The 57,671-nt window shown below is 41.8% G+C and carries 41 protein-coding genes and 11 pseudogenes (1 of these 52 running past the window's edge); 18 read left to right on the forward strand and 34 right to left on the reverse strand.

Features of this window, described 5'->3' with window-relative positions; all coding sequences use genetic code 11:
- Positions 1-1,950, reverse strand: a pseudogene (locus ACF8CV_RS16585) (efflux RND transporter permease subunit); the annotation flags it as partial.
- Between the two features lie 73 nt (positions 1,951-2,023).
- On the opposite strand from ACF8CV_RS16585, the gene ACF8CV_RS16590 reads away from it, so the two are divergent.
- On the forward strand, positions 2,024-2,944 hold the full coding sequence (locus tag ACF8CV_RS16590) for an IS5 family transposase (RefSeq protein ID WP_023584800.1): 921 nt from the start codon (positions 2,024-2,026) through the stop codon (positions 2,942-2,944).
- Between the two features lie 52 nt (positions 2,945-2,996).
- Here ACF8CV_RS16590 and galT read toward each other — a convergent pair.
- The 9 genes and pseudogenes from galT to ACF8CV_RS16635 form a co-directional block, all read right to left on the reverse strand.
- A pseudogene (galT, locus tag ACF8CV_RS16595) lies at positions 2,997-3,476 on the reverse strand (galactose-1-phosphate uridylyltransferase); the annotation flags it as partial.
- Positions 3,477-3,485: 9 nt separating this feature from the next.
- Positions 3,486-4,504 (reverse strand): annotated as a pseudogene (galE, locus tag ACF8CV_RS16600) (UDP-glucose 4-epimerase GalE).
- A 42-nt stretch (positions 4,505-4,546) separates the two neighbouring features.
- Positions 4,547-6,280: a methyl-accepting chemotaxis protein gene (locus tag ACF8CV_RS16605; RefSeq protein WP_025795285.1), complete on the reverse strand. Its 1,734-nt coding sequence runs from the start codon at positions 6,278-6,280 to the stop codon at positions 4,547-4,549.
- Positions 6,281-6,449: 169 nt separating this feature from the next.
- A complete protein-coding gene (locus ACF8CV_RS16610; protein ID WP_031501606.1) occupies positions 6,450-7,712 on the reverse strand; it encodes a maltoporin in 1,263 nt (420 codons plus the stop codon).
- 148 nt (positions 7,713-7,860) lie between these two features.
- The gene (locus ACF8CV_RS16615; RefSeq protein ID WP_025789578.1) at positions 7,861-9,927 is read right to left on the reverse strand and encodes a beta-galactosidase; all 2,067 of its coding nucleotides are present in this window, start codon (positions 9,925-9,927) and stop codon (positions 7,861-7,863) included.
- Positions 9,927-11,174 carry a glycosyl hydrolase 53 family protein gene (locus ACF8CV_RS16620; RefSeq protein ID WP_025789579.1) on the reverse strand — a complete coding sequence of 416 codons (1,248 nt, stop codon included), beginning with the start codon at positions 11,172-11,174 and terminating at the stop codon, positions 9,927-9,929. Before ACF8CV_RS16620 ends, ACF8CV_RS16615 begins: the two co-directional genes overlap by 1 nt.
- 16 nt (positions 11,175-11,190) lie before the next feature.
- The gene (locus ACF8CV_RS16625) at positions 11,191-12,033 is read right to left on the reverse strand and encodes a sugar ABC transporter permease (protein ID WP_024103842.1); all 843 of its coding nucleotides are present in this window, start codon (positions 12,031-12,033) and stop codon (positions 11,191-11,193) included.
- 4 nt (positions 12,034-12,037) lie between these two features.
- On the reverse strand, positions 12,038-13,333 hold the full coding sequence (locus tag ACF8CV_RS16630; RefSeq protein ID WP_049873693.1) for a sugar ABC transporter permease: 1,296 nt from the start codon (positions 13,331-13,333) through the stop codon (positions 12,038-12,040).
- Between the two features lie 105 nt (positions 13,334-13,438).
- Positions 13,439-14,674, reverse strand: a complete 1,236-nt coding sequence (locus tag ACF8CV_RS16635) for an extracellular solute-binding protein (protein WP_023584791.1) — start codon at positions 14,672-14,674, stop codon at positions 13,439-13,441.
- Positions 14,675-14,890: 216 nt separating this feature from the next.
- Between ACF8CV_RS16635 and ACF8CV_RS16640 the strand changes: the two genes are divergently transcribed.
- The 4 genes from ACF8CV_RS16640 to ACF8CV_RS16655 all read left to right on the forward strand — a co-directional run bounded on the left by ACF8CV_RS16640 (position 14,891) and on the right by ACF8CV_RS16655 (position 19,626).
- Positions 14,891-15,994 (forward strand): ABC transporter ATP-binding protein, encoded by a 1,104-nt coding sequence (locus tag ACF8CV_RS16640; protein WP_023584790.1) that lies wholly within the window; start codon positions 14,891-14,893, stop codon positions 15,992-15,994.
- 78 nt (positions 15,995-16,072) lie between these two features.
- Positions 16,073-17,080 (forward strand): LacI family DNA-binding transcriptional regulator, encoded by a 1,008-nt coding sequence (locus tag ACF8CV_RS16645; RefSeq protein ID WP_023584789.1) that lies wholly within the window; start codon positions 16,073-16,075, stop codon positions 17,078-17,080.
- Positions 17,081-17,464: 384 nt separating this feature from the next.
- Entirely contained in the window at positions 17,465-18,379 is a 915-nt protein-coding gene (locus tag ACF8CV_RS16650; protein ID WP_023584788.1) for an IS5 family transposase, read from the forward strand.
- Positions 18,380-18,627: 248 nt separating this feature from the next.
- Positions 18,628-19,626 carry a substrate-binding domain-containing protein gene (locus tag ACF8CV_RS16655; protein WP_023584787.1) on the forward strand — a complete coding sequence of 333 codons (999 nt, stop codon included), beginning with the start codon at positions 18,628-18,630 and terminating at the stop codon, positions 19,624-19,626.
- Between the two features lie 64 nt (positions 19,627-19,690).
- Here ACF8CV_RS16655 and galM read toward each other — a convergent pair whose 3' ends face one another.
- The 4 genes from galM to galE (ACF8CV_RS16675) all read right to left on the reverse strand — a co-directional run bounded on the left by galM (position 19,691) and on the right by galE (ACF8CV_RS16675) (position 24,168).
- Positions 19,691-20,755 (reverse strand): galactose-1-epimerase, encoded by a 1,065-nt coding sequence (galM, locus tag ACF8CV_RS16660; RefSeq protein ID WP_023584786.1) that lies wholly within the window; start codon positions 20,753-20,755, stop codon positions 19,691-19,693.
- Positions 20,756-20,764: 9 nt separating this feature from the next.
- A complete protein-coding gene (gene galK / locus ACF8CV_RS16665) occupies positions 20,765-21,925 on the reverse strand; it encodes a galactokinase (RefSeq protein ID WP_392417283.1) in 1,161 nt (386 codons plus the stop codon).
- A 124-nt stretch (positions 21,926-22,049) separates the two neighbouring features.
- On the reverse strand, positions 22,050-23,102 hold the full coding sequence (locus tag ACF8CV_RS16670; RefSeq protein ID WP_025795282.1) for a UDP-glucose--hexose-1-phosphate uridylyltransferase: 1,053 nt from the start codon (positions 23,100-23,102) through the stop codon (positions 22,050-22,052).
- Positions 23,103-23,157: 55 nt separating this feature from the next.
- On the reverse strand, positions 23,158-24,168 hold the full coding sequence (gene galE / locus ACF8CV_RS16675) for a UDP-glucose 4-epimerase GalE (protein ID WP_025795281.1): 1,011 nt from the start codon (positions 24,166-24,168) through the stop codon (positions 23,158-23,160).
- 327 nt (positions 24,169-24,495) lie between these two features.
- On the opposite strand from galE (ACF8CV_RS16675), the pseudogene ACF8CV_RS16680 reads away from it, so the two are divergent.
- Positions 24,496-24,646, forward strand: a pseudogene (locus tag ACF8CV_RS16680) (IS5/IS1182 family transposase); the annotation flags it as partial.
- Between the two features lie 401 nt (positions 24,647-25,047).
- Here the strand turns inward: ACF8CV_RS16680 and ACF8CV_RS16685 are convergent.
- Both ACF8CV_RS16685 and ACF8CV_RS16690 read right to left on the reverse strand, forming a co-directional pair.
- Positions 25,048-26,570, reverse strand: a pseudogene (locus tag ACF8CV_RS16685) (ISNCY family transposase).
- A gap of 669 nt (positions 26,571-27,239) precedes the next feature.
- Positions 27,240-27,719, reverse strand: coding sequence for a DUF1456 family protein (locus ACF8CV_RS16690; protein WP_015728478.1), 480 nt, complete (start codon positions 27,717-27,719; stop codon positions 27,240-27,242).
- Positions 27,720-28,233: 514 nt separating this feature from the next.
- On the opposite strand from ACF8CV_RS16690, the gene ACF8CV_RS16695 reads away from it, so the two are divergent.
- On the forward strand, positions 28,234-28,395 hold the full coding sequence (locus ACF8CV_RS16695; RefSeq protein WP_153645911.1) for a hypothetical protein: 162 nt from the start codon (positions 28,234-28,236) through the stop codon (positions 28,393-28,395).
- Positions 28,396-28,483: 88 nt separating this feature from the next.
- Here the strand turns inward: ACF8CV_RS16695 and ACF8CV_RS16700 are convergent, their stop codons facing one another.
- The 3 genes from ACF8CV_RS16700 to ACF8CV_RS16710 all read right to left on the reverse strand — a co-directional run bounded on the left by ACF8CV_RS16700 (position 28,484) and on the right by ACF8CV_RS16710 (position 30,511).
- Entirely contained in the window at positions 28,484-28,984 is a 501-nt protein-coding gene (locus ACF8CV_RS16700; protein ID WP_023584780.1) for a hypothetical protein, read from the reverse strand.
- 736 nt (positions 28,985-29,720) lie between these two features.
- Positions 29,721-29,852 carry a hypothetical protein gene (locus ACF8CV_RS16705; RefSeq protein WP_023584778.1) on the reverse strand — a complete coding sequence of 44 codons (132 nt, stop codon included), beginning with the start codon at positions 29,850-29,852 and terminating at the stop codon, positions 29,721-29,723.
- A gap of 11 nt (positions 29,853-29,863) precedes the next feature.
- Positions 29,864-30,511, reverse strand: a complete 648-nt coding sequence (locus tag ACF8CV_RS16710) for a hypothetical protein (protein ID WP_014232255.1) — start codon at positions 30,509-30,511, stop codon at positions 29,864-29,866.
- A gap of 18 nt (positions 30,512-30,529) precedes the next feature.
- Between ACF8CV_RS16710 and ACF8CV_RS16715 the strand changes: the two genes are divergently transcribed.
- A complete protein-coding gene (locus ACF8CV_RS16715; RefSeq protein ID WP_023584777.1) occupies positions 30,530-30,820 on the forward strand; it encodes a hypothetical protein in 291 nt (96 codons plus the stop codon).
- Here the strand turns inward: ACF8CV_RS16715 and ACF8CV_RS16720 are convergent.
- The gene (locus ACF8CV_RS16720; protein ID WP_023584776.1) at positions 30,794-31,084 is read right to left on the reverse strand and encodes an AlpA family transcriptional regulator; all 291 of its coding nucleotides are present in this window, start codon (positions 31,082-31,084) and stop codon (positions 30,794-30,796) included. The genes ACF8CV_RS16715 and ACF8CV_RS16720 overlap by 27 nt on opposite strands.
- A gap of 725 nt (positions 31,085-31,809) precedes the next feature.
- On the opposite strand from ACF8CV_RS16720, the gene ACF8CV_RS16725 reads away from it, so the two are divergent.
- The 5 genes and pseudogenes from ACF8CV_RS16725 to ACF8CV_RS16745 all read left to right on the forward strand — a co-directional run bounded on the left by ACF8CV_RS16725 (position 31,810) and on the right by ACF8CV_RS16745 (position 36,440).
- Complete coding sequence (locus ACF8CV_RS16725; protein WP_023584775.1) at positions 31,810-32,562, forward strand: hypothetical protein; 753 nt, start codon at positions 31,810-31,812, stop codon at positions 32,560-32,562.
- An 88-nt stretch (positions 32,563-32,650) separates the two neighbouring features.
- The gene (locus tag ACF8CV_RS16730; RefSeq protein ID WP_023584774.1) at positions 32,651-34,156 is read left to right on the forward strand and encodes a relaxase/mobilization nuclease domain-containing protein; all 1,506 of its coding nucleotides are present in this window, start codon (positions 32,651-32,653) and stop codon (positions 34,154-34,156) included.
- A 307-nt stretch (positions 34,157-34,463) separates the two neighbouring features.
- Positions 34,464-34,700: a hypothetical protein gene (locus tag ACF8CV_RS16735; RefSeq protein ID WP_023584773.1), complete on the forward strand. Its 237-nt coding sequence runs from the start codon at positions 34,464-34,466 to the stop codon at positions 34,698-34,700.
- 261 nt (positions 34,701-34,961) lie between these two features.
- Positions 34,962-35,219 carry a helix-turn-helix domain-containing protein gene (locus tag ACF8CV_RS16740; protein ID WP_023584772.1) on the forward strand — a complete coding sequence of 86 codons (258 nt, stop codon included), beginning with the start codon at positions 34,962-34,964 and terminating at the stop codon, positions 35,217-35,219.
- Positions 35,220-35,392: 173 nt separating this feature from the next.
- Positions 35,393-36,440: pseudogene (locus tag ACF8CV_RS16745) on the forward strand (IS481 family transposase).
- Positions 36,441-36,606: 166 nt separating this feature from the next.
- Here ACF8CV_RS16745 and ACF8CV_RS16750 read toward each other — a convergent pair.
- The 6 genes and pseudogenes from ACF8CV_RS16750 to ACF8CV_RS16775 all read right to left on the reverse strand — a co-directional run.
- Entirely contained in the window at positions 36,607-36,981 is a 375-nt protein-coding gene (locus ACF8CV_RS16750) for a hypothetical protein (protein ID WP_023584768.1), read from the reverse strand.
- 61 nt (positions 36,982-37,042) lie between these two features.
- On the reverse strand, positions 37,043-37,483 hold the full coding sequence (locus tag ACF8CV_RS16755) for a hypothetical protein (protein WP_023584767.1): 441 nt from the start codon (positions 37,481-37,483) through the stop codon (positions 37,043-37,045).
- Positions 37,484-37,897: 414 nt separating this feature from the next.
- The gene (locus tag ACF8CV_RS16760) at positions 37,898-38,131 is read right to left on the reverse strand and encodes a hypothetical protein (protein WP_023584766.1); all 234 of its coding nucleotides are present in this window, start codon (positions 38,129-38,131) and stop codon (positions 37,898-37,900) included.
- Between the two features lie 28 nt (positions 38,132-38,159).
- Positions 38,160-40,778 (reverse strand): hypothetical protein, encoded by a 2,619-nt coding sequence (locus ACF8CV_RS16765; protein WP_023584765.1) that lies wholly within the window; start codon positions 40,776-40,778, stop codon positions 38,160-38,162.
- A 303-nt stretch (positions 40,779-41,081) separates the two neighbouring features.
- Positions 41,082-41,907, reverse strand: a pseudogene (locus ACF8CV_RS16770) (IS5 family transposase).
- A gap of 511 nt (positions 41,908-42,418) precedes the next feature.
- Positions 42,419-42,703, reverse strand: a pseudogene (locus ACF8CV_RS16775) (ISNCY family transposase); the annotation flags it as partial.
- A 176-nt stretch (positions 42,704-42,879) separates the two neighbouring features.
- On the opposite strand from ACF8CV_RS16775, the pseudogene ACF8CV_RS16780 reads away from it, so the two are divergent.
- From ACF8CV_RS16780 to ACF8CV_RS16790, 3 genes and pseudogenes are all read left to right on the forward strand, one after another.
- Positions 42,880-43,068 (forward strand): annotated as a pseudogene (locus ACF8CV_RS16780) (IS66 family insertion sequence element accessory protein TnpB); the annotation flags it as partial.
- Positions 43,069-43,262: 194 nt separating this feature from the next.
- Positions 43,263-43,385, forward strand: a pseudogene (locus ACF8CV_RS16785) (hypothetical protein); the annotation flags it as partial.
- Between the two features lie 133 nt (positions 43,386-43,518).
- On the forward strand, positions 43,519-43,836 hold the full coding sequence (locus ACF8CV_RS16790) for a hypothetical protein (protein WP_023584760.1): 318 nt from the start codon (positions 43,519-43,521) through the stop codon (positions 43,834-43,836).
- A gap of 323 nt (positions 43,837-44,159) precedes the next feature.
- Here ACF8CV_RS16790 and ACF8CV_RS16795 read toward each other — a convergent pair whose 3' ends face one another.
- From ACF8CV_RS16795 to ACF8CV_RS16805, 3 genes are all read right to left on the reverse strand, one after another.
- On the reverse strand, positions 44,160-45,320 hold the full coding sequence (locus ACF8CV_RS16795) for a glycoside hydrolase family 5 protein (RefSeq protein WP_023584759.1): 1,161 nt from the start codon (positions 45,318-45,320) through the stop codon (positions 44,160-44,162).
- A gap of 193 nt (positions 45,321-45,513) precedes the next feature.
- Positions 45,514-46,776 (reverse strand): putative glycoside hydrolase, encoded by a 1,263-nt coding sequence (locus ACF8CV_RS16800; RefSeq protein WP_023584758.1) that lies wholly within the window; start codon positions 46,774-46,776, stop codon positions 45,514-45,516.
- 47 nt (positions 46,777-46,823) lie between these two features.
- On the reverse strand, positions 46,824-47,522 hold the full coding sequence (locus ACF8CV_RS16805) for a family 16 glycosylhydrolase (RefSeq protein ID WP_080101933.1): 699 nt from the start codon (positions 47,520-47,522) through the stop codon (positions 46,824-46,826).
- 455 nt (positions 47,523-47,977) lie between these two features.
- Here ACF8CV_RS16805 and ACF8CV_RS16810 point away from each other — a divergent pair, with 455 nt between their 5' ends.
- The gene (locus ACF8CV_RS16810; RefSeq protein ID WP_023584756.1) at positions 47,978-50,302 is read left to right on the forward strand and encodes a glycoside hydrolase family 9 protein; all 2,325 of its coding nucleotides are present in this window, start codon (positions 47,978-47,980) and stop codon (positions 50,300-50,302) included.
- 57 nt (positions 50,303-50,359) lie between these two features.
- Here the strand turns inward: ACF8CV_RS16810 and ACF8CV_RS16815 are convergent, their stop codons facing one another.
- Both ACF8CV_RS16815 and ACF8CV_RS16820 read right to left on the reverse strand, forming a co-directional pair.
- The gene (locus tag ACF8CV_RS16815) at positions 50,360-51,379 is read right to left on the reverse strand and encodes a LacI family DNA-binding transcriptional regulator (protein ID WP_023584755.1); all 1,020 of its coding nucleotides are present in this window, start codon (positions 51,377-51,379) and stop codon (positions 50,360-50,362) included.
- 231 nt (positions 51,380-51,610) lie between these two features.
- The gene (locus tag ACF8CV_RS16820) at positions 51,611-52,606 is read right to left on the reverse strand and encodes a Gfo/Idh/MocA family protein (RefSeq protein ID WP_023584754.1); all 996 of its coding nucleotides are present in this window, start codon (positions 52,604-52,606) and stop codon (positions 51,611-51,613) included.
- Between the two features lie 264 nt (positions 52,607-52,870).
- Here ACF8CV_RS16820 and ACF8CV_RS16825 point away from each other — a divergent pair.
- Positions 52,871-53,668, forward strand: a pseudogene (locus tag ACF8CV_RS16825) (family 16 glycosylhydrolase).
- Positions 53,669-53,845: 177 nt separating this feature from the next.
- On the opposite strand, the gene ACF8CV_RS16830 reads toward ACF8CV_RS16825, so the two are convergent.
- The 3 genes from ACF8CV_RS16830 to ACF8CV_RS16840 all read right to left on the reverse strand — a co-directional run.
- A complete protein-coding gene (locus tag ACF8CV_RS16830; RefSeq protein ID WP_023584752.1) occupies positions 53,846-56,131 on the reverse strand; it encodes a glycoside hydrolase family 9 protein in 2,286 nt (761 codons plus the stop codon).
- Positions 56,132-56,296: 165 nt separating this feature from the next.
- The gene (locus ACF8CV_RS16835; RefSeq protein ID WP_023584751.1) at positions 56,297-57,313 is read right to left on the reverse strand and encodes a LacI family DNA-binding transcriptional regulator; all 1,017 of its coding nucleotides are present in this window, start codon (positions 57,311-57,313) and stop codon (positions 56,297-56,299) included.
- A gap of 112 nt (positions 57,314-57,425) precedes the next feature.
- Positions 57,426-57,671, reverse strand: partial view of a GH116 family glycosyl hydrolase gene (locus ACF8CV_RS16840; RefSeq protein WP_024103839.1) — the final stretch only. The gene runs 2,832 nt beyond the window's last position; only the last 246 of its 3,078 coding nucleotides appear in the window; its start codon lies off the right edge, out of view; its stop codon occupies positions 57,426-57,428.

A 57,671-nucleotide genomic window follows, 5' to 3' on the forward strand; every position in this document is an offset into this window, starting at 1 on the left:
TCCTCCAGTTAACCAAACCCCTGTTAAAGCTGATAGAACCGTAAGAGGGACAATCAGAATGATAGCGAGTGGCAAACGTAAGCTTTCATATTGTGCAGCTAAGATCATGTATACCAACAGAACAACCAGCGGGAAGACATACACCATGGTGTTGCCAGCTAAAATCTGCTGATACGTCACTTCCGTCCACTCAAATGCCATTCCGTCGTCCAGTTCGGAATTTAAAATTTGCTCAATGGCGGCTTGTGCCTGGTCAGAACTGTACCCCGGCGCCGGACTACCATTAAGTTCCGCTGTCGGATAACCGTTGTAATGCATTACTCGGTCTGGACCTATGGATGGTTCTACTCTCAGTACTGCGCCTAAAGGCACCATGTCACCAGAACCATTTCGTACTTTTAACTGCAAAATTTGCTCTGGATCCACACGGTAATTGGCATCAGCTTGCGCATTGACCTGATAGGTTTTACCTAACATATTAAAATCGTTCACATACAGTGATCCCAGATACACTTGTAATGTGTCAAACACATCATCCAATGATATACCAAGAATCATCGCCTGCTCTCGATCGACTTCGATATCCATTTGTGGAACCTGAATGCGAAAACTCGAAAACAAACCTGTCAATTCAGGTGTCTGTTGCGCTTTTGCGATAACGGTCTGCAAGTTATCAAATAGCGCTTCAAAGCCTAAGTTTGCTCTATCTTCGATTTGCAGCTTAAAGCCACCTGTGCTGCCTAAGCCCAAAATTGGAGGTGGAGGAAACACGCCAACGAAAGCTTCATCTATCGTCGAATATTTCTGGTTTAATGCCGCGACGATAGAACTTGCTTTGGTTTGATCAGAACCTCGTTGCTCAAAATCATCCAACATGACAAACACGATACCGGCGTTAGTACTGTTGGTGAAGCCATTTACGGATCGCCCCGGGAACGACATAGTCTGAGATACACCTGGTGTTGCTAAGGCAATTTGTTCCATCTCACTTACAACTTCTTCAGTCCTGCTCAAACTGGAGGCATCTGGTAATTGAGCTACCGCGATTAGATATTGTTTATCCTGCATAGGAATAAACCCGCCAGGTACCGAATCGAACAACTTGGCCGTTGCCAAAAGCAACCCGACATAAACAACACCAACGATCAGACCAAAACGTATAAGTCGTCTCACACCGTTTTCATATTTCTTCGCGCCTGAGTCGAATACGCGGTTGAACGGGTTAAACAACCAGCGTCCAAATACCTTATTCATGCCTCGGTTTATAACATCTGGCTTATCGTGATGCCCTTTTAAAAGCAGAGCAGACAGCGCCGGAGATAACGTCAAAGAGTTGAACGCAGAAATGACAGTGGACACAGTAATAGTTAACGCAAATTGCTTATAAAACTGCCCACTTAGCCCCTGTATAAAGGCAGTAGGAATAAATACTGCACAAAGTACCAAAGCAATCGCAATAATGGGTCCGGTCACCTCTTCCATCGCTCGCTTAGTGGCTTCCAATGGCTTTAACCCTAGACCAATGTTCCTCTCCACGTTTTCAACGACGACGATAGCATCGTCGACGACAATTCCTATCGCAAGCACCAGTCCAAATAAAGAAAGTGTATTAATTGATACACCAAGCCAGTTCATCACCGCAAAAGTCCCCACTAACGAGACCGGTACAGCAATTAATGGAATGATTGACGCTCGCCATGTTTGCAGAAACAGAATAGCGACTAATACAACCAAGACAATCGCCTCGATCAGAGTGTGTATTACGCCATCAATAGAGCCTCGAACAAACACGGTTGGATCGTAAGCAATCTGATACTTCACCCCGCCAGGAAATGCACTTGATAACTGATCCATGGTGTCGCGAACCTGATCAGATAATTCAATCGCATTTGAACCCGGCCTTTGGAATATACCTAATGCGACGGCTGGTTTGCCATTGAGCATGACTTTGTTGCTTAAATCGATGGAACTAAATCAAGAAGCTACGATCTGATCGGCTACACCCATCAATCGTCGTAGTCTCATGCCTAAACCTCGTTACAAAACAAACAACTGGAAACAGTACAACAAAGCGCTAATCAACCGTGGCTCTCTGACCTTTTGGATTGATGAGGAAACGATAGCAGAGTGGAAGCAAAACAAACAAGGTAAACGTGGTAGACCTCGCCGATTCAGCGACTTAGCCATTACCACTGCACTGATGGTGAAACGCGTTTTCTCCATGCCATTGAGAGCACTGCAAGGTTTTCTAGACTCAGTGTTTAAGATTGCTAACATCCCGCTAGTTTGTCCGCACTACACCTGTATAAGCCGTCGAGCCAAGGAAGTTGAGGTTTCATTTAAAACTAAAACCAGAGGTGCGATACAACACCTCGCCATTGATGCCACTGGCCTCAAGGTTTATGGCGAAGGTGAATGGAAGGTTAAGAAGTATGGTACTGACGGGAAGCGTAGGGTTTGGCGGAAGCTGCATATCGCAGTAGATACAAGCACCCACGAAATAGTCGCAGCAGAGCTGAGCTTATCTAACGTAACCGATGCTGAAGTGCTTCCCAACTTGCTTAAGCAGACACGTCGGAAAATCATCGAGATATCAGGCGATGGCGCTTATGACACAAGGAATTGCCATAATGCCATACGGGTCAAGCGAGCGGTTCCGCTTATCCCACCACGAGAAGGGGCAGCTTTCTGGGAGCAAGGACACCCTCGCAATTTAGCAGTAGGTTGTCAGAAGCTCTACGGCTCCAATAAGAAGTGGAAAAAACGCTATGGCTATCATAAGCGCTCGCTATCAGAGACAGCAATGTATCGAGTGAAACAGTTATTAGGTGGGGAATTAAGCCTGAGGAACTACAACGCTCAAGTTGGCGAGACTTACGCCATGATCAAAGCGCTGAACACACTTACGAGGCTAGGTATGCCTGAAACTCAGTATATTGTTTAATAATTAAGCACAATGGCGTAAGTATGTCTTATCTCTGAATTAAGCAACAAAGCCAAATCTGCCCGCGTGGGTGTGGTTGAGAACACCCCATGGTTTCAAAAGCTTGAACCCAGATGAAATCTTTACCTAACTCTTCAATTTGCTCATTCCATGTATCAATCACACCCCGAATTTTATTCACTGGTAATTCTGGCAACGTTTTGCTGTGATCCGGCGAGAAGCAGATTACTCGGCTCAAACCACGTACCCCCTGAGTTTTGAATAATGGGTTGTCCGACTCAGGTGCATCTAGTGAATTCACCATCAGAGCCGCAAAATCGTTATTGAACACATAGGTTCCTTGGCAATCAGGGTATACGTCACCTGAAATACGTTCGTTGGTCGGACAAAGGAAACACTTGCTGTCGTAAGTCGGCAGTTCTTCCATCGCAGGCTTTTCATCAGCACCACTCCATGGACGTTTTGCCCGGTATGGTGATACCAAAATCCATTGACCAGTCAGCGGGTTGTAACGACGGTGTGGATGATCCACTGGATTAAATTACTCATAGGAATAACCTTGAGGGTTTTTTATTGCCATAGCCAGTTATCCGCCGTCATTTCCGCAACACTACGTGTTGCTTTCCAGCCAAGGTCTCGCTCTGCCTTTTCAGTACTCGCCCAGCACTCAGCAATATCAACGGGTCTGCGCAGGCAAAGCTCGTAAGAAACTGGCTTACCACAAGCCGCGCAAAATGCCTCAACCATTTCGAGCACGCTTGAGCCTTTACCTGTACCGAGGTTATAAATGTGTAGTCCTGACTTTGCGCCTACGGATTTGAGTGCAGCAATGTGGCCATCAGCTAAGTCCATAACGTGGATATAGTCACGAACTCCCGTACCATCCGGTGTTGGGTAATCGTTACCAAAAACAGACACTTTTTCACGACGACCAACGGCAACTTGGGCAATAAATGGCATCAGGTTGTTTGGAATACCTTGTGGATCTTCACCCATAGTGCCAGACGGGTGAGCACCAACTGGATTGAAGTAACGCAGCCAAGTGATACTCCAATCATTTTCAGCATTGAACAGATCGCTCACACACTCTTCCACCATGTGTTTACTGCGGCCATATGGATTGGTGGTTGCGCCAGTTGGCGAATCTTCAGTAATAGGTACGATATCCGGGTCGCCGTATACCGTTTCAGATGAACTAAACACAATACTTTTCACGCCCGCTTTACGCATGCTGCGCGCCAATACCAGTGAGCCATTGACTTTGTTGTCATAGTATTCCAATGGTTTAACGACCGACTCACCCACCGCTTTTAAGCCAGCAAAGTGAATCACAGCTTGGATTTCGTGTTTCGCAAATACCGAATCCAGGAAGTCTTCATCACGAACGTCGCCCTGATAAAACGTGGGTTGCTTGCCTGTTAACGCTTCAATTCTGCTGAGAACTTCGACCTTGGCATTGCAAAAGTTATCAATGATGATTGGCTCCATACCCGCTTCAATCATCTGCACGCTTGTGTGACTGCCGATGTAGCCCATACCGCCTGTGACAAGAACTTTCACTTTGCTTATCCTCGACTAATTTCAGATTAGTTAGTTTCGTAGTTAAACTTTGAAAACCGCCACGTCTTTCGTTAGTGCTGAAGAAACTCGGCTGATATCTCCATGAACACTCGCGATAGCATTTGCACTGTGAGTAATTTCATCGCTCAAAGATTTAGACAGCTCAATCTCCGAGTTTAGCTTCTTCATCATTTCACACTGAATATCTGACGCTTGGGAAATGCCAGAATTAATGGTATTTATTTCACTAACGGCATTCTCAACAAGTTGAATTTGATCAATAACTTCTAACGTACGATTTCGACTTAGATCGCTGCTTTTTAGAACTTGAGACATTTGTCCAATAAGTTGCTCCGACGAGTCGGAAAACTGAACAAGAAATTCATCAATTTCAATGGTGCTGCTTCGAGTTTTCGACGCGAGCATTCGAACTTCTTCAGCGACAACAGCAAAACCCTTTCCTGACTCGCCAGCTCTCGCAGCCTCAATGGAAGCATTTAACGCTAATAAATCAGTTTGATCGGCAATTTTCTGAATAGAACTTAGAATGCTACTGATCCCCTGAGAGACAGTCTCCATCACGCCGATTGAGGAAGATATTTTGTCTGTGTTCTCACCTAAGGTGATCACAATATTTTCAGCAATATTTCCTTTAACGACCGCTTCACTTACCCTACTACTTACTTGCTGTGCTAACTCCATTGCTTGTTGAGTTTGTTGCTGAATATCTAATGATGACAGTCGAATATCATTTATAGCATCAGACAGGCTCTCACTTTGCTTGCTGTAACGGGAGACAGTAGAAACATTCCGTCCAATTTGAACATCAAGTTCTTCTCTAGCGTCGTTTAAAGCTACGTTTGACCTAGAGATGTTTTTAAATAAAGCCTGTAGATTATCTATAAAACAATTCACTGAGTTAGAGATATGGCCTATTTCATCTTGGCGATTAAGATTAATTCGTTGAGTTAAGTCCGCATCACGACCTGCCAAATTTTCCACTAAAGCCTTTAACTTAGATAGCGGGTTTAATTGAAAATTAAGAATTATCAAACTAATAACCAGCATAATAAAAGCGCAAAGTGACATATACTTTGTAATATCTTGGTTTATACCATCGATAATCTTTTTGATATATCTGTAGTCAATATACGAGCGTAAATACCAATTTGAACCAGCAACAGTAACAACATCAGTTTGCTTTAATTCTAAATTTAACTTTCCAGTTGAATAAATAGAATTGCTTTGTTCATCGAGTAGTTCAAAGTAAACGCCTGGAACACTATAGCGCTGTATAAGTTCCCCAATCAAACTCAAGTTGATAGTGAAAAAATCTACTACACTATGTTTCTTTTTCGAAATAATTACTTTTGCCTGACCACTTTCAGAAAAAATTTGTGTTATTTTTATGCCTTCTTGATGGTCACGAGCCAAATCGATATAATATTGGGATTGCTCTTTATCTAAGCTTCCTTTATCACTTAATGCAGTCTTATTGACAAGCTTGACAACTTGTTCATAACCTAGTTTTTGCTTAGTATCACGAATACCAATTACGCCAAAATCAAGGCTCTCTATCACCGATATATCGCGTTCGATTGACTGTTTAATTTCACTGCTAATCAATCTTACATTGCTAACCATACGACTGTCGTATGAGTTATTGATGTAATCACCAATAATATATTTAACACTAAAGTAAGCAGTTACGATAGTAATTATTAATGATATTCCAAATAAGATTATAATCTTATTTTTTAACGACAGTGGTTTCATACATCAGTCCATGTAAAAAGGCTCTTGAAATGGAAATATAGACATATTTTCCGCCCCCTCCGGCTGAATACGACCCAATTCAAGAGCAAATGGCAAAGGATTTCGATGTGATAGGCCAGAATGGAGCTAAACAGGCCTATCTAAGTAGTAAAATGGCAATTTCTATTTATTACCACCAAGCCTCAATTTGTACACCGTAGTTGATGGTGTCGTTGCTCTTATTGTTGTCAAATGAGTCGCCCTCATTGTCTTTCAAATAAGTCGCAAAGAATCGGATTTCTGGACGAGCGAAGAAAGACTCTCCCGTTGAGATGGCGTGTGCGATAGTGAATTTTGTGCCACTAAACTTGTCTTCGGAGCCTGAATCCCAAGTTTTTTCTTGGTCAAAGTAGCCGACCTCTAACATAGTCTTATTGTATGGCGACCAGTTGTAAGTTGGACGAGCTACAAATGAGAACAACTCTTCCTTATCTAACCAGTCCCCATGATCTTTCACGTTACCGTAAGTTAGAACATGGTTGATCACGACATTCTCGCCTAAGTTCAAATCACCAGTACTGATAAAGCGGAACCCTTTTGCATCGCTGACATCACCACTCCAGATGTCATACCAGCCCCCCCCTTGTGAGATAGCGTTCTGTGCAAGTCCTTTGTCCATATATTGGAGCACAAACTTGTTATACCCCAATGAAAAACTCTGGCTAAGTTCAGCAGTTAACATTAAACCGTTATCGAAGTTCTCAGCGGCGTCTTCTTGCTCATCCGTTGGGTTAACCATTGCATAGTCAACACCGAATTCAGTCCAGGAGCCTTCCCATGGGCTAAAGCCAGCGTAACGTAAATCTAAGAAGTAAGTATTCAAATCTCCGTAACTCGTTTTATTGCCAGTATCATCCCACTCGGCCAACTCATTATCGGCTCGGATAACCGCTGCTGAAATCGCACCGGTATTTAACTTGATGTTTTCGATACCCACACCGTAGCCAGAAATATTCCAGTATTTAGTGTCTATAATGTGGATATCATGACGTTGATAAAAGCGTTTACCAGCCCAGATAACGGCATCAGGAGAAGATGGGATATAGCCTTTAGCTTGAACATTTAACTGCTTAATACCAAAGTTGGCACTGTCATCTTTACTATTTTCAGACTCTAGGTTCCCCTCCGATGACATTTCAAACATACTTTCAAAGTACATTGAACGACCATCTGCATTAAATAACTCTTGGCCTAATCCAATTTCCGAATAAGTATCAAACTCATTACCCAAGCGACCCAATGTCGTTTTATAAAACTCATCTCCTCCTTTGGTACCGCCTCCATCAGCACTGGCTCCCAAACCAGCACGTACGTAACCGTAGAAATCGACTGCTGAAACTTGAGTGGCGAATAAAGAACCTAAAATAGCGACTGTCAATGTTGCTTTTTTCATTTTAATTTCCTTTTGTATTACTTTTGAGTTATTGGCTGGGTAAATATCGCCATATCCTTTGTTTAGGCAATACTTACCCGTAAGATGAATTTCATCTTATTTTTAAATATTGTTATTCATTGCCCGCCTAAATAATCAGGCGGGATAGCTATTTATAATTTCTGATAACGATGACTTGATAGGGTTGAAGTTTAATATTCTCCTGAATATCGTCACCTGTACTTGCATTTATCCAATTCCCGTGCGGAACTTTCAAATCTCGCGGATCATTCAAAAAGTTCATAATGAACAAATAGCGAGACTGTTCATCTTCACGAGTTGTCACTGACACCCCGTAAGGCACGTTTTCAATTGGCTTGCGGATTCCATGTAAATTAGCAAGAGAGATGTAAAATAACTCGTTAAACTCTGTCTCTGTACGTGCAGCGATGTAATAAGCACAACCTTTACCAAGCTGGTTCTTAGTAATGACCGGACAAGCATCAAATAGATCCTCACGGTAATAAGCCAGAGCGTCTGCCGTCTCTAAATGAATATGTTCCATTAAGTGCTTGGCCTTAAATTCACCACTGAAGCCAAAACCAGAGTGCGTTTCCATTTCAAACAATACGCGTTCATGGTCATAGAGTGAGTCAATCTCTTCAGTCCAAATACCCAACGTGCGGCGCAATGGGCTGCCTTCTCCACCAGGGAAACCTCCCAAGAAGCACAGGTCATTCTGATCAACGATGCCACTCCAATAAGTCGCGACTAACGTCCCACCCTGCTCCACAAATGCTTCCAGACGTTCTGCTACGCCAGGTTTTATTAAGTACAGCATAGGTGCAACAATGATCTTGTAAGGAGTAAAATCACATAGCTGCTCTATAATGTCGCAGCTAATACCTTGCTGCCAAAAACCTCGATAATGGTCACACACGGTTTGCTCGTAGTGCATGCCTTCATTGCGAGGACCTGAAGCATCATCCATTGCCCAACGGTTTTCCCAATCAAAAATGATCGCCACTTCGGCCTGCGTGTTCGTTCCCGCCACATCATTAATTTGTTTAAGATACTCACCAACGGCTGTCACTTCTCGACCAGTGCGAGTATTTGCATGACCAACGTGGTCGATCACCGCACCATGGAACTTCTCTACAGAGCCGCGGCTTTTTCGCCACTGGAAGTACTGAACAGAATCAGAGCCATGAGCGACTGCTTGCAATGAGGAAAGCAGATGGACACCGTCTTTTTTGAGCTTAGTGATTGGCTGCCAGTTAGTTTGGCTTGGGGTTGATTCCATGAGTAAAAATGGCTGGTTTTTCAGTGTGCGCATCAAATCATGGTACATCCCGGTATAGCAAGCGAGCGCAACTTCATCGCCGTCACGGTGCCAAAGCGGATAGCTGTCCCAAGAAACAACATCAATTGACTTTGCCAATTCCCAATAGTTGTAGTCGTAAAAGTACTCCATGAAGTTTGCCGTCGTAGGCAGATCAGGATTAATCGACTTGAGCGGTGCAATCTCGTGCTCACAGAAGTTCGAGACGCGGTCAGTACAGAATCGTTTCCAATCTAACTTCAGTGCGTGAACGGAGTTCTCACCAACGGGAGATGGTGATTCAATTTGTTCCCAACTGGTGTAAGTATGACTCCAGAACGCACTCCACCACAGCTTATTAAGATTGTATAGGGAGCCGTATTTGTTTTTCAGCCACAAACGAAACTCTTCTTGGCAGTAATTACAGTGACAATCGCCGCCATATTCGTTTGAAACGTGCCAGCCTATCACCGCAGGATGTTGACTGTAACGTTCAGCCAATTTAGCGTTCATGATGCTCACTTTCTCACGGTAATTCGGTGAGCTGTAACAATGGTTATGACGTTCTCCATGCAGTTGTTTAATACGTGCGCTGTTGACTCGAAGGACGTCAGGGTATCGTTCAGACAACCAGGCAGGACGCGCGCCACTCGGTGTCGCCAGGAATACAGAAATCCCATTGTCTGCCAAGTTATCCAGTACGTTATCGAGCCATTCAAACTGAAACTCACCTTCAACAGGCTCAAGAGCAGACCAACTGAAGATACCGACAGACATAACGTTACAATTCGTCTGCTTCATCAGTTCAATATCTTTCGCTAAAATATCAGGTCTGTCTAACCATTGCTCAGGGTTGTAATCTGCTCCATGGAGCAAGCCTTTTATCTTTGGAATGATGTGTTTTTTATTGTTCATTATTGACCTTTAAATACTTTCAATGACGGTAGTGCGTTACCTTCAAAATCAAACAGTGCTTGGTTCTCCCATGAATTGCCCATGTCCCATTTGTCCCCGCTATAGTCCATGCCAGCGCCTGTTGACCAGGTTGCCCCATCGATTGGTAACCATGCGGGTTCCCAGTAATAAATCCCTAAACCTAGTTCGTTAGGCAGTTCATTCAACAGCGTCATGATGTCAGCCAGGTATTGCGCCTGGCCCTCAATTGACACACTGTAGCCCTCAATCGGCCCCGCCTCGGAGTAGCTATTACCTAACGAATCACCATTCTCAGTGGTAAACGGGAAAGACGTTTCGACCAAGACAACAGGCTTGTTGTAGCGACTGATGACGTCATTCATATTGGCTTTTACTTTGTCAATTGGGCCGTGCCACCACGGGTAGTAAGACATACCAATCACATCAAAATCGACACCACGCTGGGTGATTTCATCAAACCACCAACGGAAAAGACCGTTATCACCGGCTTCAGCGAGGTGCAACATGATTTGAATGTCTTTACCACTGTCGTTGTCGTGAACCGCTTGGATGCCGGTTTTTAAAAGCAGTGACAGGCGGTCGAACTCCTTACCATCTTGACCCCAACTCTTACCCTCCGGCCAAAGCATGCCACCATTCAGTTCGTTACCAACTTGAACCATGTCTGGCACGACACCCGCAGCTTGGTGTGCTTTCATCACCTCTGCTGTATAGTCGTAGACTTTCTGTGTTAGGTTCTCAAACGTAAGTTGCTCCCACTCTTTTGGCTTTTGTTGCTTTTTAGGGTCAGCCCAAAAGTCGCTGTAATGGATATCAAGCAGGAATGACATACCGTTTTCTTGTGCGCGTTTACCAAGCTCAATGGAACGCTCTAACGTGTTATTACCGCCACCAAATACATCACCAGTGGCTGACATTGGGTCTACCCACAAACGTGCGCGAATAGAATTAACTCCACTATCTTTTAATATTTTAATCAGATCTTTTTCATTGCCAACTTGGTAATATTTCCCACCCAATTTTTCTATTTCAGGCAACATGGAGATATCCATACCACGAATAAAATCAGCTCTCAGTGTTGGAGCAGTTATAACAGGAGCAGTTATAACAGTATTATCCACATCAGCATTAATATCAGAGCTGTTATTATTTGAAGTATTTACAGATTGACAGCCAGCCAAAGCCACTGCCGCACTAATAAGTGCAACCTTAAATTTTGTATTCATATTTTTCTCTCTAGTATTAGCCTTTTGTACTACCTGCTGTTAAGCCAGATACAAAGTATTTTTGTAGTGATAGATAAAGAAGCGCTACAGGTATTGAAATAAGCACAGCACCCGCTGCATATGTGGTATAACTCGCCCCCATTTTTTCTACGACCAAATTATATAAACCGATAGGTAACGTATAATTTTCAGGTGTTCTTAGAATAGTTGTAGCGAGAATAAAATCGCCTAGAGGCCCCGTGAAAGAGAATAAGGCTACTACTGCAATAATTGGTTTTGAAATAGGCAGTATGATTTCCAAAAAAATACGGATATTACTCGCACCATCCATTTTTGCTGATTCATCCAGGTCTTTCGGTATCGCGTCCAAGTAACCTTTCATTAAATACGTGTTCATCGGGATCATGCCACCAACATAAACCAGTACTAATGCAAGATGGCTATTAATCAATCCCAACATCTGAGCTAAGACAAATATCGCAATTAGGGCGGAGAATTGCGGGATCATCTGCAACAGAAGGAACAGCATTAGACCATTTTTCCTTCCTTTAAAGCGAAAGCGTGAAAACGCATATGACGTACATGACACACTGATCAGCGTTAGTACCATGGTCAAAAAGCTGATTTTCAAACTATTCCAGAACCAGGTCAGGTAAGCCACTTTGTCATTAGCAAACAAAGTAGCATAGTGACTCAGAGTCGGGTTCTCAGGGAAAATGGACTCACCCATGATGCTATTGCCTGGATAGAATGACGCTCCAACCGTCCACACTAACGGGTAAATAATGATCACTGATACCAACAAAATCAGGGCGTAACTCAATGTCAATCGGATGCGATTACTACGTTTAATACTCATGTTGTTATCTCGCTTCTTCTTTGAATGACTTGGTCATACGGAATTGCCAAAGAGCAATGCCCACAACGAAAATCGACAGTAATAAAGTGATGGCAGAGGCAATACCGTATTGCGATGAAGACATCGTCAGTTTGTAAATCCATGACACCAAGATATCGGTGCCGCCCGCGTTACTACCAATGACAGCAGGCCCCCCATTGTTAAATAGATAAATAATATTGAAGTTGTTAAAGTTAAACGTGTATTGAGTAATCAAAATTGGAGCGATTGAGTACAGAACCAGCGGTAAAGTGATGGTTCTTAACTGCTGAAATTTGCTTGCACCGTCCATCGTCGCAGCTTCATAAAGATCATTAGGGATCGCCTGTAGAACCCCCGTTGTCATGGCGAATACAAATGGGAAACCTAACCAGGTTTGGATCATGATGAGCGCAACTTTCGTCCAGAATGGGTCTGTCAGCCAAGCTTTAGGCTCAATACCAAAGAAGTCGAGAATCACGTTGTTGATGACACCAAAGCTGTCGTTAAACATCCCGGTAAAAATAAGGATGGTAACAAAGCCAGGTACCGCCCAAGGAAGAATAAAGATTGTACGGATCAGAGGCTTAAATTTAAGGTCTTTTTGGTTAACCAGAATCGCCAACAGAACCCCGACTGTGCATTGCAATGTTGATGCAACTAATGTCCAAACGACTGTCCACTGCAACACATCGATAAAAGTGTTACGCCACAAGTTAATTTGGAAAATGTTGAAGAAGTTCTTCAATCCAACCCAGTCAACCAGCTTCGCAGGCGGTGAGTTGTAAAGGTTATAGTTAGTAAAACCAATCGCAAAACCAAAGATGATCGGAAACACAACAACAAAGACTAAAAGGATAAAACCCGGGCTTATCATCAGATACGGGAAGCCAGCATTGATAACATTGCGATACTGAACACGCAGTGAGTTCAATGGACGGCCTTCATCAAGCCGTTGCCCGTTTTTGTAGGCGTCATTAATGCTGAGTACATAAACCGCTAAACCAAATACCACCACTAGCGAAGCAATAATACCTTCTGCGAGTAGGAAGACTGAGTTGTCCTCTGGTAGGTTTTCGCCAAGTGTTACAAGACCCCACATACCGTGGGAAATAAAATCACGAGTTACTGCATAAAAACTTGTTAGCAAGATGAAGAACATCATGCCTTTTACAAACTGTCGGTTATAAAACTGGCCAAAGCCAGGAATTACTGCAAGTAAGGAGGCAGTAAACCGTTGGGATCGATATAGCCCCGAGTTATGCTCAAAATGTTCACTCATGTCAGACATCACTTACAACTCCATTTCGGAAAACTTCTGGCGTCTGTCAGCCCCAGACGAGTAACTAGGGCCGACAATTGCTTTCGCCAGAACAATATCTTTAAATTATTGACCCATCATTGCGTGGTTAGCTTCGATTTGCATATTGATGCTGTCTACTGCAGAGTCGAGTGCACTTTTCGCATCTTGTTTATTGGTTGCGATCAACTGAAGCGCGCTGTTCGCAGGGCCCCACACTTCGTTCATTTCTGGAATGGAAGGCATAGACGTAGCGTGAATGGATTGCATCGCTACAGCACTTGCTCCTGGGTCATTCTTGATAACAGGATCGTCCACCAATTTTGTCACTGCCGGAACCTCTCCAGTTAGCTCAAAGCGGCGCTTGGCATTATCATAATTATTGACGAACGTAATAAACTCTTGCGCTAAAGGTTTGTTTTTCGAGAAAGTGGAAATGCTGTAACTCTTAACCCCCATAAATGAACCCATTTGCTCACCAGATGGTAATTTTGGAAGAGGCGCTACACCGTAGTTGATCCCTGCTTCTTTGTAAGGCTGGAGCGCCCAAGGACCAGTTTGAACAATCGCTGCTTTGCCCGACGTGAATAGTGAATCGATAGCATTAAGCCCGTTATTACCAATGATGCCTGTAGGGAAGACTTTAGAGTCATAGAACTTCTGAATGAATTTTGCGCCTTCGACTGCCCCTGGAGTATTCAGTAATATTTTATTAGGATCGTACGAGCCGTCTTCTTTTTTAGCGAAAACATCACCACCCATACCGTTTAAAATTCCGTAGGTGTAATAAAGCTCATCCCACTTTGCCAGCAAGCCGTATTTATTTTCTTCACGAAACTTCTTAGATAGCTCAAATATTTCGTCCATCGTTTCTGGCAGATCAGAAATAAGGTCTTTGTTGTAAACCATAAATACGGTTTCAACGGATTTTGGCAAGCCGTATAGCACGCCATTGTAAGTCAATGCGTTAATAGAAGATTGACTAAATGTATCGGTAACGGCTTTATCGACCTGAACTGGAGCAAGTAAACCTTGGATAACCGCCCCACCAATCTGATCATGTGGGATCAGCACGACGTCAGGACCAGTGCCTGCAGGACCATCCATACGCAAAGATTCGACCTGACCGCCATATGGCATTTCAAGCACATTCACTTTCACATCATGTTGTTTTTCAAACGCTGCGACCGCTTCTTCATTACCAAAAGACTTTTGAATGTCTTCCCAGACTAATAAGGACTGCTGCGCCAACGCCATTGGCGAACAAAATAGAGCAGTAACTGCGAGAGCAGATAGTTTTTTACTAAATTTATTATTATCCATAAAATTTCACGCCTTTCGTTTTTGGTAAAAATAAAATTTATGGTGCAAATATGCTCCTTTGTGTTATTTTTTCCATACAGGTTATTCATTGATGTGATTTCAATCACTATAGCTAGCAGTTATTGTGATAAAACAAACAATTGAAAATAAAATTTACTAAATAAAAGACGAATTAGATCACACACTTTATTCATTATCATTTAAGAGGAATTTAAAATGTCTTCGATCCAATTATCCAATGTCGTAAAACGTTTTGACGATACCCAAACCATCCACAACGTAAACTTGTCGATAGAAGAAGGTGAGTTTGTGGTGTTTGTTGGCCCATCGGGCTGTGGCAAATCAACGCTCTTGCGTATGATTGCCGGTCTGGAAGACATCAGTGATGGAGCAATATCTATTTCGGGCAATGTCGTTAACGACACTCCACCATCAGAACGAGGGGTGGCGATGGTGTTCCAGTCTTATGCGCTATACCCACATATGACTGTTGCAGAAAATATGGGTTACTCACTAAAAGTAAACAAAGTACCTAAAGAAGAACGAGATAAAAAAGTGCAGTTGGTCGGTAAAGCTCTGCAGTTAGAACATCTGCTCGATCGTAAACCAGCCCAACTGTCAGGAGGCCAACGTCAGCGCGTTGCTATCGGTCGTGCTATCGTGAGAGATCCTAAAGTGTTTTTATTCGATGAGCCTCTATCAAACCTTGATGCAGAATTACGTGTGGATATGCGTCTACATATTGCAAAGCTACATCAAGAACTTAAGTCAACCATGATCTACGTAACGCACGACCAAGTCGAAGCCATGACATTAGCAGATAAAATCGTCGTGCTTCGTGATGGTAAAGTTGAGCAAGTTGGCTCACCAATGGATCTCTACCATAACCCTGTTAACAGATTTGTTGCCGGATTTATTGGCTCGCCTAAAATGAATTTTCTTCCTTGTACCGTTGAAGCTTGGGATGAAACGAGCTTAACAGTGAGTATGGATGTGGGTCATTCAATCACTTTACCGATAAAAACAGCTCAGGTTGAAATAGGTAAAAATCTAACGTTAGGCATTAGACCAGAACACCTCACGACAAATCCAGATATGATCACACTTGCATTCCAATGTGAAGTGGTCGAGAGACTGGGAGGCATGACTTACATCTTTGGCCAATGTGGCGGCGTGGATGACTTCAAATACCTTCATCATGGGGACACACAAGTACAGTCTGGCGAGTCAATTTCGCTATTTACATCACCTTCCCATTTACACATTTTTGAACCTGATGGAAACGCCATTACATTTGATTCTGTACAATCAACGCATTAACGTTTTAACGCCAAAGAGCATTCAATATGCTCTTTGGCATGATAGAGCTGTCCGATAAAAACAATATAGGGTAATCTTTTGGCTACACTTAAAGACATTGCACAAAGAGCGAAGATTTCTACTTCCACTATTTCTCGCTTTCTTAACGACGACCCTACTTTGTCTGTAAGTGAAGACAAAAAACGGGCCATTTTGGAGGCAGTAGAGTCTCTTGGCTATCAATCCCCTAAACGCAGTAAAAAACAGTTTGTTCATCATGAAGTAACCAAAACGAATGAGCCAACTGGCGTACGTGATGTTGTTATGTTGAACTTTTTGACTCCGACACAGGAAATAGACGACCCGTATTTCACTTCTATTCGTGCTGGCATTCAAAATCGTTGCTTAGAAAAAGGCGTCGATTTAAGAACACTACATTTAGACCAGATTGATACCAATATAAATCTAATAAAAAACGCTCCAGCTGTCATTGCAGTCGGACATTTCTCCAAACATGTTGTAGATACGTTATATCAAGCTAACCACAATATTATATTTGTTGACTCAAATCCTTTAGGTAGCAAAACCGATGCAGTCTTAATTGACCGGTTGGCATTGTCCAATGACGTTATGCAAAATGTACTGAAAAGCCGTTGTAAACGACCTGCTTTTATTGGCAATAACGAGGAGCGCTTACATACTTTTCGTAAAATCACCAAAGAAAACGGCTTGTATCACGATGCGCTATGTAAAGTGAGTAAAGATTATTGCATCGAGTCGGGGTATCAAGCAATGAAAGAAATGCTACAACTCGATGAACTTCCCGACGTGGTCTACGCTGCGACAGATATGGTAGCCGTTGGTGTTTATCGCGCCATTTATGAGGCCGGGTTAACCATTCCAGGGGATATACAAGTCATCGGCACCAATGATATCTCTTCAGCCCGACATATGAGTCCAAGCCTGACTACGATGCGACTGTTTCCATTTGAAATGGGAGAAGTTGCCATTGATATGTTTATTGAAAAAATGAGTGGTCGGAAATATAACAAGACTGTTTTATTTGGTCATGAATTCATATGGCGAGACAGTTTTAAAATTAACTAACTGCGAGCTAATTTATGATTCTTCAATACATCACGGATGATAAAATTGACTTAATAAATTTGTAGATGGATCATAATCACAATTATCTAAGTAAATTTACTTAGATAATTTATCCAAAATCACAACTACGTAAATCACCTTATAAAAATAATCACTAACACTTTTATACATCACCTCAACTCTAAAATCCGTTGCTATATTATTTACGTTTAAAAATAATCAAAACGTGAATATATAAAAACGGTGAAACGATGAACAATACCCTAAAAACACTAGCCATCTTCGGGTCATTAGTGGCCTCAAACGGCTTTGTTGCGTAATTCGATGGAACTAAATCAAGAAACTACGATCTGAGCGGCTACGCCCATCAATCGTCGTAGCCTCATGCCTAAACCTCGTTACAAAACAACTAACTGGAAGCAGTACAATAAATCCTTAATCAACCGTGGTTCTCTGACCTTTTGGATTGATGAGGAAGCGATAGCTGAGTGGAAGCAAAGCAAACAAGGCAAGCGTGGTAGACCTCGCCGATTCAGCGACTTAGCCATTACTACCGCACTGATGGTGAAACGCGTTTTCTCTATGCCCTTGAGAGCGCTGCAAGGTTTTCTAGACTCCGTATTTGAGCTGGCTAACATCCCGCTTGTTTGCCCGCACTACACCTGTATAAGCCGCCGAGCTAAGGAAGTTGAAGTTTCATTTAAAACCAGAGGAGCAATACAACATCTGGCCATTGATGCCACTGGCCTCAAGGTTTATGGCGAAGGTGAATGGAAGGTCAAGAAGCATGGAACTGATGGGAAGCGAAGAGTCTGGCGTAAGCTGCATATCGCGGTAGATACAAGCACCCACGAAATAGTCGCAGCAGAGCTGAGTTTATCTAACGTAACTGATGCCGAAGTGCTCCCCAACTTACTCAAGCAAACACGTCGTAAAATCATTGAGATATCAGGCGATGGCGCTTATGACACAAGGAATTGCCATGATGCCATACGGAGCAAGCGAGCTGTTCCGCTCATCCCGCCAAGAGAAGGAGCAGCCTTCTGGGAACAAGGGCATCCTCGTAACTTAGCGGTAGGTTGCCAGAAGCTCTACGGCTGCAACAAGAAGTGGAAAAAGCGGTATGGCTATCATAAGCGCTCTCTGTCAGAGACCGCAATGTACCGAGTAAAACAGTTGCTAGGTGGGAAATTAAGTCTAAGAAATTACAACGCTCAGGTTGGCGAGACTTACGCCATGATCAAAGCACTGAACAAACTTACAGGGCTTGGTATGCCTGAAACTCAGTATATTGTATAAAAGTCGCTCAACTTTAGGAGGTTTGGTTTCTCGTCTGAATTACGCAACAAAGCCCCTCATATACCTGAAAAGTGATCAAGATTTACTTTTCACCGACACTATAATGTAAACGCTACCACAACATTAGCTATTTAAAATATAAGTGATAAAATCCAAAGCTTACAACCCAAACCTACTGGTTAATTTAAGTTGTTACATAACGGGGTTTCATACTTCCAGTTAAAATTTTTAACCACTAAAGGTTCTATATGGCAACGATTAAGGATGTGGCGAAAGAAGCACGAGTTTCGGTCGCAACCGTTTCACGTGTGTTAAACAAGTCACCTAAAGCAAGTCAATCATCAATCGATGCTGTGACCAAAGCGATGGGCAAGTTAGGCTACCGACCCAATGCAGCAGCCCGTTCACTGGTAAGCCAAAGCACTGATACGATGGGTGTGTTAGTCAGTGATGTGTCCGACCCATTCTTCGGTACACTGGTCAAATCAGTCGATAACGTCGCGCGTGAAAATGGCAAACATATCCTTATTGGTAACGGTTACCACAATCCTGAAGATGAGCGCCAAGCCCTGGAATTGCTAATCAATAGTCGTTGTGATGCAATCGTCATCCACTCCAAAGGACTGTCTGATAAAGAACTGATTGGTTACGCCAAAGAGGTAAAAAGCATGGTGCTGATCAATCGGAATATTCCCGAGTTAGCCAATCGTTGTATTTCCCTTGATAACCGCAAAGGCGCATTCTTAGCAACGGAATATTTGATTCGTCACGGGCATCGAAAAATAGCTTGTATCGCCTCAACTCAGGATATTGAAGATACAGATGAACGCCTGCAAGGTTATCTGGATGCACTAAAAGAACATGGCATTGAGCTATCAAAAAATTATATCGAGTACGGTGAGCCAAACAGTGATGGCGGTGAAGTTGCGATGACGAATCTGTTAACCAAATCTTTGGAGATGACTGGCGTTGTCGCCTACAACGACTATATGGCAGCGGGTGCGTTGTCAGCATTAGATCAAAACGGCATTGAAGTACCCAGTAAGATATCGATGGTGGGGTTTGATGATGGCTTAATTGCACGCTTTGTTCATCCTCGCCTCACCACAGTTCGCTATCCAATCGAGATGATGGCTGAACGTGCTGCTCGCTTAGCTTTAGCACTGTCACGTGATGAACAGGTTGAAGATGAAACTATTATTTTCAGCCCAACATTAGTGCGCAGAAATTCTGTTGAGCGTTGTTGATTGTCTATATCTAATTGGCTACGAATCAAAAAAAGGTGGGCATAAAGCCCACCCCAAATGCTATCTAAAATTCAAACTGATACACGGTTCGATGCTGATAGCAATCCCCTGAGCTCAACGTCCCCATGTTGAGTCCCCATTCTGGTTTATTTGGTCCATCAGGAAAGTATTGCGTTTCCAATGCAAGGCCGTCATAAAGCGCGTAAGTTTTGCTTGCGCCCGGCGCACCTGCTAAAAAGTTTCCTGAATAGAACTGGATGGCTGGTTTAGTGGTTTTGACCTTCATCACCACATCTTCTTTCGGTGCAATAAGAACCGCGGCAACAGACACACAATCGGTCACTTCAGGCTTGAACACAAAGGCGTGATCGTAGCCACCCGCGTTTTTCTGATCCTGCTCGCTAAGAAATGCCTGGCCAATAAGTTTTGGCTCAGTGAAATCAAAACTGGTACCAGAGACAGGTTTTTGTTCACCCGTAGGAATTAAACCCGCATCCGTTGGCAAGTAATGATCTGCACTAAGCTGCAACGTATGGTCCAAACTTTTCGCGTTGCTCGCCTCGCCCGCCAAGTTAAAGTAAGCGTGGTTAGTTAAATTCACCGGAGAGGTTTTATCGGTATTCGCTTCATAGGCAATAACGAGTTCATTTTCATCGGTTAACGTGTATGTGACTTTGACATCGAGATTGCCAGGATAACCTTGGTCACCATCAGGCGATCGAAGCGTAAAAACAACTTGTCTATCACTTTGTTCCGCAATCTTCCAGCGGCGTTTATCGAACCCATCTAAGCCACCGTGGAGCGAGTTTTCACCATTATTAACACCAAGTTGATAATGCTCTCCATCGATCGCAAATTGACCGTTTGCAATACGGTTGGCAAAACGACCGACGATAGCACCAAAATAGGCGTCTTGCTTCATGTGTTCTGCCATACTTGGCGAGCGCAATAGCACTTCACGGTGTTCACCATCTAACGGCAACGTGCAACTCAACCAAGTCGCACCAATATCCATAAACGATGCCGTCATACCATTCGCATTAGTAAGGTGGAGCAGATTCGCCGCTTGACCGTCAAACGATGGCGTTTGCATCATCGCTTGTTCTAATTGTTCAAAATATGCTTTCATCGCCTGCCCTTACAACGCTTCAACCAGACCAGCTCCATCTTTGGCTTTGCACACATAAATCGACGCTTTTAAACCTGTCGCAGCTTGATATTTAGCTTCTACCGTCGATTTCACCTTATCCACCAATGCAGGTGGAACGAGAGAGACGATACAGCCACCGAAGCCACCGCCGGTCATGCGCACGCCTCCTTCTTCGCCAATTACCTCTTTCACTATCTCAACCAGGACGTCGATTTCTTTGACGGTAATTTCGAAGTCATCACGCATTGATGCATGCGACTGAGCCATCAGTTCACTCATTCGTTTAATATCATGCGAACGGAGCGCTTTTGCCGCTTCGACTGTGCGATCGTTTTCAGTGATCACGTGACGCGCACGTTTTGCCACCAATTCATCCAACTCAGAAACTTTCTCGTTGAGCTGCTCAATGGTGACATCGCGTAGAGCTTTAACACCAAAGATTCGTGCCGCTTCTTCACATTGCTCACGACGAGTGTTGTATTCGCTGTCAACCAGACCACGTTTTTTATTCGAGTTAATGATCACGACTGCCATGTCCTCAGGCATAGAAACAGCTTCTGTTTCCAGACTACGGCAGTCCAATAACATGGCGTGGTTTTCACGGCCTTCTGCCGAAATCATTTGATCCATGATGCCGCAGTTACAACCAACAAATTCGTTCTCGGCTTGCTGACCATTTAATGCGATTTCCGCCTGGCTTATTTCCAGGTTGAAGAGCACTTTGAACGTCTGACCAATCACGACTTCCAGTGCCGCTGATGAGCTCAACCCTGCACCTTGAGGGACATTGCCGCTGACAGAGATATCAGCACCGGTAAACTGGTAACCACGAGCCAACAGACACTTCACGACACCGCGAATGTAGTTTGCCCACATTTTGTCTTCTTGGAACGTGATTTCTGGAGTGATATCGAATTCATCAACCGCGTTATCGTAATCAACCGATACCACGCGTACTAGGTTGTCTTCACGCTTTGCTGCCGCAACAACCGTTTGATAGTTAATTGCACATGGCAGTACAAAACCATCGTTGTAGTCGGTGTGTTCACCAATCAGGTTTACACGACCAGGCGCTTGGATAATATGGCTTGGCGCATAGCCCAACACGTTCTCAAAAGACGCTTTCACATTTTGGATTAAATCAGACATAGTTAAATCTCAGTTTCAAATTGCATTTAGATCCCCGAACCCTTTGTTCATTCGCGATCGTGAACCACTTATTTGATTTTCTGTTTTTCAGGTTCTAGGACCTAGGATCCTAGAACCGCCCAAATCACTGTTCTTTGTAGTGCAAATCACTTAGATCACGCAGACGCTGTGCCGCTTGCTCTGCGGTTAAGTCGCGTTGACTTTCGGCCAGCATTTCGTAACCCACCATAAACTTACGAACTGTCGCGCTGCGTAAAAGTGGCGGGTAGAACAATGCGTGAAGCTGCCAATGGTCGATGTCTGTGCCCTGTTCAAAGAAAGGGGCGTAGTGCCAACCCATTGAGTAAGGGAAAGAACATTGGAATAAATTGTCATAACGGCTGGTCAGCTTCTTAATAGCGACAGCCAAGTCGTCACGCTGCTCATTACTTAACTCGCTCATACGGCGGATGTGTGTTTTCGGTAACAGCATGGTTTCGAATGGCCACGCCGCCCAGTAAGGGACAACCGCCAACCAATACTCGGTTTCAACGACGACACGGGAGCCATCTTTTAGCTCAGCTTGTACGTAATCCACCAGCAGATTGCTACCGTGTTCCTGGTAGTAAGCCTTTAGGTTTTGCTCTTTGCGTTCAATCTCATTTGGTAAGAAACTGTTCGCCCAGATTTGACCGTGTGGGTGAGGCTGAGAACAGCCCATGGTTTCACCCTTATTCTCAAACACTTGGACCCAAACATACTCTTTACCTAGCTCTTCAATTTGCTCGTTCCACGTATCAATCACGCCACGGATTCTGTCTACCGGTAGTTCAGGTAAGGTTTTGCTGTGGTCAGGAGAGAAACAAATCACTCGGCTCAAACCACGTACACCTTGGGTTTTGAATAGTGGGTTGTCTGATTCTGGCGCATCTGGTGAGTCCACCATCAGAGCAGCGAAATCGTTATTAAACACGTACGTGCCCTGATAATCTGGGTTAACATCGCCAGAGATACGCTCATTTGTCGGACACAGGAAACATTTCTCATCGTAGCTTGGTAGCTCATCAATCGCCGCTTTCTCATCCGCCCCACTCCAAGGACGTTTTGCACGGTGTGGTGACACTAAAATCCATTGACCCGTTAGTGGGTTGTAACGGCGGTGTGGATGATCCACTGGGTTAAATTCAACGTTCGACATTTTACTTACTCAACTTATTCTTCTTACTAGTCCGACGCACTGCACCGAATGAAATTTAGTAACCTTGTGGGTTGTTAGATTGCCAATTCCAAGTATCGGCCGTCATTTCAGCAACGCTGCGTGTTGCTTTCCAACCAAGCTCACGCTCTGCCTTGTCTGTGCTCGCCCAACATTCGGCGATATCACCTGGACGACGCGGGCACAATTCGTAAGGCACAGGTTTACCGCAGGCGGCACCGAAAGCTTCCACCATTTCAAGTACGCTAGAACCTTTACCAGTCCCTAGATTGTATGTGTGCAAGCCCGCTTTCTGCCCCACAGCTTTCAGTGCCGCAATGTGGCCATCAGCCAGGTCCATTACATGGACGTAATCACGCACACCTGTACCGTCCGGCGTTGGGTAGTCGTTACCAAATACGGAGAGCTTTTCACGACGACCAACCGCGACTTGTGCAATAAACGGCATCAAGTTGTTTGGAATGCCTTGCGGGTCTTCGCCCATGGTGCCCGATGGATGCGCGCCAACAGGATTAAAGTAGCGCAGTAAAGTGATGCTCCAATCGCTTTCAGCATTGAACAAATCACTCAAACACGCTTCCACCATGTATTTACTACGACCGTATGAGTTAGTGGTTGCACCTGTTGGTGAGTCTTCTGTGATCGGAACGATTTCTGGATCGCCGTAGACGGTTGCAGATGAACTGAATACGATGCTCTTCACACCCGCTTTACGCATACTACGCGCCAACACCAATGAGCCATTGACATTGTTATCGTAATATTCCAATGGCTTGACGACTGACTCACCTACCGCTTTCAGACCTGCAAAGTGAATGACCGCTTGGATATCATGCTCAGCGAATACCGAATTCAAAAACGCTTCATCACGAATATCGCCTTGATAAAAAGTTGGCTGTTTGCCAGTTAGCGCTTCAATACGGCTCAATACTTCTGTTTTGGCGTTACACAAGTTATCGACAATGATGGGCTCCATGCCCGCCTCAATCATCTGAACGCATGTGTGACTGCCGATGTAACCCATACCACCTGTGACAAGTACTCTCACTTTTGCTTCTCCGCTGTTGCTGCTTCCTGCTCGGTACCGGACCTGATGCTCACTGAGCCAGCGTTATTCACACCAAGTCGATACGCCCAATTCTTCAATGGTTAAAAGTCTATCAACCAACACCAATTCAGTTCCGTGATCAAACTCAAATTAGTGTAAACGTTACCATTAAATAAAAAGAAACATTTTAAGTTTTTTGTAGAAAAAGTGGGCGAAATCTGGCTAATTCACGAGAATTTAACAGTAATCACACGCAAATGACAAAATATAACTTACATAGCATCCAAAAGTCGCCACGAACATTGTAATCGTTACCACTAAAATTAACTGTCTGAAACTGCCAAGTGTCGTTTGAAGCAACTACTCGGAGCACCGCTGACTCTTCGTAGTTACAACGCACAAGTTGTGGGGACGTCACGATTAACGTGTTAAAAAGCTTACAAGGCTAGGTATGCTCGAAACTCAGTATATTGTTTAAAAACAGGCTATTTAGATACCATTACTCTTAAACTAAATTCGGCAACGAAGTCAGTAGCCTATGAGGCAGCTATAATCGGCGGCCTCTTTTCACTTCTTGCGAGTTACATATTGTTTCTGGTGATCCAAGGCAATTCCTACCAGTTCCATTCAGGAACAGACCAACAACATTTGTCGGAGGACAATAAACTTTGTTATGAATCCCTAAAGGTGTAACACTCATCATAATGGTTAATATCTAAGATTATGTGGGTGAACTGAAAGAAAGCATAGCTCTTATAGGAGCAGTGTTTTCTTTGCTGATTGGGATCGAATAGGGGCGTTATTGTGTGATTACCAAGGGAGCCTGACGGGATAAATCCCAAGCGACTTTGTCGTTCACCTTTAAGTCTAGCCCACAGGCTAGACTTCTTTATTTAATGCCGCTGAGCGTTGTATTCTCAGCTCTCTGGTATTCAGTGCCTCGCGCTTCCAGATATTTCGTATCGTGCAACTGCTGACGGTGATGTTGTACTCCTTCTTTAGCATGGTTCTCAACTGTACTGAGGTTTGATACGGATTGTTTAAGGTCAGCTCGATAATTTTGTGTTCGGTTTCTTCAGGTATGCTGTTTTTACTGCGGTGCAGCGGTTTGTTAATGCGCTTAAGGCCAAGGATGCCTTCCTCGGCTAAGACCTTTTGATAGTTATAGATACTTCGGCGTGAGCAACCAGTGAGCCGAGCGGCTTCCGTCGCATTACCCAGGCGGTCGGCAAGCTCGATGACATCCAACTTGCGCTGGACTTCCATCCCTACTCACTCGCTCTTGGTGGCTCTTTTAACTCGGTAATATGCAGTTTGCGGTGACCAAAATAGGCGGCGAATGCGCCATCGAACTGGCAACGTATTTCCAGTTTCTGATTGACGATAGAGTGCCGTATGGGAGAGTCGATGAGATACATTTTATTGTTATAACTGAAGGTATGATCTCGGCGAACCTTGCAATATTCCTTGTGAACACAGACCGTATCAAGGTTGATGTGTTCAGGTACAACCTTGAACGCCGACCTCGGGTTCTTCGCCTGTACCGCGATTTTCTGTTGCCAGTACAGTGGAATGAACTGCTGTTGAAGATACTCGTTGGCGCTTTGAATATCAGTAATATGGTGCAGCCGAAGCTCTGGGACCAATCTGTCTTGGAACGTATCGAATGCCCGTTCGACCCGTCCTTTACCTTGGGGCGAATTCGCAAAGATGATTTCGATCCCTAGCTCTTCACAAGCGCGTTGCATCTGAGAGAAGTTACTGCGTTTTGGACCACCGAATATACCCGCTCTATCGACATAGAGCGTCTTAAACAGCCCACGCTTTTCGATATATGCCTTCATGACTTTCATACAGCCTTCCGTGGTTTCGGAAGGGAAGAACTCGGCATGGATATCACTGGTCGCATCGTCGATGATGGCAATCAAGCATGAGCGATGCTCACCAAACCATTGATGCGGACTGCCGTCCATTTGCAGCATCAGTCCAGGCTGCTCCATCCGCTCTCTGTGTTTTCTTACACGGCTACGACGACGCTTTGCTCGCTTCACATGGTGGATAGCGTGCGCCCACTTTCGCAAGGTTTCACGCTTGATGGTCAAGCCTTCATTGACCGTGAGCAATTCGGCGAGATGCTGCAAATTGAAATCGAAGTACTTAGTTTGGATCAGTTGCTGAACCTGTCTTTTCAGTGAATCAGGGGTTTTATTGACCGGCTCACGACCTTTATTACCATGGACAACAAAGCGTATGCCTTCACGGCGGTAGCGGTGGAGATAACGCTCTATGGTACGACGGGATTTATTGAGGAGTTTGGCAGCACTGTGAATGCTGATCTTACCTTGAGTGACTTTAGCGATCACATCAACAGTAAGCTGGGAGCGAGAGTCCATGATGATCATCCTTACTAACCCCTGAATGGTGAGTTGACCTATTCAAAGGGTTAGGTGTAGAAATGGATCCGTCATTTTCCCTTGGTAATTAGTTCACCGACAAAATCGGTTGGTAGTTAAGGTACGACAGAATCGCTTGGTGATCACAAATAGGGGCGTTATTGGCAAACTCATTTCTGCCCCGAAACGTGTTAGTGTTTTTGCTCGCAACATATCTTAGACTTCATTTTCGACTTAGATAAAAGCTAAGGCAACAGAAAGGTTTGAAGAGATCATGCAATTTAGGAACTAAACGTTTCGGGGCAAATTCGTGCTACCAATGGCGTCAGTCGTGACTCTGCACGCATGACCAAAAGTATGGAAAAACTCTATATACGTGGCCAGTTTTAGTTAATCACTACAAGATGTCTGGAACATCTTGACCAGAATAGTGGCCCCTAACTGGCTTAAGGTTTTAGCTTGGGTTTATCTTGGTAGGGTCATAGGGGGCGGTGTGTGTCTTGACTCTAAAAGCCGACCAGATTTCAGCGTGGTTTGATAGGTATCTACTGAAGAAAGACAAAGAGTAGACGTGATTGTGAAGCTCTAATATCGGTCTTTAGCTTGATAAAAGCGAGTAGCCAAATAAAATGGTTCTCGCTTTTTTAATCAATTACCACGTTCGATTCGAGATAAAAATTACCCAGTAAACTCTTCAGAATCGGGACGATTGGTAAACTGCACACCATTTAAGAAGTCGCACAGCAGTTGGTCTTCACACTGTTTGTAGTTTTTGTTGTTTGGCTTGCGGAAATACGCACCAATTTCGTATTTACTTAAACTAATACCAACCACTTCTAATACGTCCAACACATCTTCTGCTTTCATGTCTAGCGCAATGCGCAGCTTCATGAGAATCATGTTGTTGGTCAACGTGACTTCTGGTTTAGGTTGCTCGCCGTCTTTTTTTCCTCGCTTGAGGTTAATAAAGCCATTTAAGAATACCGCTAACTCTTGATCCTTCATCTTAACGCAAGATTTGTCGCTTTCATCTTTTAACCAGTTTGCCACTTTATCGTGAGCCACAGTGACTTCGGCCTGCCCGAAAGCTTTCATTATCTGCGCGTTTTTAAGGTTTAACGCGTGTTGGATACGACGTAAAATTTCGTTGTTAGTCACTAGAGATTCCTAAAATGAGTTCTAAGGGTGAATAAAAATCCATCAATGACATGCGATCTGTGGGTGTCTTTATTCAATAGCGTAGTTGACGGTGACTCTAACAGAGAACACGTTTCTTCGGTAGGTTAAAAAATAGAAATAAGACGGCCTATTCGAACTAGTTGACTAAGTTGGTAAGACCCCACTTTCATAGACACTATGCTGATTAGAAGTGGACTGCCACCGATCTCCTAGACAAATTTCGCCTATTATTGGACTGCCCTGAAGGGCTAGACAGCAGCTCAGTCTCCAAACAGGTCAAACTGGTTTCTCTTTGTGATGCGGTTTGATGCGATGACCAGCCAACGCCCCTATCGCGATCCTATGAGTAAAGAGAACATTAGACATCATTAAAGCACATTTGGGGACACAATTTGATTCTGCTTTCATCCACTTAGGAAGAGGCGGTAAATTTGATCACATTATATTGATCCCGTTGCAACATTGTCCAATGTACGGCCACACCATTGAAATAATGCGACATCGAAACAACGGCGATCTCACTCGGTGCCGAGTGTGCGGCACTCAATATACCGTAAACTATGCCGCAATGCCCATAGACTGCCAGAAGAAAAACAAGCACATGATTGATAACTTCATCGACATCACCATCGACATCTTACCGTTAGCGAACTAAGCGGGTCGCGTATTGCCAGGCCCTCTGATCTAAAGCAACCTCTCAATTTGATGGCGGTTGCTTGCTTTGTAGCTATTTAACTGAAACGTTAATAGATATTTAATGCAATATCTTCCCAATAGTTAAATTGTTCATCTGAGCCAAATTCATTTGGGGAGATATGACGGTCAATCTCCTGCCCATTCTGGAAAACTAGGAAACCACAATCGCAGCCAAAAGCATGCTGGTCAGCAAACCTTACCTTAAATCTGATTTTATGGTACATCTTTGATAATGCAATAAATATTGGGTACGGAGTAGTATTCGCAGTAAAAAATGTAATTCTTCCGTAAACATATTCACCTCTGTCTTCGAGGCAACATTGGCTATCCCATGCATTCCACTTTGTTCCCCAATTCTGAAGATTCCAATCCACATTACCATGAATAACACTGCTCTCTCCTTCAAAAGAATTTGATTTCAAAGAGTTGGAAAGTAGCTTATTAAAATCCATATCACTACTTTCATTCCTGATCGAATCGCGAATAGAACTAGCATAGCATTTATCTTTAGTACGAAACTCGATGATATTATAAATATGGTTAGGCATGATCTTACTCCTGTTTTCTTTAAAAAATAATAAATATTCGTTTACATTAATTTAACTGATATTTTACCTTTCAGCTTATCTAATCGACAAAACCCTTTGAAGATATAAATACACAACACGGACTTCTTTATTCAATCGTCTTACATTGGTGCAAAACCATTTACTGGACAGCTGAAACAAATGCCTCAAAACTAGGATATTGTTTGAGAGGTGCTTTTAACGTGCTTTCTACTACTTCGAAATGTGGACTGACTCGACAGACAAACTTTAACGCATACCTAACCAGCTCTTTATTATTGAAGTTATTCAGTCGATAAACACCATCTTGATGATGTGTGAACTGAGATGAGGTTAACAAGTTCTCATGGGATACACCTATCAATCGAGTATTGGATGACTGCATTAAAAAGAATTCAAACCCTGATAACAACGTGACATTCTGAGGGACGAAAAGTGCATCAATACTTTCCAATAGGAATAGTAAGGTTTGTTTTGATAGAGAAATTAATTGAAAGGCGTCAAATAGCCCCAGGTCCAAAGCGTTATTCAATTTGCTGTCAATTAATAGTGCTTTTAAACTCTCTCGTCGATGCGTGGACTGCGCTGCCAAAAACTGCTCTACGATACACTTGTTTCTCTCAAACCTTTGCCAAACTACATCACAAAAACTTGGTACGTCCCCCTCGTCAATCGAGGGTAAACGAACAAGGGTAACCCCTAACGTTGCCGCATATTGTTATATGTCATACAAGACAAATGCGGTTGCGGCATTCCATGGGGTGTTTGGCAACAAAACAACGTTATTATAAAGAATAGCAATGTTGAGTATGGCTTCAGTGTCATCAAGATGCGGTGGAAACCATTTCATATCACTTACCTTCAGATAGCTTTAAAGTGGTAATGAGGCTCTTTCTCAGCAAAATGGGTGAGCACTTTCTCCGCCACCTCAATGCGAAACACTGTCCCAGATTTGGCTTGAGTCACCCAATTTTTCTTACTACCACAGCTTGTGAAGCCGCCCGCTACGACACCTACCCCCTCTTCGACTCTTGCTCCTGAATCACGCCCAAATGCGCGTGCGATTGGGTAGCCAAGGCAACAAAGTGTCCCCTTTTCTTCGTACACATCATAGTCATCATTAATCGTAACTTCGACAGGCACTAGATGAGAATTGAAAACACAAGCCAGCTCATCAACCTTTTCTTCGATAAGGCCACTAAACACCCAACACTCACTGGACTTATCCCATTGCCCACCAAGAGCGCGGCATTTATCAACGAGATAGGTATTGTAAGTACTGGTTAAAGTAATAAAACCAGACTCATTTTGTTCCTCAACCGAGGATTTAAGTTTGAATATTAGGTCGGTTCCATACTTTGAACGAACGGAGATGTCTTCGACATCCAGCAGTTGCGTACCGATTGAGAGATTCTGAGATAGTTCATCGATTAAGATTCTGCACTTGTAGCCGTCAAGCGATGCAGCAAAATACTTTCGATTTTTCTTTAAGACGTTAAACTCTTTCATGTTTCCTCCGAAGTAATAATGAGTGACAACGTAATAACTTTTATTGATGGCTTTCAGCCACTTATCTTGTTTTTATCGTTATTATTTTTGCTGTTATATTATTATTCAGAGCTTTCAAAGAGCAGAGCGATTTGGAAGCCTTATCAAGCTAACTTAGCCTGTACTTTAATGTCAAGAGTTTTTATCCTCCTCAGCTTGATCGCAAAAGTCGTTGCGAATCTTGCAATTACCACTGAAGTTGAGCAAGCTCTGTGCAACGTATACACAGAACTAAAAGATAAATTAGTGAAAGTTCATGTACTGCAATAAAGGATTCGCTTGCTTAAGCGCTTGTCGCTGCGCAAGAAGCTCAGCGACCACACGCTTTTTATCTTCTCCCAAAGCGCATGCAATAAGAAACGCATCGACTTCATGCGACATGAATCCCACAGCCTTGGGACCCAGTTGTACTGCGGGCGGAAATGTGCCATCGTTTATACGTCTGTGAAGCGTGGCTTGGGATAAACCTACGCGTTTTAATACATCGACTTTCTTTTCTATTTTCAGTTGATTAATTGGGTGTATAAGCGCCATTGGACGCCTCCGTTTATTCTTATTCTTATGACTACAAGAGCCGTTGCAAATATAATATTCGTGTTTAGAAGTCAAAAGCAATCACTTTTTCGAATTTATTTTACGAAATGGAAATATACAAACTCTATATATTTAACAACGAACAAAATATACATATACCGTATATTAAACATCACACAATATAATCATTCAAAGTGATAAAAATAAAGACATGATAAGTACATCCTTTATTTATATTTGACTCAGCCATCACGAACACACTTCCTACTGCTATTGCTTCTTAACTATATAACATTCGTCCCAACAACTACTTACTGACTATCAGTGATACGAAGTGAAAGCAGATGAAAGCGGCTGAGACGTAGTGAGAGTGCAGCGCAAATTCCTTGTCGCAAACGGCATTTTCGATGTTGTAACGTGCACTTTCCCTGTCGCATGCGACAAATTCCTTATCGTATTCCTCTGTTGAACTCCGTATTATACAATAATATATTTCGTTTATTTTAAATAAGCACATTTAATATCATAAATTATATTGTTATAATAAAAACAAATAGAACAAAAACAGTAACAAGCGGATACTGCTCTTCCCCATTTGTTCCAAATGGTTCGTTTGTAGCTTTAGCCTCCCCTTCAGTCGGTTGCGCTAACATGCTTCGCAGTTATCGCTAAGTCGCACACTGTTGCTTACTAGATAAATAAGATAATAAAAATAAAATAATAAAATGAACTTATCATTAAAAGAAGAATTAAATAATACAATAAGAGAAATAGTAATCGAAACTAAAAGAGAAAATAAAGATAAACTAAGAGCGCTTATTGAGAAAACAGATTACAGCTTAGAAGAATTACAAGTTGTTGTACCTTCCCTACTTCCACAATTTTCAAGCACATCTAAAATTACGCTAAGTTCTCATGCGCGTTTTTGTAATTGCATTGTAAAAAGTATTTACGCTAAAAATAATGCAGATAGCTTTAACGATGATGCTGTTACTGAATCACTTCGCATCCTGGACGCTGTAGAAAACGGCTTCAAAGAAGAGCGTAAAAAAACTAAAGACTTATACAATATTGCATTAAAAACACACATAACTGTAGAGCAGTACAAACGTTTCATAACCAGCAAGAAAAGTCACAACTATCGCTCTAACGCTGCTTTTCTTAGAGATGTAGCTTTGAACCAAGTCGAACCACGTCCTAACAATGACGAAGATTATTTGAAGTACTTTAAAGAAACCAAAGAGCTATCAAAATCACTTCAGGTGCTTGCAGAAGACATTGAAGATGCTGACAGCGCTAAGATAGCTAAACTAAGCAAATGCATTAAAGAACTTAAGGAAAGCATTGATACTACGCGCAAGCTAGCAATAGACTCTCATTCATCAGCAACAGCTAAAGTACTAGCTTTAAAATACTTATCTTCGCGTCAATTGGATGAGCTATGCAAACAAAAGATACTAGAAGAAGCTGAATTATAAAGCCTGAATTCCCTCCTTAAATATAAGGAGGGCTTATCTACATTACTTATTACTTTCTCACTCACAATAATAATAAAGAGACAATAAAATGATATTTACAGAATTAGAATGCACAAGAAGTCAACAGACAGCCAAAGACGCACAGAACCTCATCGAGTACGGCGCTAAACAAAAAGACGCAGATAACCTGGTTAAATACGGTGCAGGTAAAACAAAACATGCTCCTGCATCGGAGGGTCACTCATTCTTCATCTGTGCTAATGAAATCGAATCCATTCCAGTTAGTATGGGTGAGCTGGCTACAGGTGCGGACTGGCACGATGCTATCACTGAACTGCAAAGCAGCTATAAGCACAACCCGACAGTCAAGCACCCTTTCCGCCACTTTGTCATCTCTATAGACGAAGGAGAGTACCTCACAGACAAGCAGTGGCGTAAAACAGTAAGAAAGACTATGAATCACCTAGGTTACGAAAACGCACGCTACATCGCGTTTAGGCACGCAGATACTGATTCACAGCACGTACACATAACAGCATCAACACAAGACCTAGAAACAAACAAAGTCATCAGCAATTGGATGGCTGTTGAAGCTGCACAAGAAATCATGCGTGAACAAGAAAAGGAATTCGGTTTAAGACAACTAGAAAACTCATCAGAGATACTAGCAAGGGGCGAAGCGGTCGTTTCTGACAAGTACTCTCACTCAGTCAAGCTGATGGTAAGACGCTTAGTTGAATCAAGCATCAAAGAGCTACCATCGCTAGTGCAAGCTAGGGCAAACATGCTAAAGAAACTAGGTGTAAACGATGAGCACACCACTCAAGCGAGCTTAGCTCTTTATCAAATAGCACTGCTAAGAAACGGCGTTGAGATAATACTTAAAGAAGACAGAAGCAACGAAAAATTCGTTGGTCTTGTTTACAAATACAATGACTTCATCATACCAGCTTCTAAGCTCAGGAGCGGTAACAAGTTCACCCTCGGCGGCTTGATAAAATCTGGTGTCCTGAAAAGTGATGCAAACATTATAAGTAGCTATGACGAGTCACAAGTCGAAAATTATGATCTTAGAGAAATGTTTGAATCGCAAAAAGATTTTGCAGAGCAAAGATTTGAAACAGTAAGAAAAGACGCTGAAGCACATGCTGATAAAGTAAAGAAGCAAGCTGAAGAGTGGGATAAGCACATGCTTAACTGCTTCATTATCTCATGCAAAAAGCAACATCAAAAAGCAATGGAAGATGCGATAGATTTTTGGATGTATCATGGTAAACGCATCAACAAACGCGACAAAGCTTTCGTTCACGCAATTTACGAACAAGAGAGAGGCATATACTCAGCATCTAAGACGCTAAGTAAATTCTTCTATCATCAGCTTCTAATCTTGTTTGAACTAAGCAAGCAGAACCACTGGGGATTGAAAGCAACCCCTGTTGCGACACATGAAGATCAAGAGCTAGTAATTAACCAAGCCATTGAACAAATAGAAAAAGCTTATGAAAACGAAGGTATTTTTGCTGACAACAAAAAGCGGAATAGAAGACGTAACATCAAGAAGAAATCAAAATATATCGCTGAAAATACATATTAATTAATTGATAACGTTACAGTTCCTACAAAGCAGAAAAAATCCCCTCTACCGTGATTTCAAAAAAACAAAAGTGACAAGATGCTTTACATTATTGTCCGAGACCCTGAGTTAATAAATGGTAGCGGCAACGCGACACATGTAACATTAATAAAGCTACCGAGCACTGCCCTCTCCTCTCCGCGATCTATAAAACACCTTATTGCGAAATCTGGAAATTACGAAATTACTGAGCACAACCTTGACGGGATCATGTCTCACTTTAGACCAGCTAACGAGTTATATAAGAAGTACCGCAAAGAGGAACGACATGAAAGACAATGTGTTGTTATCAATGAAAAAACATTATCTTTGCGCAATTTCTGTGAAACTGCATGAAGCTCTAGAGATGTTTGACGAACTAGAAAGTGAAGATGAAATTAATGCTGAAGAAGCTCAAGAGCTACATCAAGTACTATACAGAATAAAAACTAAACTGGATGCGGCGAAGTTCCCAGCCGTTCTATTTAATGACTACGTGTTCAGCTCAGGCAACAGCAACAATTAACAAGCTACAAGAGCGAAAAGAAAAAGCATTACATCAATCTCTGATGCATCAAGCTTAAAAAGATTTACACCTTACGCAAGCACTTTAACGCCTTTCGATTACACGCCTAAATCGAAGAAAGCTGGCGAAGATGCTCAAAATCTAATCGCATACTTAACGAAAATAGAAGCAAACAGCCCCAAGGCTGCCTTTCCTTCTTACCCTTGACTGAGGGTAAAACCATAACTACCCTCTATAGAGGGTAAAAAATGAGAAATTGTTATGTTGATACCATCGCCAAGACAATTAGCAATACATCTACGTGATGAAAGAAAACACAAGAATCTCTCGCAAGCTAAGGCTGCCGACCCTGTAGGTCTAAAACAAGACACTATTTCCAAGTTTGAGATTAATCCAGAAACGACTAGGATTCAGACATTGTTTCGCATCTTATCATCGCTAAATCTGGAAGTGCATATAGTGCCAAAAGGAGAAAGTATCGAGCTGAAAGCCGACAGTGGGAGCGAAGAGAAATGGTGAGTCAAGTCATTCCCACGCGTGGGAATGAGTACAAATCAAATAAAAATATAGAATCAACTGTATTAGCTCCGACTAGATCTGACACTTCAATTTGAAATGAAGAGAGTTACCCGCTTTGATTCTTTGATTAAAGGTGCTTAATCCGAAACCAAGGAAACTAAGGGGTAACTCTCATGCTTCATACTAGCAATCCAATCATCAAACACAAAGCTGGTCTTCTCAATCTTGCAGAAGAACTTGGCAATGTATCAAGAGCTTGTAAGGTTATGGGCGTATCAAGAGACACTTTCTACCGCTATCAAGAGTTGGTTGAAACAGGTGGTGTTGACGCATTGATTAACCAAAATCGAAAAGCACCAAACCTTAAAAATCGCGTCGACAATGAAACTGAACAAGCGGTTTACAGTACGCGATTGATTTCCCCGCACATGGTCAAGTGAGAACAAGCAATGAGCTGCGAAAGCTTGGCGTGTTTATCTCTCCAAGTGGTGTCCGCTCAATCTGGCTTAGAAACGATCTTGAGAACTTCAAAAAGCGACTTATTGCTTTAGAGAAACAGGTCAATGAGAACGGCATCATTTTAACGGATGAGCAAGTTGCAGCTCTAGAGAGTAAAAAACATGACGATGAAGCCTGCGGTGAGATAGAAACGGCTCATCCAGGCTACTTGGGCTCTCAGGATACCTTCTATGTAGGCAACTTGAAGGGAGTTGGACGCATCTACCAACAAACCTTTGTCGATACCTACAGTAAAGTCGCTTTTGCTAAGCTCTATAACACGAAAACGCCTATTACCGCAGCAGATATGCTAAATGACAAAGTGTTGCCGTTCTTCGAAGCGCACGAGCTACCAATGCTGAATGCTGCGAATACTTATTGACAGAGGTACCGAATACTGTGGCCTAGTTGAGCAACATGACTATCAGCTTTACCTCGCTATAAACGATATCGATCATACGAAAACCAAAGCAATGACAGCCGCAAACGAACGGCATTTGCGAACGCTTCCACTAGACGATATTAAATGAGTTTTACCAAGTCACCTTCAGAAAGAAACTATATAGCTCAATGGAAGAGTTACATAAAGATCTGGAGGAATGGATGGACTACTACTACAATCATCGTACTCATCAAGGAAAAATGTGCTGTGGCAGAACGCCAATAGATACATTAGAAGATGGGAAACCAATCTGGGCTGAAAAGAATCTAGCCCAGATATAATCTGACAGGCACCGAATCAAAAATGGGTAACTGTCAGATCAGGTCTGAATTAGTACAATTAAATGCTATTTTAATTACAATAAATTTATATTATTTAAAGAAATCAAGACATCAAATTTGAATAGAAATAAAAAAAGCTCCATCGTGGCTTTTGGTTCTACTTTGTCTAATCGCTTATGTGATCCCACAAATCATAACGATCTATATATCTATTGAGATCATCTTCATATACACTATTAAGCTCATGAAATAATCTAGATGTGAAGTCAAGATCGCCGTAATGCAGCCCTTCCTTGCATTCTTCAATAAACTCATCGTATTCAGCTTCATTTTCAAAAAGCTTGTAAGCCATCAGTTTTTCATCATTAGACCACGCCTCTGCTAACTCGTAACTTTCAGCTAAAATCACAATCTCTTCACTGTCGATAACTTTGTATGCATTTAGATCAGTAGCTCTGTAGTAGAACGTACCTGTGATGCCGCTATCATACGTTTCTTCTTCAAGCTTTCTGTCTATTAAAAATTCAATTAGTTTTTCCACGTTTTTAATTCTCTTTTTATTATAGCTTTAAGTTTGAGTGTTTTCTCACTTCTTATTTTTATTAGTGCATGACTTTTTCATTGTGCTTCTTTTCCAAGTACTCATCAGTTTTGTTGAGCAGGTACTTTTTAAAAGCTATGTTCATATTTTTCTCTTTCATGTACTCATTAAAATCATGCATGATTTTTGGTGCGTGCCTGCTTAACCCACCCATTAAGAGCCTGTCCGTATTTGCCGGGCAACTAAACGGTTCTCTGTAGTTATCTCTCAATGCATTCACAGAAGCAACAGCTAATGTTTCACCCGTCTTTAATGATCTTACTTTTATATCTATATTTCTGTTCGAACTGCCCCACGCATGAATCTTTCCGACTTCAATCTCTACTTTAAACTTGTCGTCAAAAGTACTAGTTAATGCCTCAACTCTATCTAGCTGAGCTTGCTGTTGCGTTTGTAATTCAGCTTGTTGTTTGTAAAGTAAATCTATTGCTTCGTAAACCATAATTCAAACCTTTTTTATTATTTTATTTCTTCATTATAAGAGTTTATTTTGTAATTGAAAATATAAATTTCCAAATAAAACATATTAATTTAATTTGTAATTTTTTAAACTACACATAAAATAAATATTTCTTTAGATTTCCTGCTTTGATGATTTTCTTGTTTTCCTTAAAACAATACACAAAGAAGATAAAAAGACAAAATGGCTATTTGATGTCAATTATCTTATTTAAACTCATGCAACTAAAACAGATAATTTATTTAAGATAAAAATGCCCCGACCAGTAGTGAGAAGGTCAGGGCAGAAAAAAACCAGTGTTACTGGGGTTGATAAGATAACTATAAACAAGAAAGCTTAATTCCTTGTCTATGATTATAATATTAAAACCAAGACATTGTAAGTTTATTTTTAGAACTATTTATCCGAACATGCTATTTCCATTTGCAGATAGAATAAAGCTTGAGTTCCGCTGTCTTTAAAACCATATTTAATTATTTTCTGCGCGTTGCGCGGAGTACAATAGAGCAACTTGCTGAGCATTGTTGTAGATGCTCTGTCACGATAAACCATGCCCTCATCGATCATTAGTTTTGATACGTCCTCCCCCGTCAACAGGGAAGTTTTCATTAGTTCTTTTACTTTTCTCATTTTATTGATTCCTATTTTTATTATTATTTTATTTATATAGATCTACTAGTACTTCTTCGTATTGCTCAAGACTTTTGAACTCGCTTGACGGTTCTTTCTCAAGCACACCCAGCGCTTTCAGGGAAGGTACTGCAAGTGGATGTAAACAGTGCTTGTAACGTTTATTGTTAGTACTTCCGAAACGAGGACTGTCTATACCGAGCGCTTTAAGCAAAGCTCTCAAGCGCTTCTCAGCAATGGCTTTATCATTAGCTTTTACTTTTGATTCAGTGATTCGTATCTTGTCTTTCTGAGAAAATGCTTTATTGAACTTAGCTTTGTTGGCATGAAGATAGCTGTACACTTCAACTGCATCAGCGATTACAAACTCTGTCGTTAAATCTAGTTCGATTTCATTACCTCCAACATCAGTGATATTGCCCTTCAATGAATCTATAAAGATTTGCATTGCTTCTGCGATATTCTTTTGCTTTATAGTTTGTTTAACATCATACATCGCTTTGACAGTAACCTTGTCAGCAATGATTTCGGCAACTTTAACTGCATGGTCTTTCTTGAATTTCTCAGCGAACTTAACTGCTTTGATATCTACATCTTTGACATCAATAGCTAGCTTGTCAGCAACCTTTTTCTTTTCTACTGACATAGTAGTTTCTTCAGATTTACAGGTGCTTTGCTTTAATCTCTTAGCTGCTTCACTATCAATACATTCAGCACTAGCAATTGCTTCTTGCATGAACTTCTTGTTAGCTTTTTTAACAGAGTTCTGCTCTTTCTTAATCAGTGCTTTTTCATCTTCGCTGTAACGAGTTGGAGCTTGATGATTAAAGCCGAGGTTTTCTAGAGTTAGCGTAAGAGATAAAGCTAAATCACTTAGCAATACATCTCTTCGTTTAGCGAACTCAGCTTCCAGTCTTTCTTCAAGTGATGCTGCATATTCTAAGTAATTTGAAAATCCAAACGATGGTTTTTTGTCTGTATCAAGAGCAAAAATGATGTTGGTTGCTGTGCGTAGTCTTCTGCTAATTTGTACTAGGGGCATCGGAAGCAAGATGCCATGACATAGAACGATAACAGTGTTGCAGTAGTTAGCAGTTATGTTGAACCCTTCGCGCACACACGGGGTTACGATCACTGTTTTGTATTTCACAATTTCAGTATTTGGATTTTTAAGGAATGCTTTCTGCTCATTTTGTCCTTTATTGTCCGCATGAACCAAAAGAATTCTCGCTTTTAGCGCCGCCTTTTCATCAACGAAACCAGATTTCTTTACGTACCCAGAGTCTTTCAACATGTTGATGGCTTCCCTTTTATTATCTGAAGCAATAAACATGTTTTCGTTATCATCAATTAGCTTTTTCTCAATTAGACGTGCCTCCATCATGTCTATGTCATCGATTTGTGTTGTGATTGATGAATATGGATTTTGCTGACAAGTGCCTGATGATTTAATGAACGGTCTTGCCAGTTCTAAAAGCTGTAATGCAGATTCAGTACCTTTGCTTGTTTTTGCGTGCGAAGGAGGAGTCGGCTCACTGTAGTTTAAATCATAAGCGCTGACCTTTTTACCAAATGATCTGAGAAAACTAAGCGAAATGGCATCGCTAGCATCTGCGTCCATCGCAACGACTCTAGCTTGCTTCTTTTCGAAAAGTTCAGTTAAGCGCGTACGAATAGTTTCTTTTTGCTTCTGGTTCAAAAACTCAACTTCAGCACTATTACTTTCTTCAAATAGCGCTTGAATGTTTTTCTCACACTCGTCAAAGATGAAGTAGCCGCAATTTTTAACGAATTCGAAAACATGGTCTTTTAGAAGAGAGTGCATAGTGCAGCTAAAGTGATCAGCTTGTTCGAATGCAGAGATGCTCTCTTCGCTGTGAGCGACAACTGTCTTAGCTTTTTTAGGTGCGTACTGTTCAGCAACACTTCTTAGTGTTGTTATAGAACAGCTCTTCACTTGTTTGCTGTACGCGAGGCGACACAGCTTTTGTGCGTAAGTGGTTTTGTTAGCACCAGTCTGGGCTTTGATTAACTCGATAGTATCAACGTTTTCATTCGCACGATTGAACACCTTCACGTACATCTCTTCTTTTGAAGAAAGCTTGGTTGAGTAATTAAGATTTGTTGTTGAGTTAACCACGTTACGAATCGTAGAAATTGATGCATTAAGTTTTTTTTCTGCGATTTGTAATGGAATATCAGCAATGGAAGAAAGCATAGATATTGCTTCATTAACTGAAGCATGGACAGGAACTAGAGAACGAATAGCATTAGCAAGAATGCTAAGGTTTTTGTCAGTTGAGAATTCATCGTAGAAATCTGCAAGAAGATGAACATCAGATAAAATACCATATTCTTTTCTTTTAATAATCCTGTTGCTGTTTACATCTTTGATCTCAACTTTATTATACATACATGTTTCAACAACACTATGCACATTCATCATTGAAAAATCAAAAGCAACTAAAGAAACCTTTAACTTGGCTGATTTCATCGTAGCTACTGTTGGTGATAAGCACTCTGAGCTTGTACTGACCAGCTTGTGATTTGTGTTTTTTATAATGCTGTCTATAGCATCTTGATTTGCATTATCTGTCACTATAATAGTAACGATAGTATCATCATTATTTTTTAATGGAGTGTACATATTAAGCCTTTGTATATTTATAATTATCTTTATTTTTATAATTTTGCACGAACAAAGTTCGCATTACAACAAGGTTATAATATTGTTTGATTTTTATATTTAGTGAAAACCATGTGGGTAATATTATTTCCCTCAAAGCTTTTAATATATTTATATCTAGCATCTTTTTTATATTCAGTGCAAAATGCTTTGCATGTTTGCTTGCCCTATCTGTGTTTTCTCTTTTGTTTTTATTCACGTAAAGACATGAGCTATGTTGCGTAATTCACTTTTGAAGCTGAATCGTCCTATTTCAGGTGAGCATCAACCAACACACAAAGTTTTAGGCATACCAAGCCCAGTAAGCTTATTCAACACTTTGACCATTGAGTAGGTTTCATCAACTTGTGCGTTGTAATGCCGTAGGCTTAATCGTCCTCCAAGTAACTGCTTCACACGATACATCGCTGTTTCAGATAGCGAGTGTTTGTGATAGCCATATCGCTCTTTCCAATACTTGTTCGAATCGTATAACTTTTGACAGTCAACCGCTAAGTTTCTTGGATGGCCTCGTTCCCAGAATGCTGCTTCCTCTCTTGGAGGGATAAGAGCAACGACTCGCCTAATACGGATTGCCGCGTGGCAATACTTCTGCATCAGTGACCGTTGATAAACTCAGTTCGGCGGCAATAATTTCGTGACTACTTGTATCCACTACGATATGTAACTTGCGCCACACTCTGCGTTTGCCATCGGTGCCATGTTTTTTGACCTCCTACTCGCCCTCACCATAAATCTTGAGACCTTTAGCATCGGATAGCGAGGTGCTGCGGTCCTTTGCTTTTCGTTTTAAAACTCACATCAACCTCTTTGACTCGGCGGCTGATACAGCTGTAGCATGGGGAACGCAGTGGAACCAGAGCAGGTCGAAAGACGGAATCAATAAATCCTTGTGAAGCACGAAGTGGCATTGAAAAAATATGCTTTACCATCAAAGCGGTTGCGATGGCTGAATCACTGACTTGTGCTGTTTCTCTTGCTTCCACGAACTCATCGCTTCTTCGTCAATCCAAAACGTCAGAGGACCACGGTTGATTAGAGATTGGTTGTTTTGTTTCCAGTTGCTTATTTTGTAACGTGGTTTTGGCATGAAACAACAGACTTGAATGAATGTAGCCGATCAGGTCGTAAGCTGTTGGTTTCGTTCCATCGATTTACGCAACAAAACCCCTCAGCCCTTACATTACATGGCTTAAAGGCAAATTAGAACTTAAAAATGGATAAAAGCCATTTCCCAAATTCATTAAAAATAAATATAAACCATTTGTGAATAGTTACTTAAAATAAAGAAAACAAACAGAATAGGAAAAGTTAACTGCTTTACAGTTAACACTTCTATTCACTCCTCTTTTGGGTGCGACAACTTTTTCTCTTTTTCTTATATGAAATAATATTTTTCCTGTCGCACCTAAAGCCTTATAGCACAAGGGCTGAGAGCACTTCCACACTTACACTTTTTAGAACAGCTTAAAAACACAAAAAACACCAGAAGGAATCAGCACAACTAGAATTGAAATATGATGTTGGATAAAAACTATAACGACAGCAAATCGAGTTAGCCCCCCTGTGTCAGGGGGTAAACACTTGAACGCAGAGCGTTAATTCTTAGGCTGAACGATGACATTTTTCACCCAGTAATTGGGAATGAACTCTTCCTGTAAGTAGCGGTTAGCGCTGTCCATATCCGCAATGTTATTCAGCCGTAATTCCGGTATCAGGCGGTCATGGAAGGTATCGAAGGAGCGTTCAATACGCCCTTTGCCTTGAGGGGAGTTAGCGAAGATAATCTCAATTCCCAGCTCTTCACAGGCTCGCGGCATTTGTGAGAAGTTGCTGCGTTTAGGACCAGCGAAAACACCCGCCCTATCCACATACAGGGCCTTAAATTCCTAGCAAGAATGGAAAACCTGTTCAAGCAATACTAATCCATTCAACTATCCCAACGGTAAGAGCTTAATTCTCTGCGTCATTACCTATGGAGGCTTTTATGTCATCTCTACAACAAACTTGGCAGCATCATGTCGAGTCTTGGCAAACCACTAACCTCTAGCAAGCTGAATACTGCCGAACCACTACAGACCAATCTCAATTCAATTATTGGAAGCGTATATTCAACCGCACAAACTCAGTGACTAAGTCAGTCACCTCCAAGTTCGCTCTCGCACAAGTTGAAACCGTCACCGAGCATATCAGTTCATCGCTCACTGTCACACGACCAAGCGGTGCTCAAGCTGAGGACATTGATGAATGAAACGCTCATGTTGCTGTGGAACTCATAGGGTGTATGAGATAATGCATCAGCCTACGTTAAGACCCGCATTCTCGCTACCGAAAGTCTACCTCTACCATAACCCGATTGATTTTCGCAAGTAGCACCGAGGGTTAAACACTCGTTGAGCTAGAGCTAGACCACAATCCGTTTGGCGGTGAGCTAATAAACAGCGCAATAAAATTAAGTACCTCTCCTGGGAGGACAGCGGCTTTGTGCTTTATTACAAATCGCTGCCGAAGATAAATTCAAATGGCCAAAGCACACTGATGAGTTGGTCTCCCTCATTGGCAAGCTGACAAATGGGCTTACGGTATCTCCTTGATGCAAAAGCTTAAAAAGTTGGGATATGAGCAATTGTTTTAGCGAGTTAATCGACTATTTTTGGTACAATAAACCATGTTCCCATAAGGCATTTAAAGTGATTTTACTGTGACTTTTTCAACCAACCATTTAGTAGCTGAAATTGAGCGACTGAAAGCTCTGCTAATCAACAAAGAAACACGCCTGCAATCTCAGTCTGCTCGTATCGATGTGTTAGAAGAGGTGGTATGCCACCTTAAAATTAAACGCTTCATGCCGAGCAGTGAGAAAAGCAATGTTGACCAGCCCCTGTTGTTCGATGAAGCGGAGCTCTGTACTGACCCGAAAGTTGAGCAGCATGAAAAGGACAATCAAGATCAGAACAAGAACAAGAACAACACTTCTATACCTCGTAGCTACTATCTAGAGATTTACCTCGTAAACTGATGAGCTGCGTATCAGTAACATCATGACTGAAAATGCTTTTCGACTCTTCGTGGCGAGTCGAAAAGCATGGTTGTTCGCAGATGCTTTATAAGGTGCGAAAGCGAGCGCAGTCTGCTAAGTTGAACGGACTTGACCCCTTGAGCAAATAGAGGCGCGACTACCTTGGAACTTAGTTAAAGACTAGGTCGTTGTGGTTGGACTATTAGTTATGCAGAGTAATGAGCGCTTACACTTTAGTTGTATTAGTTCCCTCGTTTAAAACATCAAGGTGCCGATACAAGCAAGTTTTTAAAGATGTAGGTACATTAACTTGGTTGCCTCATTTAATCGCTATCTGCGTTTTTAGGTATAAGTCCTTCAACTAGCGCTTTTCGCCATTGTTCAGTATATGGATCGTAAGCACCAAAACCAGAGCTGTACTCCCAGTAGTTCCAGCTATACCCTTTCTTTTCAGCTTCTCTGGTAATGAATGCTGTCCAAGCGCGTTGATCTTCTCGCGCAGAGTATTGACTGTAGACACCAAACTCACCAATGTTAATTTCAAATCCATGGCCAGGTTCAGCATTCCATGTATCCACAATATTTAAGTAATCGAGCAGTACTTTCTGCTGCGACTCTGTCGCCAACCAACGTGTCCCAATCCATGCATCGGCCCCATCTACCCAAGAAGCCCCCTGATGAGTGAATTGAAACGGTTCGTAGAAATGCACCGTAATGATTGTATTATCGGGATTAGATGATTTAGGCAGTTCCAAATAAGGTAGCTTAGATACCCCACCCCAATCTGCAGGCCCAATCATGACTTTGCGTTGGCCAAGTGCGTTGTTTTGAGTAACAGCATTTGCATTCCAAACGATATCGGTGAGATCTGAAATTAAACTATTCCATTCCTTAACGGTGACATTTTCATGGGGTTCATTAAGAAACTCAAAAATCAGTTGGTCTTGATTATATTGGCTTATAGGAAAACGCTTAGATAGTTGGTTCCAAAACTTCAATAGTCGTGAACGTTGATAGTCAAAATCTTTATCATCGTAAAATAGTTCGTCAAAATGGTGAGTATTGATGATTACTTTTAAGTCTTCCTGAATAGCTTGATCAACCACTTCTTGCACACGTGACAAGAAAGCGTCATCGATAGTATTAGGATCATTAATCAACGAATGTGCACTCCAGCGAACAGGGATCCGTACACTTGAAAAGCCAGTTTGGCTGATGTTTCTAAAGTCACTGGCCTGAATCGTCAGGTTATTATTCCACTCCCCTTCATAAGTGGGCGACTCAAGATAATTCCCCATATTGATACCACGGCCAAGCGCAGTAACGTTAAGCCCTTTGCTGTCATTCCAATGATACATATCTGTGTAATAACGACTATCTAGAACAACCGATTGTTCACCTTTATCGCTGCTACCCGAGCCACAGCCCATCAACGTGATGAGACTTAACATTGCCACGCTTGTTACTTTTATCTCACGAAACATAAAACACTATTCCTTTAAAACTCAATAGCTATGAAATGTCATTCCAATTGGCAACCATTAAATAAACTTTTTATATCTACAAGCAGCTCTAAACTGCTATTTATGAATTTGTGTACATTACAAAGCCACCTCACTCATAGGAATGAGATGGCAATATTGGTTTACCCTGATTCGATGCAGAACGGCTTAATCGCTATAATTTTCTGCAAGGAGACGAAGGATCATAGCTGTCACCTTTACCTTCGATTGAAACATTTGCAAAGGAGAACTCCAGATTGTTCATGCTGTCCCACGGTCCAGAAATATAGATTGCTTTTTTTACTTGAGTTAAATTGCTTTGAGGAATGATTGATGCAACAGGAATCTGGCAGCGGTACCACTCATCATCGCTTGGCACTATTACGTTATCCACGGTAAAGAACAGGCCGAAATCTTCAGTCACTCCATCCATGCGAATCTGAAGGCCATTCGTTTCTCCGTAGCTTTTTACTTTCAAATCGAGACTAACAAGATCGTCTTGGTAAGCAGAGAAATCCATATCAGAATCGTCATTTCCGAGGAATACACCGCCATTCTCTGAAGATGAGACATTCACAACTTGGTTTTCCTCTGTCACGACAAAACCGAAACTATTTAATGGGTAAGCAGACGAATAATCTTGAGCCTGGCTAATATCACCTGAGTAATATAGTGCAGCGTCTCCACTATTAAGAGCCGGAGCATTGTTCACACCAAGCTCCACATCATTATTACTGTCACCATCGCTATCACTGTTACTATCAGAAGTCGAAGCACAGCTATCAGCGTCCACGACGGTTTCTTGATCTGTAGTTAATCGATAAGTGACATCGGTAACTTCGAAGTCAAATGACTCTTTTACATCCAGATGGAAAGGGGTGCCCACTTGTGTAAAATCGACCGCAGTAGCGCCATCGAAAGGTTTCAAACATGTCACTGGAACGCTAAGCGTTTCCCATTCTCCGCTTCCTATTAGCGGATTACTCAACTCGAGGCTGCTTCTGTTTGGCCACTCATTATCAATCGAAACCACCATTGATTCAGGTGAATCACTTTTCGCGCGAACTTTAAACTCTAGATAACCAGTCTGATAACCGCTTAGATCCGTTGCTGCTTCGGACTTAAGCATGAATAAGTGACTTCCAGTACCTGTAACTTGGATATCTGCGGTATCACTTTCACCATTATTATTGATCAGCACAGCATTGATATCTGCCAAGCTAGCTTGGGTCTCGCTGACTTCAACGACCTTCCATCCATCGTTCTCAGACTGAATCCACGGAGATATGCCAGCCATTGCATCTACGCCAAATAGTTTGAGATCATCACCGCCCGAAACATCTGCTTGATTATCGTCATTATCAGAATGACATCCAGAAATAGCCACAGCCATCGGTATTAATGGTAAAAGGATAAATTTTTTACTTATTTTTTTCATGATAACTCTACACTCTCGTTAATTGGTACATATAAACCTTTAATAAATTACTCATAAGGAGAAAATCTAACTGTTCGATATTTTGCATAAACGGGATAGCCGTTATAATAACTAGGTGGAAACTGTGGATTAGCACTTATCCAATTATTAATAAATATTTGCATATAACCTGAGACTGTTTTATTGGCTCTTCGTACTTGAACCCACTGATTATGATATCGACTGAAAACTTCCCATGTCACACCATATTCGTCGATTGTGAATGCATATTTCTCCATGCTCCAAATAGACATCCCATATTGACCTAAGTCGATATCCACAGGAGATTGACGACCTTCTATCCATACATTCGTGTGTAATAAATTCGTTCCTCCCATCAGTTCAATATCAACTTCATAATGGCTGTCAGTTCCGGATTCTCCCGCATAAGTAAAAAATGAACTGATAGTTCCGGGTACAGCCCCCGCTTGCATTTCTACTTCATAACGCCCACGACGAACGTATTGGTAAGTCCTAATTTCAGAGCAACTTTTACCATAAGACTCTGTTTTTGCATGCATAATCAATAAATCAGCTTCACGCCAAACATTTTGTGATTGCCATGTACAATCGAACTCGCTTCCACCATTTCTCCAACCATCTGAGACAAGCCAGTTCATTCCGCTCCAATCCAAAGCAAAACTGTAAGAAACACATAAAGTATTGAGTAGCAATGCATAACTACAGCGTCGTAGAATTGTGTTCATTTTTAACCTCTTAACTAGGGTTATATATACCTGACGTATACATTCTTAGATTTCGAGAACAAAGTATGAACAGCAAAATCTCTTTGTTTCCCCCACTTATTTTACGATTAGACTCTATATGTATTTGTTAAAATTTGTCCATATCCATCTTTAAAAATAAAGTTTTTATTAATTAGTAAAAATTAAAAAAAAGGAATCAATCACACTTCCATAGCCTTCATGAAATCATTTCTTGAAATTGAGAATGGATTTTAAAAGAAAAATGGGATAAAAATATTAAATGGTAACCGCCTTCACAATTTAAAAAATACCACTTGCATTATTAAGTAACATATCGTTTTATCAAAGTTCCCCCATTTATAAAAATACATATTCAAACCTCCACTTTCGGTGGGGTTAATTACGATTATAAAAGAGACCTATCAATATCATCTTTTAAAGTTCACGAGGTTAAAATGAATAAGAAACAGCTAAGTATCGTAGCTATTTTTAGTTGTGGCTTTATTGGAATTAGTGGCTGTGCTGTAGAGCCATCGACGTCCAATAATACCAGCAAATATAAAGAAGAACTCATTACCAATGGCAGTTTTTCACAAAGCACTGATGGATGGTGGGCTGCAGGCGCAGAACTACAATCTACCGACGAGATGGGTTGTATTACCTTTACTCAGAGGGGTAAGAATCCATGGGATGTTATTCTTGGACAATCGGGACTGGCCTTAAAACAAGGCCAAGACTACCATCTACAATTTAGTGCGCTAGCAAAACAGTCAATAAACGTAAAAGCACTCGTCCAGCATAATGGAGCGCCATACACCAACCATTTTGTTCAGGATATTGCTCTCAATCAGGATCTTAAACCATTTCAATTTTCGTTTAAGCCAGCTGGTGATGACGATAACGTTCAATTCCAGTTTCAAATGGGAACCGAATCACCAACAACCGTCTGTCTTAAAGATGTTTCTTTAACCGGGCCAAAATATGTTAAGGAGAGCAACCTAGCTCGCGTAAGAGTTAACCAAGTTGGCTACTTTATCCATGGGCCTAAACATGCCACGGTCGTCACTAAAGAGACATCACCTGTGAGTTGGAAGTTATTAGGTTCTGACCAACGAGTTATCGCCGAAGGTGAAACGATTCCATTCGGCTTGAATAAAGCTTCTGGTGAACATGTCCAGTTGATCGATTTTAGCAGTGTGCAAAAGCCGGCAAAGCAAGCCACGTTAGAAGTGGACGGACATCAAAGCCATCCATTTGTTATTGATAATGCCATTTATAGAAAAATGAAGTACGACGCTCTTTCTTTCTTCTATCAACAACGCAGTGGCATTGATATTGTGCCTGAATACGTGCAACGAGCCGATCTCGCTCGACCTGCAGGACATTTGCCTGAAGTTGTTACGTGTTTTAATAAAACCGATGCAAAAGGAAACCAATGGCCAGGTTGTGATCTTAACTTAGATGTCACTGGCGGCTGGTATGACGCGGGAGATCATGGCAAGTACGTGGTTAATGGCGGCATTTCGGCATGGACTCTCGCCAACTACTACGAAAGAGAAAAGCAGGCAAATCGTACCAACGCCTTTGCAGATGGAAAAGTAAAGATCCCAGAAAATAACAACAACTTCAACGATCTTCTTGATGAAAGTCGTTGGATGATGGACTTTATGATGGCAATGCAAGTGCCTGAAAATAGCAAAATCTGGGTTCCCGTGGGTGATCAATCCGAGAAATTAGATCAATTGAAACTCACGCAGATTGATGCCGATGGCATGGCTTTTCATAAAGTCGCTGATGACGCTTGGACGGGAATGCCTTTACCTCCTCACAAAGATCCACGTGAGCGATTCTTAAGCTACCCGACCACCGCCGCTACACTTAACTTAGCCGCTACAGCCGCTCAATGTGCAAGGATTTGGCAAGACCTCGATCCAAGCTATGCGAAGCGTTGCCTAACTTCTGCAGAAAAAGCCTGGAAGGCAGCCAATCAACACAAAAATGTGTATGCATACGACAACTTTGTCGGCTCCGGCCCATATGATGATACTCAACTAGATGATGAGTTTTACTGGGCCGCTGCGGAACTGTTTGTCACGACAGGGAAAGAAGAATACAAAAAAGCGGTTCAATCTTCACCTTACTATTTAGCAACTCCTAAAGGAGACCTTAATGCGACTGGCGATCTGTACTGGCAAGGAGTGAGCGCAGCAGGAACCTTGTCTCTTGCTATCGTTCCTAATAAATTACCAGCTAGCGAAATAGAGAAAGCACGTGCGAATATTATCAAAACTGCGGACGCTTATTACCAGTCGATAGAAAAAGAAGGTTATCTCATTCCTTACAACACCGAAGAGTACCCATGGGGTTCAAATTCCAACTTAATGAACCGCAGTATCTTCCTAGGTATTGCTTATGATTTCACAAATAATCGTAAGTATGTAGAAGCTATTATTGATGCGATGGACTATGTCCTTGGCCGTAACGCGTTAGATCAGTCTTATGTTTCGGGCTATGGAAGTCGCCCGCTTCTGAATCCTCATCACCGTTTTTGGGCTCATGCCGCCGACAGTGAATCTCCAGTAGTCGCTCCTGGTGTCATGTCTGGAGGTCCTAACTCTATTAACTTCAGTGACCCTGTCGCAGCGTCAATGAAAGGCAAGTGTATTGGACAAACTTGTTGGAAAGACGATATCGGGGCGTGGACACTCAATGAAATAACCATCAACTGGAATGCGCCATTTTTCTGGGCGACGAGTTTCTTAGATGAAACCGTTCAATAACTGAGTAGCATAACGTAACAAAGCCGAAAAAGTATTTTCGGCTTTTTACTCGCGCTCTTATCGATATAGAGACTTAGTTGAATCTCTCGCTTTTAAACAAATAGGTGGAAGCCTAACCGTTTCGACTTCTCCACACAGCAGCTTTAATACACATCGAGCACTGATCGCACCGATTTCATCAAGTGGTTGACGTAATGTTGAAAGAGAAGGCGTGAAATAAGGCGACATCGGTAGGTCATCAAAACCAATAACGGACACATCTTCCGGAACTTTGAACCCATGCTTATGTAATGCTTTGATTGCACCAAAGGCGGTAAGATCATTAGCGGCAAATATGGCGGAAAAATACACGCCAGACTGAACAAGCTCTACCGTTTTATCGTAGCCAGTTTTGATACCAAAATCGCCCTCCAACACCAACTTTTCCTTATAAGCAACGCCTGCCTCCGAGAGTGCTTTTTTATAACCAAGAAAACGGGAAGTCGCATCTTGATGATTTGCCAAGCCTTTTATATGTGCGATATTAACGTGCCCAAGCTGTATTAAGTGCAAGGTGGCAAGATACCCACCGAGCGTGTTATCAAGTGCGATCGACTGAATATTATCTCCCTCAATATCATAGCCAACCGCAACCACGGGTATTTTCTCAGCACACTTAACAATAAGCGACTTATCAACATTGCCAGAAATGATGATGATCGCATCCACATCGCTTTTGAGAAGATAGTCAAGAGAATGAGAAACCAACCTCTGCTGCCAACTATTCACTGACATCAATATTGAATACCCATGTTCATCAAGCACCTTTTCTATATCTATCAGAATAGAACTGGTGTAAGGACTGTCCGGATTCTGAACCAGTACGCCAATCGTCAGCGAACGGGTTTTGACCAGTTTATCAACATCGACTTGAGGCCTATACCCCAATAAACGGATGGCATCTTCTATTTTCTCCGCTTTATCATTAGAGACATAGGACGATCTATTAAAGTATCGAGAAACCGTACTGGGAGATACGTTAGCAAGCTTCGCAACTTCGTAAGCGGTAGGCGCCTTGGTTTTATTTGTTTTATCCATATGAAGACTTAATGCTTTAGATCCAATCTAGAGTAACCGTTCTAACACATGTTTTCAGATTAGTGAAGGTAAAGGGTTGGTAAAAATCAACCTCTTATATTTTTGCAAATAACAATAGAGATAACAAAATAATACTTCTTGGTAGGCTATATCCACACGTGTAACCAATAGCAACTAGAGAGGATGACACTGCCTAGTTGCTAGCGCAAATCTGCACGCGCACGATCTGTTTTAAGTGTGATGTAAGAATGGGTATTCCAGCCCGATCTGCCGACGAATTTCATCCATGGTTTTCATCGTATTTATAGTGTCTTGCCAGCTCATGACATCACTCTGAAGTTTACCTTGAGCAATGCAACTCATTACCTCTTCAATTTGATATTCAAAACCTGTTGCTCTAAACGGTCGCTCCACCACTTCCTCTTTTTCGCCGGCAACACATAATACCGCCTTCGAACCTGCCCAAAACATGGATTCGATTTTTATGTAGCCATTGCTACCGTAAATCGTGAAACTATTGTCCAACGTGGTGTTCAAGCTAACCGTGAACTGGCTACCAATACCATCATAATCAAGAATTACACTGGTACGTTCATCGACATTTGTCTCACCAATCATGCCATTCGCCACTATCACACTTGGCTCACGTTGCAGCACAAACTGTGACATGGTGAGGTTATAAATTCCCATATCGAGCAGTGCTCCACCTGCTAAGTCATTGTTTAATAGTCGATCATTCTCATCACGTGGTACGTTAAAACCGAAAGATGAACTCAATAGGCGTAAGTCACCAATATGTTTTTCACCCAGCCAGTTTGACACCTGCTGCCAAATTGGCAAAAAGCGTGTCCAAACAGCTTCCATCAAGAAGACCTGACGTTTTTCAGCGAGTTCTACTAACTCCCGTGCTTGAGCTTCATCTACACAAAGTGGCTTTTCACACAAAACCGGCTTCCCCGCCAAAAGACATGCTTTTACCCATTCAAAATGAAAGCGATGAGGGTTAGCAATGTAAATCGCATCTACAAGTGCATCATCGATTAAGGCATGGTAGTCATTGTAAACATGCTGACATTCGTATTCTTGCGCAAAAGAGTTGGCTCGCTCTAGGTTTAAGCTTGCTACGGCATACAAGTTTGCATTAGGGACTACATCTAACGCTTTAGCAAAAGTGTGAGCTATTCTACCTGGGGCGATAATACCCCAATTGAATTTTTTTTCAGTCATAAACATTCCTTATTATTTCAATTAGAAAATAGCAAATAATCAAACGTTTTCCTAGCTCTAACTCCTCACAATTGTCAACTTCAATAAATTAAATTTAGATAATAAAAACCACTTACAACTTATAGTTAAAATATTCACCCAAACCTCTCATATTTAATTAAGAAATTTGAAATAGACAGTTTAGAAACATAAAATAATTTTCAGTATTTAAATTAATAAGGATGGTTATGAAAAAAAATCATATCAATCGCAACTATCGCACTTATAGGGAGTGCACTAAGTGGTTGCCAATCACAATCAGCATCTAATCAAGGACAATCACATACAGATATTAATCAAGATACATTAATAAAAACAGGAAAACTCAATAAAACCAAAACACCTCTTTATGGCGCGGAAATTTACAGTCATAATAAAATTAAGTTCGGCAAGTTTGTTATGCGTATGAAGATGGTATCAAGCCCTGGTGTTATCTCTTCGTTTTTCACTTACGATAACGAGTCATAGCAGGGCGGCATCCCTTGGAGAGAAATTGATATCGAAGTGGTTGGGAAACAACCAGATCAACTACAAACTAACCTAATTACGGGAAATAGTACAAAACGCATACATTCAGAGACTATTCACAACATACAAAATTTGGACCAGTTCCACGAGTTCACGTTAATCTGGACACCAGATGAAATAACGTGGAAAGTCGATGGAAAGGTGATCCATACTGAAACTGCGGCAACATCAAAACAAGTTATTGATATGCGAGATTCACCTCAAAGTTACTGTATGAATTTATGGATATCTGAAGCTATTGAATGGGCTGGTTTATTCAATACTAAAAACTTACCATTATATCAATATGTCGACTGGATTGAATATCATAGCTTTAATAATGGCGACTTTAACTTAGAGTGGCGAGATGATTTTAATAGCTTCAATGAAAAGCGTTGGGGAAAAGGCGATTGGAGTTTTGATGGAAACCTAGTAACATTTTCACAAGACAACATAGCAATTAGGAATGGCATGTTAGTGCTTGGATTAACGAACAACCAAACAGGTATAAATTAATAAATATAACACTTTTAAAAACAACATATACCCAAGTTCCGTTATGTTACTTGGGTATTTTTATATCGAATAAATTAGTTATTTAATCATTATTACTTGTTGTAATAAAAGGCCACCTCACTTTTTCGTTCAAGAGAAAAAATGTAAAGTGACCTATTAACGTCGTAACCGGGCTTGTTAATTCAATTGACCTTCATCTAAGGCAGTTGCTACCCAAACCAATGGAGCATTCCAGTTAATTGTAATTTCATTAAACGACCAAGCATTGATGTTATCACGATAGCACGTTTGTCCAACGCATACGCCCTTCAACGTAGCGGCAACTGGATCACTGTAACTTACAGAGTTTGGACCGCCAACCAATGCCCCAGGCGCAGGTTCAGGTGAATTCTCATCCGCAGCATGCGCCCAAAAACGATGATGTGGATTCTTAGCAGCATTTGGACCATAACCTGTAACATAGGATAGGTTCATTGGGTTTGCACCTAGTAGATAATCCATCGCGTTGGCCGCGGCTTTGACATACATAAGATCACCAGTGAAATCGTACGCGTAAATTAGCAGCATAGATCGGTTTACAAAACTTGAGTTTGATCCCCACGGATATTCTTCTACCGTGTAAGGAATATGGTAACCCTCGTTCTTAATCTGATTTACAAAGTTGTCCGCCGTTTCTATCAAGTTGTTTCTTGCAATCTTAACGTGCTCCTCACCTAGGCCGTTCGGGACTATCGCTAAGCTTACGGTTCCTAAAGGTGCCGTATAACCCCAAAACATTTCGCCAGTTGCCTCAATATCCCCTTTTGGTGTTTCAAGGTAATGAGAAGAACTTTTCAGAGCATCAGCGTACTTGCTATCTCCTGTCGTAATATAAAGCTCACTAGCTGCCCAGTAAAACTCATCAGAAAGTTCAGAATCATCATAAGGACCAGAACCCGTAAAGTTATCGTATGCGAAAATGTTAGGGCTTCTGCTCGCTGACTTCCAAGCCTCTTCCGCTGCATTCAGACAGGTTTTCGAGAACTCTGGATCAATATCTTTCCAAATTCGCGCACATTGAGCACCTATCGCTGACAAGTTTAACGTAGCAGCGGTAGTAGGATAGCCCACATATCGCTTCTGTGTATCTAGGTGAGGAGGTAATGGCATCCCAGTCCAAGCTTCGTCAGCAACTTTATGGAAAGCCATGCCTTTAGGGTTAATCTTTGTCAATTTCAGTGTCTTACCTTTCGACTGATCACCGATTGGCACCGCGACTGGGCTGTTTGTGTTGATCTGCATAGCCAACATGAACTCGATATTCCAACGAGCTTCTGATAGCAAAGGATTAACACCGTTTCCCGCTTCAGGAATTTTCACTTTCCCATCAGCAAAAGGGATTGGCACATTTTCTAGCCATTTACCTCTTTCATACAAATTGAGCAGCGTCCAAGTCGAAATACCGCTGTTAACTGTATATTTGCCATGATCACCCGCATCATACCAACCACCGGTGACATCAACAGAAAAGTCACAACCTGGCCATTGATTACCCCAACTGTCCACTTTATCAAAACAAGTGACCACATCACTCATATGACCGCCTGGGCGAGCTAAATCGTCACGCTGTACTAAGGCTTTTTCGATATCGATACCACTGCGGTTTTGATAGAAGTATGACAACGCATCATATTTCAACTGGCTGTAAATATCTTTGCTGATTTTAAATGGAAAACTCTCGTCTTCACCGACTTTAACTTTCAAACCACTCATATCTGTTTTGTAGTTCGATAGATCAATTTGGTGGATAAATTCACCAGAAGCTTTATTCTCACCAAATACTTGGGTTCTGCCCATATCAATGTTGATATTGCTGCTGTTTGTTAACACCCACTTCACTGGCTCTTTAGATTCATTAGCAACAAATACTAACTTATCGGCTTGAGGGAGGTAACCAACTTGGTTAGCACGAACAGAACTCGTCTTTAGCTCTTCTATATATCGCTCACCAAGAATCGATACGTTGCTGACGCATATAGTTCCAGTTTTTTGTGCCCCCATTTGGAACTGGAATTCTGTTTTTGCATCACTTTCTGTATCGTGAGTGAAATTAAACTTATAAGTTTTCTTCTTTGTCGAAACGTGTGTCTCGTCAATGAAGTAGTGAGTGTAAGGAGGCCCCTCGTGTTGAATGAGGGATTTCATTTGAGTATCAGTAGTTGCGTACGCATCAAATGAAACCTGATAATCGGCGTCGTTAGCTAGACCGATGCCGCCTTGTCCCAAAATCACATTCCACGAGTTTTCACCCGGATTTCTAATCTCAACACACGCTTCACCATTTTCAACTTTGACATCAGCGCCAGCATTCCACCAGCCATCCATACTGCCTTCAAACGAACCATTAATTAACTGTTCGTTTGCTAAAACCGAACTAGATGAAAGCGTTAGTATGATTGCCAGTGTTAGTTTCTTTTTGTACATACTTATTCCTAAACATTGAAATAACAACACAGCGAAAATAAGCCAATTTCACGCGCATTAATTTGATGTAAATGCACAAAATGTAGGTATAAAATATACAGAATTATCCCTTCGTGACACCGCTAACATTCAACGATAGCTCAATGAATCTGTTTCAAGAGAATCTTACCTATAAATAGACTTCGTTGACTGACGAACAATGAGGTCAATCGGTGGTAATCTGGCTTCGAACCGCTCTCCTGACAATAAGTTCAGCATCGACTTAGCGCATAAAGTACCGATTTCTTCAATTGGCTGACGCAGAGTCGTTAAAGCTGGAGTGAAATATTGGGAAACAGGCAAATCATCGAATCCGATAACTGATACATCTTCTGGCACACGGAGTCCCCTGTCTGTCAACGCCTTAATTGCACCATAAGCCGTCTGATCATTAGCAGAAAATATCGCAGAAAAGTGCGTTTTAGATTCGATTAGTTCAATCGTTTTTTTGTATCCAGTCTCGGCACTGAAATCACCTTGCATAACGAGCTTTGGATTAGGTTTAATATTTAATTCTGCTAGAGCCTTTTTATACCCTTTAAAGCGAGCTTTGGAGTCAGGATGAAAATCCAGACCTTTAATATGCGCAATATTCATATGGCCGAGTTGCAACAAATGTAAAGTGGCTATGTAGCCACCAAGACAATTATCCAAACTCAATGAGCGAATGTTTTCTCCTTCGATATTATATCCAACTGCAATAACAGGGATCGATTCCGCGGTTTGTCTGATCAACTGTTCACTTAGGTCTCCGGTCACTACGATCAAACCATCAACAGAACACCTCATCAAGTATTCAAGCGCATTCATCTCTAGCTTATTCTGCCAATGTCCGGTCGCTAATACTAATGAGTAGCCCTGAGCCATCAATACTTTTTCCATATCATTAAGAATACTGCTGGTATAAGGACTGTCTGGATGCTGCACCAAAACGCCAATTGTCATTGAACGACGGCTCTTAGCTTGCTGTATTTGAAAGTGGGGTTTGTAACCAAGAGTAGTAATTGCTTGTTCTATCTTATGACTTTTATCTTCCGAGACTTGAGAAGTACGGTTTAAGAAACGTGAAACCGTACTCGGTGACACTCCGGCTAAGTCTGCTACATCATACAAAGTTGGAGTTTTGCTTTTTTTCCTAACCATAGGTTGATTCTATCTTTAATTTTTTGTGTACAAAGACGTGAAATATAACGTGGGATTGATTTGGTTTTCACTACTAATCCCACATTTTTAACCTTCGGGGAAGCCAACTACTTTATTGGTAAAGGTAGGAATAGATCATTCCTGGTCGAAAGTAGCGTCCAGCCGTATATTTTAACCCAGTACTCAGTAACCAAGTATGGAACTCATCATGAGCTACGGTTGATGGCATTTCAGGCAAACTCTGCTTAAATTCTTCGGAGTTTAGAGTAAGGTCGGGATTAACTCGACCATCACCAAGTAAATGGCCAAGACTCTTGAGTTGGTTCAATACATAATATGCCTCATCCGTTGCTAAACC

It is taken from the genome of Vibrio sp. zbq_1, assembly GCF_043102935.1.
Taxonomy (GTDB): domain Bacteria; phylum Pseudomonadota; class Gammaproteobacteria; order Enterobacterales; family Vibrionaceae; genus Vibrio; species Vibrio parahaemolyticus.

Coding starts and splice junctions, on each gene's coding strand:
- ACF8CV_RS16590 (WP_023584800.1), top strand. CDS start 2,024: ATGCCTAAACCTCGTTACAAAACAAACAACTGGAAACAGTACAACAAA.
- ACF8CV_RS16605 (WP_025795285.1), bottom strand. CDS start 6,280: ATGAAACCACTGTCGTTAAAAAATAAGATTATAATCTTATTTGGAATA.
- ACF8CV_RS16610 (WP_031501606.1), bottom strand. CDS start 7,712: ATGAAAAAAGCAACATTGACAGTCGCTATTTTAGGTTCTTTATTCGCC.
- ACF8CV_RS16615 (WP_025789578.1), bottom strand. CDS start 9,927: ATGAACAATAAAAAACACATCATTCCAAAGATAAAAGGCTTGCTCCAT.
- ACF8CV_RS16620 (WP_025789579.1), bottom strand. CDS start 11,174: ATGAATACAAAATTTAAGGTTGCACTTATTAGTGCGGCAGTGGCTTTG.
- ACF8CV_RS16625 (WP_024103842.1), bottom strand. CDS start 12,033: ATGAGTATTAAACGTAGTAATCGCATCCGATTGACATTGAGTTACGCC.
- ACF8CV_RS16630 (WP_049873693.1), bottom strand. CDS start 13,333: ATGAGTGAACATTTTGAGCATAACTCGGGGCTATATCGATCCCAACGG.
- ACF8CV_RS16635 (WP_023584791.1), bottom strand. CDS start 14,674: ATGGATAATAATAAATTTAGTAAAAAACTATCTGCTCTCGCAGTTACT.
- ACF8CV_RS16640 (WP_023584790.1), top strand. CDS start 14,891: ATGTCTTCGATCCAATTATCCAATGTCGTAAAACGTTTTGACGATACC.
- ACF8CV_RS16650 (WP_023584788.1), top strand. CDS start 17,465: ATGCCTAAACCTCGTTACAAAACAACTAACTGGAAGCAGTACAATAAA.
- ACF8CV_RS16655 (WP_023584787.1), top strand. CDS start 18,628: ATGGCAACGATTAAGGATGTGGCGAAAGAAGCACGAGTTTCGGTCGCA.
- galM (WP_023584786.1), bottom strand. CDS start 20,755: ATGAAAGCATATTTTGAACAATTAGAACAAGCGATGATGCAAACGCCA.
- galK (WP_392417283.1), bottom strand. CDS start 21,925: ATGTCTGATTTAATCCAAAATGTGAAAGCGTCTTTTGAGAACGTGTTG.
- ACF8CV_RS16670 (WP_025795282.1), bottom strand. CDS start 23,102: ATGTCGAACGTTGAATTTAACCCAGTGGATCATCCACACCGCCGTTAC.
- ACF8CV_RS16695 (WP_153645911.1), top strand. CDS start 28,234: ATGCGACATCGAAACAACGGCGATCTCACTCGGTGCCGAGTGTGCGGC.
- ACF8CV_RS16700 (WP_023584780.1), bottom strand. CDS start 28,984: ATGCCTAACCATATTTATAATATCATCGAGTTTCGTACTAAAGATAAA.
- ACF8CV_RS16705 (WP_023584778.1), bottom strand. CDS start 29,852: ATGAAATGGTTTCCACCGCATCTTGATGACACTGAAGCCATACTCAAC.
- ACF8CV_RS16710 (WP_014232255.1), bottom strand. CDS start 30,511: ATGAAAGAGTTTAACGTCTTAAAGAAAAATCGAAAGTATTTTGCTGCA.
- ACF8CV_RS16715 (WP_023584777.1), top strand. CDS start 30,530: ATGAGTGACAACGTAATAACTTTTATTGATGGCTTTCAGCCACTTATC.
- ACF8CV_RS16720 (WP_023584776.1), bottom strand. CDS start 31,084: ATGGCGCTTATACACCCAATTAATCAACTGAAAATAGAAAAGAAAGTC.
- ACF8CV_RS16725 (WP_023584775.1), top strand. CDS start 31,810: ATGAACTTATCATTAAAAGAAGAATTAAATAATACAATAAGAGAAATA.
- ACF8CV_RS16730 (WP_023584774.1), top strand. CDS start 32,651: ATGATATTTACAGAATTAGAATGCACAAGAAGTCAACAGACAGCCAAA.
- ACF8CV_RS16735 (WP_023584773.1), top strand. CDS start 34,464: ATGAAAGACAATGTGTTGTTATCAATGAAAAAACATTATCTTTGCGCA.
- ACF8CV_RS16740 (WP_023584772.1), top strand. CDS start 34,962: ATGTTGATACCATCGCCAAGACAATTAGCAATACATCTACGTGATGAA.
- ACF8CV_RS16755 (WP_023584767.1), bottom strand. CDS start 37,483: ATGGTTTACGAAGCAATAGATTTACTTTACAAACAACAAGCTGAATTA.
- ACF8CV_RS16760 (WP_023584766.1), bottom strand. CDS start 38,131: ATGAGAAAAGTAAAAGAACTAATGAAAACTTCCCTGTTGACGGGGGAG.
- ACF8CV_RS16765 (WP_023584765.1), bottom strand. CDS start 40,778: ATGTACACTCCATTAAAAAATAATGATGATACTATCGTTACTATTATA.
- ACF8CV_RS16795 (WP_023584759.1), bottom strand. CDS start 45,320: ATGTTTCGTGAGATAAAAGTAACAAGCGTGGCAATGTTAAGTCTCATC.
- ACF8CV_RS16800 (WP_023584758.1), bottom strand. CDS start 46,776: ATGAAAAAAATAAGTAAAAAATTTATCCTTTTACCATTAATACCGATG.
- ACF8CV_RS16805 (WP_080101933.1), bottom strand. CDS start 47,522: ATGAACACAATTCTACGACGCTGTAGTTATGCATTGCTACTCAATACT.
- ACF8CV_RS16810 (WP_023584756.1), top strand. CDS start 47,978: ATGAATAAGAAACAGCTAAGTATCGTAGCTATTTTTAGTTGTGGCTTT.
- ACF8CV_RS16815 (WP_023584755.1), bottom strand. CDS start 51,379: ATGGATAAAACAAATAAAACCAAGGCGCCTACCGCTTACGAAGTTGCG.
- ACF8CV_RS16820 (WP_023584754.1), bottom strand. CDS start 52,606: ATGACTGAAAAAAAATTCAATTGGGGTATTATCGCCCCAGGTAGAATA.
- ACF8CV_RS16830 (WP_023584752.1), bottom strand. CDS start 56,131: ATGTACAAAAAGAAACTAACACTGGCAATCATACTAACGCTTTCATCT.
- ACF8CV_RS16835 (WP_023584751.1), bottom strand. CDS start 57,313: ATGGTTAGGAAAAAAAGCAAAACTCCAACTTTGTATGATGTAGCAGAC.